A 57,671-nucleotide genomic window follows, 5' to 3' on the forward strand; every position below is an offset into this window, starting at 1 on the left:
GATAAGTGGCGGACGCAGGAGGATTCGAACCTCCGACCGCCTGGTTCGTAGCCAGGTACTCTATCCAGCTGAGCTATGCGTCCGTTTCGAATGTATAGTTTTYCAACTTCTTTATTTTTTACCACTTAAAGAAAAGTGGYGGATGCAGGACGTATTTYATGAAGGTGAACYTCCGACTTCCTGTTTCCTAYCTTTATTTTTTACCACCTAAAGAGAAAGTGGCGGACGCAGGAGGATTCGAACCTCCGACCGCCTGGTTCGTAGCCAGGTACTCTATCCAGCTGAGCTATGCGTCCGTACAAGATAACCATTATAAAATGGCGGAGGGGGAGGGATTCGAACCCTCGATAGGGCTACAAACCCTATACTCCCTTAGCAGGGGAGCGCCTTCAGCCACTCGGCCACCTCTCCGTCTTGTGGGGCGTATAATATAGGTTAGAAAAAATATGTCAAATACTTTTCTTGTAAAAAAGCACTGAATGGTGATAGATTGTGCAGTCTGCCTAGTTACTCAGCACTAACGCCAAATTTTACTCATTTTGTAGAGAGTTAGAGTCATTCAACTTGGTTTCACCTAAACGTTTTTGGCTGAATGTTTCATCAAAAAGTGCTTCTTGATAACCTAGCTGTTGAAACTCAGCAATACAGGCTCGATAATACATTATTCTCGCTTGCTCGTGTTCGTCGTCAGCATCAATATGTTCGTGGCGGTTCATTTTATTTCCCTTCGTCCGAAACCAAGCGTACCTAATAGCCATCCAATTTTTACAGTTAACTTCTATCTTAATTTTTTGGCAGTTGCTTACTAAACAAAGCTGATAGCTCAATTAAGTGTCTCGGTATTATTATTGTGAAGTATTCTYAAACTTGAAGAAGGTTAGTTAATAAAACTAGATAATCAAGTATCAAATAAGGAACTGCATTATAGACTGAGTGAATGCTCACATAGCCCTACAATACCAATTCGACTTAATAAGTGAGCAATTTTTATGCAAGAAGATCTAGTTCATAACCGCTACTAGAGAACCAGCTATTATCCCAAGTTTATGTTATTTAGTTGTTCTCAATAAGAAATTTTTAACGCCGTTAGCGTCAGATTTACGTCTTCAAATTGAGTAAGTTTCAAGGCCAACATGTATAGAGCGCATGATGCTTTGAATACGCAATACGCTTTTTCTCACACAAATAACAGAAAAGCGCCATAAGGCGCTTTTCTTAATGTAGCTTCAAATGACTTGAAAGTACTTATTGCTCAGCTTGTACTTCTGGACGCATATGTGGGAACAAAATAACGTCTTTGATAGTCGGTGAGTCTGTGAACAACATCACTAGGCGATCGATACCAATCCCCTCACCTGCTGTTGGCGGTAAACCATGCTCTAGCGCACGGATATAATCCGCATCATAGTGCATTGCTTCATCGTCACCTGCATCTTTTTCTTCCACTTGACGAGCAAAACGTGCAGCTTGATCTTCAGCATCATTAAGCTCAGAGAAACCATTCGCCAGCTCACGACCGCCAACAAAGAACTCAAAACGGTCAGTAATGAATGGATTTTCGTCATTACGACGCGCAAGTGGAGACACTTCCCACGGGTATTCGGTGATGAACGTCGGCTGGATAAGTTTATGTTCAGCAACTTCCTCGAAGATTTCACATAAGAACTTACCTGGAYCCCATACACATTTTTCAGGGATCTTAACGTGTACTTTCTTCGCGTAAGCTTTCAGTGCTTCAAAGTGGTTTTCTGGATCTTTGAAGATTTCAGCTTGCGCTTCAGCATCAGGGCCATACTGTAAAATAGCATCAGCCATTGATAAGCGCTGGAATGGGCTGCCAAAGTCATACTCAATTGTCTCGGTCACTTCGCCCTCAGCATTCTTCACGGTATTAATTACCGTTGTGGTGCCTAAAACGTCTTGTGCAACGGTACGTAGCATGTCTTCAGTTAGGTTCATCAAATCATTGTAATCCGCGTATGCTTGATAAAACTCAATCATCGTGAATTCAGGATTGTGACGTGTAGATAAACCTTCGTTACGGAAGTTACGGTTGATTTCGAACACGCGCTCAAAACCACCAACCACTAGGCGTTTAAGGTATAGCTCAGGCGCGATACGTAGGTACATATCGATATCTAGTGCATTGTGATGGGTTACAAATGGACGTGCAGAGGCACCGCCAGGAATAACCTGTAGCATCGGCGTTTCCACTTCCATAAAGTCACGCTCCGCCAAGAAACGGCGAATACCTTCAATCACTTTAGAGCGAATACGGAAAGTTTCACGCGTATCCATGTTAGTAATTAAATCAACATAACGCTGACGATATTTCGCTTCTTGATCTGTCAGACCATGGAACTTTTCAGGCAGTGGACGTAGCGACTTAGTCAGTAGCTCATACTCAACCATGTCTACATATAAATCGCCTTTACCTGACTTATGAAGCGGACCTTTAACGCCAACGATATCGCCGATGTCTAACTGGCCATACTTTTCTTTTAGGTCTTTCTGTACGTCTTTTGAAGCATAAGCCTGAATGCGACCTTTCATATCTTGTAATACTAAGAAAGGACCACGTTTTGCAAGCAGACGACCGGCAACTGAAACATGATGGTCAAGCTCTACAAGTTCTTCTTTCGATTTATCACCAAACTTAGCTTGTAGATCTTGCGTGTAGTCTTCACGGCGGAATGAGTTCGGGTGGCCATTTGCAGGGCAATTCTCACGGATCGCATCTAGCTTGCCACGACGCTCAGCAATAAGTTTATTTTCGTCTTGATTGTGATCTGTCATTGTTTAGCTCTTAGTTTAGCTTGTGGATTAAAGGCCTGATTTCAGGCTTGCTTCGATAAATTTATCTAAATCACCGTCTAATACGGCTTGGGTATTGCGGTTCTCAATACCAGTACGCAAATCTTTGATACGTGAATCATCGAGCACGTATGAACGGATTTGGCTGCCCCAACCAATGTCAGATTTTGCATCTTCTTGGGCTTGCTTTTCAGCATTTTGCTTTTGCAGTTCAAGTTCAAACAATTTCGCCTTTAACTGCTTCATTGCTTGATCTTTGTTTTTATGCTGCGAGCGGTCATTTTGACACTGTACAACGGTATTTGTTGGTAAGTGTGTAATACGTACCGCCGATTCTGTACGGTTAACGTGCTGACCACCAGCGCCCGACGCACGATATACATCGATACGAAGATCTGCGGGGTTAATATCAATCTCGATATTATCGTCAATTTCTGGGTAAACGAATACAGAGGCAAATGAAGTGTGACGACGACCGCCTGAATCAAAAGGACTCTTACGTACTAAGCGGTGTACACCAGTCTCAGTGCGCAGCCAACCATAGGCATACTCACCACTCACCTTCACGGTTGCACCCTTAATACCGGCAACATCGCCATCTGTCGCTTCAACGATTTCAGCTTTAAAGCCTTTCGCTTCAGCCCAGCGTAAATACATCCGAAGCAACATGTTACACCAGTCTTGTGCTTCGGTGCCGCCGGAACCTGACTGTAAGTCGATATACGCATCGTTGGCATCTTGATCGCCCGAGAACATCCGACGAAACTCTAGTTTTTCCAGTTGCTCAACAAGGCCGTTAACTTCTTGTTCTGCTTCAGTGAAGGTTTCTTCATCTTCAGCTTCCACAGCAAGCTCAACCAAACCTTCTGCATCATCAGCGCCGGCTACAAGGTTGTCGATGGTTTCAACAATGACTTCTAGGTTTGACTTCTCTTTGCCCAGTGCTTGGGCTCTTTCCGGCTCATTCCATACAGCAGGATCTTCTAATTCGGCATTAACTTCTTCTAAACGCTCTTGCTTTAGAGCGTAGTCAAAGATACCCCCTAAGAAGCTCTGTACGCTCGCGAATTTCCTTGATTTGGTTAATCACAGGATTCACTTCAAACATTTACCATTACTCCAGAACTAAATTTGTGGGTTTGTGAATTCACAAACAAGCCTGACAATCTGCCAGGCTCTAGATTTAAGCGACCAATAGTATCAAATAATAACCGCGCTTAGCATCCCTTAAAGGGAGAATTTTCGTAGTTTTTCTAAAACGCCGCTGACGACGTGCTTACTGACTCTACTGTGCTTGAAGCTCACGAACAATGAGCTGTAAATTATATTTACCACGAAACTCATTAATATCGAGTTGATAAGCAAACAAAGCATGAGTTGCTTGGTGATTTGGCCAAGCCCGAACATCAACATTAAACGCTATTGCATCAACCAGACGACCAGAGCGGTGCTTAAGCACAAGTTTTAGGTGCTTTTCGCCAACAATGCGCTGCTGCACCAACTCAAATACATCCTGAAATACAGGCTCGCTAAATTGTTGTCCCCATGGACCTGCCTGTTGTAATTCAAAAGCAAAATCCATGGTGAAACAATCACCTGGTAATTCTCCATCGGTCAAGAGAATGCTTTGCTTTGCTTCCTCAGTCAGGGTTGCACTGACTCGTTGCTCAAATATCTTCTTAAAATTGGCAAATTCAGCTTCTTGAATAGTCAGTCCCGCCGCCATCGCATGGCCGCCAAACTTTATAATTAAATCTGGATGCTGGGTATTGATTGACTCGAGCAGATCACGCATGTGTAGACCTTCAATGGAGCGACACGACCCTTTGATCTCACCATTGTCGCCTTGTGCAAAAATAATACATGGACGATGATATTTTTCTTTTAGGCGTCCAGCCAGAATACCTATTACCCCTTGATGCCAATCATCTTGATATAAACACAAGGCGTCTGGCACGGCTTGGCTTTTCAATACTAGCCGCTCCAATACCGCTTGCGCTTCTTGCTGCATGCTTTGCTCTATTTCACGACGTTCAATATTCAAACTATCGAGTTCAGACGCAATACGGCGTGCTTGATTAATATCTTTTGACAACAAACAGGCGATCCCTAAACTCATATCATCAAGGCGACCTGCCGCATTTAACCTTGGAGCCAAAGCAAAACCAAAGTCACTGGCGCTCAGCCTTGCAATATTTCGATTCGCAACTTCAATCAAGGCTTGGATCCCAGGCCTTGTTTGACCACTACGGATCCGTGCAAGCCCTTGGTGCACCAGTGTACGATTATTCGCATCCAGCGCCACCACATCAGCAACGGTACCCAACGCGACAATATCAAGTAAAGAAGCTAGGTTAGGTATTAGTTTATTTTGCTCAGTAAAATAATTCTGCAAGCGCAAGTAATGTCGTAGCGCGATTAAGAGATAAAAAGCAACCCCCACTCCGGCGATAGATTTTGATGGAAACTCACAATCAAGGCGATTAGGGTTTACGATTGCATCGGCGTTCGGCAGGACATCACCTTGTAAATGATGATCGGTAACAATAACTTTAATGCCCGCTTGCTTGACAATTTCTACACCACGAATGCAAGAAATACCGTTATCAACTGTTATCACTAAGTCGGGGCTAAGCGATACAATTTGCTCAGCTAAAGCAGGGCTTAATCCATATCCCAAACTAAATCGGTCTGGTACAAGGTAGTCGACATGCAAAAAGCCAAACTGCGCTAACCCCTCCATCAATACCGCTGTACTGGTAGCACCGTCGGCATCAAAATCCCCTACAATGAGTATTTTTGCTTGCTCTGCGAGCGCTTGCGCTAAGATTTGGCTTGCCAGTTCAATGTCTTTGAACAGCTTAAAGTCGTGTAGCGTTGCCGCACTATTATCTAACTCAAAAGCTGCTTTCACCCCTCTTGCGGCGTAAAGCTGCTTGATCACCGGATGTAACGATGATGGTAAATGACTGTCGTCAACCCGCTCTCTCGGTTTAATTTCTGTATACATAACCTTTCACAAACAAAAAAGGCCATAATGGCCTTTTGTATTTTTTATTTCGCTATTTTACCGAGTTCTTGTCGTGAACTCCATCGCTGCGTAGAAGCCTTAAGACTTAGGACTTTGTGCGTCTAGCATTTGTGAAATTGCAGCAGCTGGTTGATAGCCTGGGATCATAGAACCGTCTTCAAGAATGATGGCAGGCGTGCCCGAAATACCAAAGCTCTGTCCTAGTTGATAATGCTCAGCAACTGGTGCTTGACAGTTTTCAACTACTTTTACTTCGCCTCCAGCCTTTGCCTCTGTTAACGCTGCTGCGGCATCTTTGGCACACCAAACATTTCTGAGGTCTTCATAGCCCGAGCCACGTAAGCCACCACGTGGAAAAGCTAAATATTTTACTGTGATCCCTGCTGCTAGGTACTCCTCTAACTCACGGTGAAGTTTACGGCAGTAGCCACAGGTAATGTCGGTAAATATAGTGATCTGATGCTTCTCGTTTTCTGCCTTATAGACAATCATTGAATCTTCATATTCAGCAATGCCCTGCTTGCGCACGCCACTTAACGCATCCTCAGTGATATTTCGACGGTTATCAAGGTCGATCATCGTGCCCTGGATTAAATATTTTCCGTCAGCACTTGAGTACAACACTCCTTTATCAGTGATCACCGTCTTCAAGCCCGCAAGCGGGCTATCTTTAATCTCTTTCACCGCAATTCCTAGACCACTAAATTGCGCAGTAATTGGATCAACACTGGTAGTTACTTGATTTTCCGTTTGCTCGGCAAATGCACCGAAGCTTAATGCCAGTGATGCGGCGATAATTAATTTTTTCATGTTATTCTCTCTAAACCTTTTATGACAGGAGACGCACTCCTTGTTGCTACCCACTATGACCGGAGTAACCTGTAAATAATTCCCAAGTAACAAAAATTTAAGCTCTTGGATGATGCTGCTGGTGTAAAGTTTTGAGGCGTTCACTGGCAACATGCGTGTAAATTTGAGTCGTTGACAAGTCACTGTGGCCAAGCATCATTTGAACAACGCGCAGGTCGGCACCATGGTTTAGTAAATGTGTTGCAAAAGCATGGCGTAACGTATGTGGCGATAACGGCGACTTTACGTCTGCCAAAATAGCATAGTGTTTAATTCGATGCCAAAAAGTTTGTCGTGTCATACCGATACCGCGCTTTGATGGAAACACAAAATCGGTCGCATGCTTAATCATCAACCCCCGACCTTTTTTAAGAAATTGTTCCAACCAGTGCAATGCTTCCTCTCCCATCGGTACTAAACGTTCTTTATTACCTTTACCCCGCACAAGTACCACAGCTTGTCGCATATTGACCTGCTCCATCCTTAGCCCCACCAGCTCAGTCACTCGCAGCCCTGTGGCATAAAGGAGTTCGAGCATCGCTTTGTCTCGCAGGCCCATAGGGTCTTCACAGTCTGGAGCATTTAACAGTGCCTCTACCTCTGCTTCACTGAGGGTTTTTGGCAATGATGGTGTTGTTTTAGGCTGCGCAATAGTATCTAGTGGCGATTGACTGATTTTTTTTTCACGTACCCAGTATAAATAAAATCGTTTTAATGCGCTGATAGCCCTTGCGCTACTTTTCGCTTTTAGGCCTTTATCAACACGATAAGCAAGATAAGCTTCAATGTCTTGAGACGAAACGGCTAATAACGATGTACTCACCTTTTCTTTGGTTATGAACAAAAGAAACTTTTCTAAATCGCTGCGGTAGGCACTAATCGTATTTTCGCTTAGTCCTTGCTCCAAAAAAAGCGCATCGAGGAAGGCTTCAATCAATTGGGTGTCGGACATCTCAAATGGGTATGGTTGGTGTTCGCTCACTGGGCACCTGTATTAATTCGCTACGTCATGATGTAAACTTGGCGGCCATAATACCAGTCAAATTGAAAGTGATAAATACAATGCAAATTGGGTTATTTTACGGCTCCACTACCTGCTATACAGAAATGGCCGCAGAAAAGATTCAAGAAATTATCGGCAAAGACACCGTAACCTTATTTAACATTAAGGATGAGCCGTTAAAAAAAGCAGAGCAGTTTGACTTCCTAATTTTTGGTATCTCTACTTGGGATTTTGGCGAATTACAAGAAGATTGGGAATCTCACTGGGACGATATTGAAACCGTTGATTTAAGCGGTAAGGTCATTGCGCTATTTGGTATGGGAGATCAACAAGGATATGGTGAGTGGTTTCAAGATGCCCTCGGCATGCTGCATGATAAAATTGCACCACAGCAAGTGACTTTCTTAGGTTATTGGCCAAACAATGATGAATACGAGTTTGAAGCATCAAAGGCGCTTACTGAAGATAACGCTCATTTTGTTGGACTTGCGCTGGATGAAGATAGCCAATACGACAAAAGTGATGAGCGCATCGCCACTTGGATTGAGCAGATCATGACGGAATATACCGAGTTGGAGCAGTAGTGCTCACCGAGTTAACACGCCAACCGTGTTAACTCCCCCTCTCGTTTACATTTTTAAGTAAAACGCTTGGCACAAAGCAACGTACTCTTTGCTGTATTGATTATTTTCATCATAAATCACCAGCCTTTGCTCATCTTTAGTATGGTGAGCAAGTTTACTAAATAGCATCAAGCGCCTTGACGGTGCCTTTTTTGGAGTTGTACTGATTGTACAGGCCGAAATGAGAGAGAGATTTCTTTTGTCAGCCAATTGATTAAACAGCAAACTTTCCTGATAAGGCAAAATCACAGCCAACTGACCCAGAGGCGAAGTCAATCTTTCAAACGCAGACAATAAATCGTCAAAGCTTAGGCTGTCTGTGTGCCGCGCTCGGTTTCTGGCAGGGTCTTGGCTTTTCAAGCTGGTGTTAAAGTAAGGCGGATTAGACACCATTAAGTCAAACTGAGTTTCGCATTCAAACGCTTGAATTGCAGTATCGCACAACTTAATGTCTGGCCATGGGCTATGGGTAATATTATATTGCGCATCAACGAGTGCCGCTTGGTCCAATTCAACAGCATAAATACTGCTATTTGGGTTGCGCTGCTTACACATTAACGCAACCAAGCCAGTCCCCGCACCAACATCCACAATTGACCTAGCATTCGATACCGGTGCCCAAGCACCAAGTAAGATCCCATCCGTTGAAACTTTCATAGCAGCATGGCGCTGCGTCACTGAAAATTGTTTAAATGCAAACTGAGACATCCTATACCTTTGAGAAAATGCAATAGCAACGTATAATTCCGCTATTGTCCTTTATTTGTGATGCAATATGCAATTTACTGAATTTGATTTAGACGGCAAGCTGATTAGTGCTATTAAGAAAATGGGGTATGAAACTCCTACCAGCATTCAACAGATGGCTATTCCTGAAGCCCTGATTGGTCGAGACATTCTCGCCAGTGCACCAACCGGTACGGGTAAAACCGCTGCATTCTTGATCCCTGCGATTCAGTATTTGCTAGATTTTCCGCGCAAAGAGCCAGGTTTTGCCCGCGTGCTGATCATGACGCCTACTCGGGAGCTTGCCTACCAAATACATGAGCAATGTGAGTTACTGGCAGCAGGTGTTCACCTCAAAATTGGTGTAGTAACCGGTGGTATTAACTATGGTACTCACAAAGAAATTTTTGAGAAGAACAACGATATTCTCATCGCAACACCTGGTCGCTTGATGGAATATCTAGAAACCGAAAACTTCCACGCTGAAAATGTTGAGCTGCTTATTCTAGATGAAGCCGATCGCATGCTAGACATGGGCTTTCGCAAAGAAATGCTACGTATTTGCTCGGAAGCCGTTAACCGTCGTCAGTGTTTTTTGTTCTCTGCAACATTAGAAGGCGAAAGCGTCGAGAAATTTGCTGAGCGTATTTTGCAAGACCCAGCACTACTTGAAGCGACCCCTTCTCGTAAAGAAAAAGGCAAGATCCATCAATGGGTTCATTTAGCTGACAGCTATGAGCACAAGGTTAACCTATTAGCGCAGTTGCTCGATGATGAAGAAGTCACTAAAGCCGTTGTGTTTGTTAAAACCCGTGAAAAACTTGAAACACTGGTGGGCGAACTATTTGCCAAAGGCATAAAAACAACTTGGCTACGTGGTGAAATGCCACAAGATAAACGTATGACTGCCATGGCAAGCTTCCACAGTGGCAAAACAAAAATTCTTGTCGCGACGGATGTTGCCGCCCGTGGTATTGATGTTGCAGACATCAGCCACGTATTCAACTTTGATATGCCACGCACTGCGGATATTTATGTACACCGTATCGGGCGTACCGGCCGAGCAGGGAAAAAAGGCACCGCAGTTTCTTTGGTTGAAGCCCATGATGTTGAAATACTCGGCAAAGTTGAGCGTTATACAGACCAAAAACTTAAGCGCCGCGTAATTAAAGGCTTAGAACCTAAACATAAAGAAGCCAAGGCACCGAAAAAGAAAAAAGACCCCGCTAAAATCAAAGCGAAAAAGAAAGCCGCCAAGGTTAAAAAGAAAAAGTAATAGAAAAAACCAGCGTCAATACGCTGGTTTTTTTATGCCCAATTTGATCAAGTGCTAATCTGGATAAGCCTTAGCTTTTTGACTTAGCAAAAACTCACATTCTCAGCTCTAGCATTTATCACTGCTGTATTTGCAGCGCTTTGTCGTGCGCGAGAACCCGATTTTAGTGTAGAGATACGCTTCGCGCTAAAAGTCGGCCTATCGGAAAACGCTTTTGACCAAAGTGATAGAAGTGTTTACATACTTTTTACTTCACTTCCTCAGCTTGAATATTAATCTAGATGGGTGTCACTTATTTTTATATTTTATAAAAGCTCGTTTCCTGAATCATACGCTATTGCAAAAAAAATTAATTATCGATGGTTTGAAAATCTCAGAGTCAGCGAATTATTTTGGTGAAGAAAAATATAATGAGCAAAAGCGTATGGAAGATGGTGCCGCTGCAATGCGTGAATTATTGCAAGGTATTTCAGCAGAAAAAATATAACAAGCCAATTAAGGCGGGACTGTTAAAGGCTAGCGGTTAACTAGCCTAAGCTTGCTCTCACATCTGCAACGGTGATGAAGAGCTTGTTTTCGGCATCATGAAATGCTTGAAAACCATAGCGTTCATAGAAATGTTTTGCTCCGTCTTTGGCATCAACGATAACAACTGGAAATGCAACGCTATCACTAGCTGCTAATAGTTTTCTGAGTGCGTCGATAAGCAGCCACTCACCAAATCCTTTCCCTTTGTATCGGTCATCGACAGCAAGGCGAGCAATCAGACCACCAGAGGTGGATGATTGGTGCTTTTCTTGTAACTTATCAGGCAATGCCTTTAAGTCAATTGGTGCCATTGTTAGCGTGTAAAAGCCGATAACATGTGAGTTGTCGCTATCATCTTCCAAAACAAAAGTTCTGGTGTTGTCCTTCTTTGCTTGCTGACTCGCCATTACTTTTAAGTAATTATTGAGAGCTTCGATGCCACAGTTGAATCGGTTTCTATCGTGTTTAGCTTTATCTAGAAGGACCGTATTCATCATTGAGTTTTGCTCTCGTATCGATCAGCAGCAGCTTTTAGTTTTGAGTTCTGTGTTGCAGGACGATCTAAAGCTTCCATGAGCAGCATCGCATCTGCTTGGCTCAGTTTTAAAGCCTGTTCACGTTCGATGACTTGTTTAGCTTTTTCGATTGCAGCGCTTAGAACAAACGAGTTGATGCTAGACATGCCGGCGATCGCGGCAGCCTTAGTAAGTAAGTCTTGTGTATCGACATCAACTCTAGCGGTGATGCGAGGCAAAGTAGTAGCCATAATGTTATCTCCTATTATGTCAAAATGTCACATGTGCATTATGGTCTTAAAGTGTGCAATAAGCAATCTTTGTGTCACTTTGGCACACAAACACAATCGGATAGCCGAGGGTATCTAGCCCTAAAAAAAAGCTAAAAAAAAGGACACCCATCACAATTAGCATCCAAATTGAGGTAGTGAATTAAAGAAAATATATAAACACCTCAATCACTGGGTACAAAAACGTTTTTCGGTAGGCCAGTTTTTAGCGCCCAAGCGTATCTCTACACTAAAACTGGGTTATCACGCATGACAAAGCGTTGTAAATACAACAGTTATAGATTTTCGAGTTGATAGTGTTAGTTTTGTTAAGCCAACAAGCGCTCGCAGTTTGTTAGGTTTGTCCGCCGTCGCTTTTGCAGTGTTGCACAGTAAGCGGTTACTGTTCGCTCTTGACCAACTGCACCGTGAAACACCCGAGAAAATTGCGTAGTGAGTTTTATCCAGTTCTCAGGCTCTATATTTAGGCGAGTGAGAATGTGTTGAAACTCAAAGATATAACCGCGTTTATCTACTCGAATACAACGGCCTATGAGTTCAACCAATTCAATATAGGATTTGAGTTCAAAAGGCAGGCTTTTTGGTTGCTTTCCCAGCTTAACGTGGTCGATGCGTTTTTTGATGCTGGTGTAGTCTGAGGTTTCAGGCGTAAACAGCGATGACATTCATTGTTTTAACGGTGGGTGTCATTAGTTTCTGGTGCCTGCATAGTTGATATTGTTGCGAAGAAGCAGTGCCTTTAGCTGGTACTTTGCATCTTTTAAATCTTTCATCGCAACTTCTCGAGCACGAGATAAATCACGAATAGCTTTACCTTCCGGCTCAGGTACATAAATAGGGGTTAAATCTTCAGACTTAAGTAATTTAGCTAGTTTAAGTGCATCACGTTTGTCAGTTTTTACACGCTCGCCAGGTTTTTTTAGGAATAAGCGATGGGGCAACTACGTAACAGCAATGTCCAAGAGAAGTAATTAAGCGGTAAATCCAGTAACCACAGGAACCTGCTTCATAAACGAAATGGAGCGTAGTGTTAGGGTATTTAGATTCAAATTGCCTGATAAGCTTTTTAATAGTGACTTTAGCTGAAGAAATACGACCGAAATGAATGGGTTGTGCGCCTCGATTGTCTTCAATATAGGCAACTTCAATGAACTCTTTATGAGTATCTAAGCCAATGAAAAGTATGTTATGTTTAGTCATGCTAGCCTCTGCTATTTAGTTATTTGACAAACTAATTATGGCTCTGGCTTTAAGCTAACCCACGAAAATGCGGAGGCTAGCACCGTGTGGGAGTCATTATGTCTACGTGTCAATACATTTAGGAGATTTTGGTAAATGCAAATAGGAGCAGCGGCAATCGCTAAGATCGCCGAAATGATATGTGGTGACCAACCATTTCAGTTTTTCCCATATAGAAGCTCATCTTACCTAACGCGCTTTTTCGTCGACCTAGACCTTGATTATGTTCATGATGGTTCAACAAGACGGGTATGGGTGAGAGAGGTTCTCGATGAGCTAAACAGAAGACAATCGACAGATAATATGCCATCACCAGAAATGATCAAGGTGATTGAGTACCTATTACATCCAGATCATTTTCTTTTCGATGACAATGTTGACAGAGATAAGGCTTTGGAAGCGATTACTTCGGCTCTAAAGACAAATGAACTAACCATCTCCGTTCAAGCAAATGGAACTGTTCGACTTTTACCTGCAAATGGGGAGTTTGTTTCTACCTCGTTTGACGAGGTACCTACCGAGCGTGTAATTACGTTCAAACCAAGCGTCTTTCAGGTTCCTGCAAAAAAACTCAACGAAAAACTTATTTCAGTAATGATGCCATTCAATACTGGCTTTAACGGAACTTACTCAGCAATAACCCGTGTTGCAAAATATATGAGTCTGGAGTGCCTGCGCGCTGACGACATCTGGGACAACTCTACTTTCATTCAAGATATCTTCGATCTGATATTTTGTTCGAAAGTTGTGGTCGTTGATTTTACTGGTAAAAATCCAAATGTTATGTACGAAACAGGAATCGCACACACCCTTGGAAAAACGGTTATCCCTATTACGCAGTCACTTGATGATATTCCTTCTGATTTAGGGCATCACAGAGCTCTAAAGTATTACCCTAATGAAGAAGGCTTAAGAAATCTAAGCAATGAACTCTACAAGCGGCTTAACGTTATTTATAAGCAAAACACGTAACAAAGCCAGTCAGAGGGACAGCCAAACCACTACGCGCTTTATCTGCCCCTGCTGGCGGCGGTAGAACTTTTCGGAGATAGCATCACGTGGATGATAAGTTAAAAGATATATTCGCAAATATTAATGATTGGTTAAAGTATGCAGAGGCAAAATCTGCGACTTTAATTGCTGGTAATGCTGCACTTATTTTTGGGCTTTCAAGAATACTTAAAAGTTACGATGTTCCACAATTTGTTGAGTATTCTGGTTATGTAGCAATGGCACTTTGCTTGATATCGATGATTTTGTGTTTGCTCTCAGTTGTCCCGTCATTATCAATGCCATGGGAAAGTAAACCAAGTGGAACCCAAGATTCTGATAATTTATTGTATTTTAAGGATATTGCAAAATATACTCCGGTTAACTATTTAGGCAAGCTTGCTAGTAGATTAGATCTAGATGAGAAAGAGTTTTCTGGCTACCAGAGAGACTTAGCCAATCAAGTTATCGTGAACGCAACTATAGCTTGTAGAAAATATAACTATTTTCAAACCGCAGTCTGGTTGACCGTTTCAGCTCTTATATCACCTGTAGGTTCTATTATTTTGTATATATTGAGAGTTAGAAAATGAAGAAAGGTATTGATGATAAAGTTAAGTCTATAATTGATGAAGAATTTGAGGTGACAGATATAAAGTATGTGCCAGACATAGATAATACAAGTCTAACGTTTGGAAATAAAGGTCTCCGATTTGAAGCTACGACATTATTTATAGATATGCGAGGATCTACCAAAGTTCTCAATAGCCATAATAGAACAACTGTGGCGAAGTTACACAAAGCTTACTTTCATACTATCGTTACCATCGCTAAAAGCCTAGGTGGTGAAGTACGTAGCTTCAATGGTGATGGTATGCTGGTGTTTTTCCAAGGCACAAGTATGGTTACGTTAAGTAATGCAGTAGAAGCTGCCATGAAAATGAAGTGGATGCTTTCATCTTCCGACTCTTTGGTAAAAACGAAGATGGAAAAATACTCTACCGTTGATTTTGGTATTGGCATCGATGATGGCAAAATTTTGTGCGCAAAAGTAGGGATCTCTGGCGTTAATAATAGAGATTTGGTTTGGATCGGTAATGCAGTTAATAAGGCAGTAAAAATTGGRGACAAACTTGAGGGGAAAGTAGGTATTTCGTCTTACGTATATTCTAACCTTTTAGACAGGGTTAAGTATGCGAAGGGAAAGGATTTTTTGGGGAACGAAATAGATGTAAATATGTGGGAGGAGGATGAATTTACCTACAACGGTAAAACCCACACATACTACACCACAACTTATTATTGGGAAGTGGTATAAAATTCTAACAAACGCTTCAAGAGGACGTTGGTACCTTCATCACTTCTTAATTAAAGGTGAATCATGAGTAACTCACTGTCTCTCAAAGACTGGATCGACTTGTTAGAAAAAAACCACGATAAAGTAGTTACCTTGTGGACTATGTATTTAACATTTGTAGTAGCAATATCCGCAGGAGTTATTAGCTTAGGAGAGAAACTCAATACAAGTGGAAAATATCTAGTAAGTATTTCTTTCTTGATCTTCGCAATAATACATTTGGTTGAACTGATGCGCCGTTATAAAGCCATGAACGTAATATCTATCGAAATTAAATCTATTAGTGAAAGTGATGAAAGCTTGTTAGATAGTTCCAAAAACTGGCTAACAAATATAAAGGTTGTGTCGCCAAGTATTGTCTTCGGCATTAGCATTGTATCGACACTTTTGGTGATGATATTGATAAACTATTTACCTTCTACCATAGGTACATAACGCCGCGTTAAGGGGTGCTGGCACGCAATACAAAAGCCTCTGCAACGCGCCTTAAACACTGAACTCAACGCATATTAAAAATGCCACGCGTGCCAAATCCCACTTGAACGCCTTGTTATACCGCTTGGTTGAGGCTAAAATGACCAACATAAAGACCACCTAAGAGACCGATTATATGACCACTAGAATTTTAGCCGATGTTGCTGCAAGCATTACTGAGTTGAAAGCTAACCCTATGAAAGTTGCAACTAGTGCTTATGGCGAACCTGTTGCTGTACTAAACCGAAATGAGCCGGCATTTTATTGCGTACCTGCCGAAGCGTACGAAATGATGATGGACAGACTCGAAGATCTTGAACTACTAGCTATCGCTAAAGAGCGTGAATCTGAAGAAAGCATTTCGGTAAATATTGATGACCTATAAACTCGACTTTAAAAAGAGCGCACTCAAAGAGTGGAAAAAGCTTGGCTCTACTCTACAACAACAATTTAAGAAAAAGCTAATCGAGCGCTTAGATAACCCACATGTTCCGGCTTCAAAGCTTTCTGGAGCTGACAACATGTATAAAATTAAGTTGCGTCAATCGGGCTACCGTCTCGTCTACAAAGTTGAAGACGATGTCATCATTGTAACCGTCTTAGCAGTCGGAAAACGCGAACGTAGCGATGTTTACCGTAAAGCCATGAAAAGGCTAGATGATTGATTGCGGTATAACAACATGATTAAGCTGTTAGGCGTCTTATCATGACGCTGGCCCATAGAATTTTTATGCGAAATTCACCTAATACAGCCAACGGCGCAAAGCGTTTCTGTCCAAAAAGTGTTAGAGCGAGCCTGTTTCTCGCTCATAACTGCCAATCAGATAAGGCCTAAATCCTTCACCTTCGCAATAAGGTCGAACATGAGCCATTAGAGTAAGTCAAATACCGGCTCCATCGCCTCTAGACTGAAGTTGTCCAGATCCAAGCGGTGCTGTATTCCTAACGGCAAAATCCACTGCGGATCGGTATGGCCAAAATCAAGCCGAGTGATAATAGGTAAATCCTTACAGCCAAACTCATCGCGAACCACAGATACAATCACATCATCAAGCGCCGTCATCTCCTGCTCGCTGTAATCCCGAGCGCGGCCAATCATCAAGCCGGATATTTTTTCAAACACGCCCATTACGCCATAGTTACGTAACCAAAACCGAACGTAGTCTTGACTGGGTTTATCCTCAGAGGTTTCTAAGAACAACAATTTTCCCTGCCAAAATGAGGGGGATGGCCAGTATTTCGTGCCTTTTAGCATCTCCATCACTTCAAAACAGCCGCCAAATAGTTGCCCTTCTACTTGTCCCGTCCCTTGCAGTACTTTTGGGCCATTTGTCGCGATTGTGGGAAGTAATTTACCTACATTTTCTGGTATCGCCCACTCTGGATAGCCATGAGAATAGCTTTTAAATATTGGATAGTGGATTTCACCGAACAGTGCCTGCGCTAAATATGCTTGATATTCAGCACTAGCGTTGTGGTACTGGGAGAAACCGGCCATGACCGACGGGCCGTTAAAGGTGACTAGGCCCCATTGGTTCAGGAGTGTAGTGAGGGTAGAAAAGTCAGAATAGCCCATCATAAATTTGGGATTATTGATGATAACGGATTTGTCTAAATAAGGCAGGATCCGCGCTGAATCGGAGCCACCAATAGAAGAAATTATCCCGGCTATATTCTGATCTGCAAAGGCGTCATTAATGTCCTTTGCGCGTAGCTGCGGCGATGAAAAAATCACATCTGCGGCCAGTCGCGTCGAAGGCATCTCTACTACATTCAGCCCAAGCGAACGCAGGTTTTTTACGCCTTGCTCAAAAATGTGGGGAAATGTGCCTGGGCCTCCCCAGCTAGGCGATACCACTGCGATGGTATCGCCTTTGTTTAGCCTCTTTGGCTTGAGTAACTGCACCGTAAATTTAACCTTAATAGCGCTTTTGGTATGTACTACCTATATCCTATTAAAGCATCTAAATCAACTGGTTAGTCAAACCTCTCAACTCGAAATGGAGTTAGGTCAACGGAGGTTGGATTACCCATAACCAACTCTGTTATCAGCTTACCTGTGATTGCAGACATAAGTATTCCTGTTCTGAAGTGGCCACAGGCATTGATATACCCTTCTACACCGTCTACATGTCCTAATATTGGCAGCTCATCAGGCGTACCTGGCCTGAGCCCAGCCCAACATCGCTTTATACTCGACTCTTTCAATACGGGTAAACACTTCATTGCACCTTGAGACAAGGTTTGAATTTTGTCTAGGCTATTGGTCGTATCAAAGCCTTTTTCTTCTGTTGACGAGCCAATTAAGATCTCTCCATTGTCTTTTTGGGCAATATAACAATCGCTGGTACTAATACAGCCATTCAATACCTTGGGCATACGCTCTGATAAAACAATTTGCCCTTTCACTGGGTATACCGGCATGTGCTTATCCGTTGCTTGATGATAAATCTCATCAGCCCACGCACCAGCGGCGTTAACCAGCGTATTACAATATAGGGTATCCGTTGGTGTTTTTACCCCGATTACCTTGTGACCATCACGTAAGACTTCGACTACTTCGGTATTTAAAAAAAGCTCAACACCATTTTGACGCGCCCCTTCTGTGTAGGCGTCAACCAAGCGGTATGGATTAACTTGGTGATCGCAAATAAAGTCTATTGCACCAATTGCATCAGGCGTAATATAGGGCTCTTCTTCTCTTAATTGTTGCTGATCTAACCACCTTATTTGCGAAGATAAATGTGGGATCCCAGAAACAATACTGTCTGCGTAAACTTCATCATCACGATTGTACATTATGAACTTGAGCCCAGTCCGCTCAAATTTAAAATCCACTTCGTGTCTTGTAAGCATTTCTTCGTGAAGCGCTGGATATAGCTCATTTGACTTCAATGCTAATTCAAAAAAGCACTCGGGCAGCTGATGTGGTCGCAATGTTTCTGCGGCGGCGGTGTCACCTTCACTTTGCAATTTCGACAGCGTTTTAAAAAAGATGACCCCACAACCAAGCCCTACAGACTCGCCGATTGCCCACAGCCCACCAGCTGAAGCACGCGACGCGTTTCCAGGCTTTTTTAAGTCTACTAGTGCTATCTTCAAGTCAGTATCACGGCTAAGAAAATAGGCACAAGCAGCCCCTATCACTCCGCCACCGGCAATAACGACATCATACTGCTTCATTATTATTCTCCAGTAATGTAAATGGTATTGGATCGAGCGGAAATCTGGGTCTGATCACCCCAAGTGTTTCAATGTGCCCTTCTGCATGTAATCTATCTAGCGCATAGCTTGAACACATCTTTCCTTGGCAATCTCCCATGCCAATTCGGGTTCTCATCTTGATACTAGATAGGTCTTTTGCACCTTGCGCTAATGCGACATCCAGTTGTTGGCGTTTTACTTGCTCACATCGGCAGATAACAGTATCAGGTTTAGTCAGAGCTAATAACCCTTCACGTCTTGCCGAAAAGCGGTCAAATCCGGCTCTAAACTTTTGCACTTGTTTACGTTGACGTTTTAGTTTGCGCATTCTGCGATGATACTGTGCTTCATTAAAGCAGTGCTGTTCATAAGCCAGTGCTGTCGCCGCAATTTTTCCTTCAATAATGGCAGCTTCGGCACCTAACAAACCATTACCATCACCACAAACATATACGTCATCTAGGCTACTTCGCAGGTTGTCATCAAGCATTGGTATGTAACCATTAGTACCAGTATATTGATGCGAAAGTCCTAGCAACATCGCCAACTGGGTTCTTGCAACAAATCCATACCCTACACCAAGGCTATCAACTTCTAAGTGCTGCGCTTTTGAGACATTAGCATGCCAATTCTCATCAAATGGTGCCACGGTGATCCCTGATAGTTGGCTTTGACCTYCAGCTTTGACAATACCGTATCCATACTTGAACGGAATTTGATGCTTTTTCAAATACGCCAACATACTTAAACCAGACAAAGTCAGCGTTGGCCGCTGCAAAAGTGCAACGGTTTCTTTTGCCAAATCGCTAAAACGGCTGGCTTCAAATACGCCAACAACTTGCGCTCCCGCTTTATGTAGCTGACAAGCAACCAAAGGCAATAGCGGCCCAGTTCCCACCAACGCAACTCTACGCCCAGGGCGGACTAAACCACTTTTTAGCTGCAACTGCATCCCACCCATTAACATCACACCGGGTAATTGCCAACCATCAAAAGGGACACTACGTTCATGGCAACCTGTCGCGAGAACTAGCTTGTTATATTCAATTTGTGTGATTTTCTCTTGAGATTGTAATAACAAACAATTCTTACCCTCAGGACCAAGTACTTTGGTTTGAAGTTGCAGTGTTATATCCTGTTCATACTGGGAGTATCGAACTTTAAGTGCCGCCATAGAGCGCTTCAAATTTTCATCCAAATGTGGCAATTTCGTGGTCTGGCGTAACGGCCCCCGATAAATTACCCCTCCGATTTTTGAAGCCTCATCAATTAAGGTACTTTTTAGTCCATATTTAGCCAGCTCTGCCGCGCAGCTCACACCCGCAGGGCCTGCCCCAATAATAACTATCTTTTCTGGTTGGTCAGCAGCCATCATCAAGCTCCCACCTGCTTAAAACGATTTTGTTTTGTTTCAATTTGCATATTTGGTTGCACCAAAGTTTGACAGGCTTTTTGTTTGTGTTGTTTATTAATAGTCACCTGACAACAGTGACAAACGCCCATCCCACAGTAAGCGCCTGACACCACTTGACGATCATTTTCCATAATCTGTTTGTAATTTGCTGCCAATAAAACCGATAGGACCGTTTCGCCATCACAGGCGTTAACTGCAATTTCATCAATTTTGATTTTGAACTGCAAACCCTCTGGTTCCGTTATATCTTGTGTTCTTGATAGTTCCGACATGAAACATACTCCTTCAATAAATTCGCACAAATTTTACTACTTAAACTTAAAAAATAAACATTTTATTTACTTTATTTACTGCAATTTGATCTGAATTAAACTTATAACTTGACCGCTATAACTTTGATCAATTCGGTGCAATGTATGCTTTGTTATCACTAAAGTTGTGCAATCCACGTGAACAAATAAGAATAAAAAGCATATAAATCATAGGTTTGAGTTTTGGCATGGTTCTTCCTTATTCCCTGTTGCATTCACACAAGGAGCAACATCATGAATACCATCTATCAAACTATGTATTTACTTTGGCATGTTGACGTTAGTGTCTGGCCCATACATGACACGACAATTACGCTCAGCAAAGAGGAGTAAATTTATGACAAACTCAAAGTTAAAAACTGCAATACGTGCAGTTAAAAGTGACATGCTCACCCCATCACAAGCGGCGCAGACTTTTGGCATCCCAAAGCGAAAGTTATATGATGCGCTGCGCCAGTCTGATAAAAAACAGCAAACACATTGGCAAAAACTGATGCAAGAAAAAGCCAACCTTGAGCGCAGCTTGGCCAAGGTTAATAGGGAGTTATATGAAAAGTTTATCTAGAGCAGCTGTATGAATAACAGCATACGAAGCACCTTAATTAACAATAATAAAGTTAGGACTTTCGTTGGTGAGCGTGGTGGCTGTCATGCTCACCATCTTTTACTGCACGTTACTTACCACCAGCCAGATCAATAAATCCACCAGTTGTAAAACTTGCTTCATTACTGAGTAACCAAGCGATCGCATTGGCAACTTCTTCTGCGGTTCCACCACGTTTTAGCGGCAGTGCACTTGCAAGCCTATCGACTCTTTGCGGCTCACCACCATCAGCGTGAATATCGGTATAGATACAGCCTGGCCTGACACCATTTACGCGGATCTGCTCCGCGGCGAGTTCCAAAGAGAGACCTTTAGTAAAACTGTCTATTGCCCCCTTGGCCGCAGCATAGTCCACGTATTCATTAGCGCCACCTAAATAAGAAGCTGCCGACGATACATTCACAATAGCGCATTGTGATGGATTAGCGCTCAAACGCATGTGCTTGATAGCTTCACGCGCACAAATAAAATAAGGAGTAACATTATGGGTCAGCATTTTATTGATGCGCTCTGCGCTCATGTGCTCTACTCTCGTCTGAGTACTCAACACACCAGCGTTATTGACCAAATGCGTTACCATGCCGATATCGGCTTTGATGTTATCAAACATCGTCACCACAGCTTGCTCATCGGTGATATCTGTTTGAACAACGTAAGCTTTACCACCACTGGTAATAATGCTGTTAGCGACGCTTTTTGCCGCTTGATGATTTTGTTTATAGTTGATGATCACCGTATAGTTACGTTGACCTAAAAGACGTGAGGTCGCAGCACCAATTCCACGACTCCCACCTGTAATAAGTACGACATTTTGCATTCACTATTCCTTTATTGGCTTAAACTAACATACTACTGGTAATTCAGCACTTCTACACCCATATCTTCTTTAACGTGTTCAATTACCATATACGTATGGTTAGTACCAACTCCCGGTATTTCAACAATTTGCCCCAACACTTCACGGTATTGGCGCATGTCCTGAACTCGGATTTTAACCAAGTAATCGAACCCTCCCGCCACCATGTCACATGAAACAACATTGGGAATGTGGACTATATGCTGTTTGAATACCTCAAATACCGCTTCTGTTGAGCTCTTTAACGTGATCTCTACATGTGCGACTAAATGCTGTCCTAATTTTGCCGCGTTTAATCTGGCGGTATACCCTTCAATATACCCTTCCGCTTCAAGTTTTTTTACTCGATCAAGACAAGGACTTGGGCTCAAATTTACCTCTTTTGCCAAATTTACATTGGAGATCCGGCCATTGCGTTGCAACGCATCTAAAATCGCTAAATCAATGCGGTCAAGTACCCGAGTTTTAATAGAAGTCGTCATATCAGCATAAAATTTTGTGAGGCTGTGAGATTACCCGCAAATTTACCGTATTCCTTAAAAATAAAACAGCATATTCTGCTGTCTTTTCGATAGAATGCCCGCGAAATTAACGATAAAAGACAACGCTGTACATTTCACGTTTTTACACAGCCTTGTTTGAACATTTACATTGTGCATTCTGGCTAAAATTTGAACGCATCTCTAGGTGTGTTATGGTTAGCAATGTGACTGCATCATTTTGTCGTAATTGCGTCTATCTATAAAAGTGGAACTACATATTAATCCAACCTGCCAGCTTGGGTATGCTTTTATTTGGAATGGTAGTGCCGAGTTCACGTTCAGTGTAACTTTTTAGGTAGATTCGAATTACATGTATTTTTGACTCCAATTTTTGAGGGTTGCTTATGCTTTATAACGGCGATTTGACAACTAACTGTCCTATCCGACAAAAGATCCGTGACTTTTACCGCATTGATGAAAACGCAGTAATTGATCATATTTTACCTTTAGCTGAGGTAGGCGTTACAGCTCGAAGCCGAGCATGGGAACGTGCACGTCAAATGGTTTTAAATATCCGTAGAGATCAAGATGGTCAAAACGGCGTTGACGCGCTTTTAAATGAATTCTCTCTTTCTACCGAAGAAGGCGTGGTGCTCATGTGCTTGGCAGAGGCCTTGCTTCGAGTACCAGACAAAGCGACACAAGAAAGCCTGATCCGCGACAAGCTGGCAAAAGGTGATTGGAGCTCACATTTAGGTAGCAGTGACTCGTTATTCGTTAACGCGTCAAGCTGGGGGCTATTAGTTACCGGTAAAATGGTGAACTACTCAGACAAAAATAAAGAAGAGCAATTTGGTGTGCTTAAGCGCACAATTGGTCGTCTTGGTGAGCCTGTTATTCGTAAGTCTGTGAACTACGCGATGAAGATCATGGGTAAGCAGTTTGTAATGGGTGAAACCATTCAAGACGCCATCGTTCGTGCAGCTGATAAAGAACAAAAAGGATATGTATACTCGTACGACATGCTAGGCGAAGGTGCACGTACGATGAAAGATGCGGATCGCTACTTCCAAAGTTATATGAGTGCAATCCACGCTATTGGTAAAGCGGCCAAAGGTCGTGGCCCGGTGAAAAGCCCAGGTATCTCAGTTAAACTTTCAGCGATTCATCCACGCTACGAATTTACACATCGCGATCGCGTGATGAGCGAGCTTGTGCCTAAGTTAAAAGAACTTGCCGTTGCCGCTAAACAATACGATATTGGATTTACGGTAGATGCTGAAGAAGCCGACCGCTTAGACATCTCATTAGATGTAATTGAAGCCGTATTCTCAGACGAAGCGCTTGGCGATTGGAACGGTTTTGGCCTTGCGGTACAAGCATACCAAAAGCGTGCTATTTTTGTAGTTGAGTGGGTTGCCGAACTGGCACGTCGCGTCGGCCGTAAATTAATGGTTCGCCTTGTAAAAGGTGCTTATTGGGATACTGAAATCAAAACCACACAACAAGATGGTCTTGAGCACTTCCCTGTTTTCACTCGTAAAGCAACTACAGATGTTTCTTATAAAGCCTGTGCTATCAAACTACTAGAAGCCCGCGATGTATTGTTCCCACAATTTGCAACACATAATGCGTATACCGCTGCGACTATCTTAGAAGTTGCCAAAGGCGACAATAAGGGCTTTGAATTCCAGCGTCTACACGGCATGGGTGAGTCTCTTTATGATCAAATCGTCGAAAACGAAGGTATTCAATGCCGCGTTTATGCGCCGGTTGGTCAGCACGAAGATCTACTCGCGTACTTAGTGCGTCGCTTGCTTGAAAATGGTGCTAACTCATCATTCGTAAACGCGATTGTTGATACATCTAAGCCGGTTGAATCATTGCTCCCAGATCCTGTAGAAACACTGCAAGGTCTACGTAACCGTTATAATACACAGATTAAATTACCAATTGAGCTGTATGGTGATGAGCGTCCAAACTCAAAGGGTAAAGATTTAACCGACATCAACGATTTAGCGCCGTTCAAAGCAAACCTAGACAATTGGTTTAACGAGCACCTGATCGACGAAGCTCAAGTACCTGACGGCCATCTTGCAGTAAGAAATCCAGCCAACCACAAACAGGTTATTGGTGCTGTGCCTTTACACGATGAAGCATATATGCAGAGTGTATTAACAAATGCAGATGCTGCATTTGAAAGCTGGTCACAGACATCTGTAGAAGAGCGTGCAAATTTACTACGCCGCACGGCTGACATTCTTGAGCGTCATCATGACGAGTTAGTTGCCATCTGTATTAAAGAAGCAGGTAAAGTCACTCAAGACAGTATCGATGAAGTGCGTGAAGCTGTTGATTTTTGTCGCTACTATGCAGCCCGCGCTGAAGAGCTGTCTAAAGACGAGCGCTTTGAAGCCCGTGGCGTGATTTTATGTATTAGCCCATGGAACTTCCCACTGGCAATCTTCTTAGGCCAAGTGGCTGCGGCTATTGTGACTGGTAACACCGTTATTGCAAAACCTGCTGAACAAACCAGTATGATTGCACTACGCTGTATCGAGTTGATGCACACTGTCGGCTTACCTCAGCACGTGGTACAGCCTGTTATCGCTCGTGGTAGCGAAGTAGGTAAACATATTGTACCAGATGAACGTATTCAAGCTGTGATGTTCACCGGCTCAACTGAAACTGGTACGCTTATCTCTCAGATCCTTGCTGAAAGAAACGACATTCAGGTTCCGTTAATAGCGGAGACCGGTGGTCAAAACTGTATGATCGTTGATTCAACTGCACTGCCAGAGCAGGTTGTGGATGATGTGATTTCTTCAGGTTTCCAAAGTGCGGGTCAGCGCTGCTCTGCCCTTCGCGTGTTGTTCTTACAAGACGATGTTGCCGACGGCATTATTGAGATGATCCAAGGCGCGCTTAAAGAGCTACATATCGGCGATCCATCGCTACTATCTACAGACGTAGGTCCAGTAATCGACGAAAAAGCACTGACGACATTAACCAAGCATGCAGAATACATGAAGGCTAATGGTAAGTTATTGTTTGAAGCGAAAATACCAGACAATAGTGAAAATGGCGCTTATTTCTTTGCTCCTCGCTTATATGAGATCTCTGATTTATCCGTATTGAAACGTGAAGTATTTGGTCCTATTGTTCACATTGTGCGCTTTAAGGCTGAAGACTTAGATAACGTTATCGATCAGATCAATGGAACCGGTTACGGCTTAACCATGGGTGTTCATTCTCGCATCGAAGAGCGCTGCGAATACCTAGCTAAGATGTCGCGTGCGGGTAACGTGTATGTAAACCGTAATATGATTGGTGCAATCGTAGGCGTACAGCCATTTGGTGGCCGTGGATTATCTGGTACGGGTCCAAAAGCAGGTGGTCCAAACTACCTACTTCGCCTAGTGAAAGAGAAAGCATCTCCTGACAACGTACAAATGACCGACCTCACACCGGATGAGCTGGAGATCCACCACTTCCCAGGTGCAGTTGAGCAGGTTGAAAAATTAATGCGAAACTCTATGCGTGACGAAAAAATTTGGCGTCGTACCGCATTGAATGATCGAGTTTCTGCGGTACGTCAGTTACTTGCCAAGGTAGCAACAGTCGATATTATCGACGAGTTAGCTGATGACCTTGCGCTAACCCTGTCTGATGCACGTGCTCAGTTGAACCGTTTAGAAAAGCGTATGCGTACTTACACCACACTACCGGGTCCTACAGGTGAATCTAATACCCTTCACCTTGAGCCTCGTGGTTGCGTTGTTGTGTATGCTGACAAGAGCACTTCATTTAACTTCTGGGCAATCTCTATTATCACCGCGCTTGCTGCAGGTAATACGGTTATTACCGTTGCATCAGACTTATTCTATGAAGAGGCATTAGCATTTAGAGATAAGTTTATCTCTACTGGTGTTGCTGAAGGTGTTTTCCAAGTAGCGAAGCAAAATCAGCTACAAGCAATCTTGGCACATCCGCACCTTTCTGGCGCAGTTGTGGCAGCACGTTCTTCTCGTTTAGGTTACTTCTCACAGCAACTAGCTGAGCGTAAGGGCGCAATTCTTCCAGTGATAAGTGCCGAGTATTACGATACCTTAATTAATCGCCTTGTGACTGAGAAAACCATCAGTATCGATACCACAGCCTCTGGTGGTAACACGTCACTGATGACACTCGTTGAAGACGAAGAGTAATACAGTGATCTTAATCGCTATGTCTACCATAGCGATGTCACCTACCGAAGCCAGCGGAAGCTGGCTTTAATTTTTTACGCAGCTGTTGCTGTTCTTAGCCCCACAATCACATGTACGATATCCATTAAATAGACATCTTCTACCAAAGCAACGACGTCGTTCCACTTAGGATTGTATTCATTATTTTCCCAGCGTCTTAATGTGCGCTCTTCTATACCATAGCTTGCCGCTGACTCTGCCTGAGTAAACCCGCGACTTTTACGAGCAAATCTTAAGATAGCTGCACCAAGTGGCGCACGTTCAGAAACTAATGGTTGGCTCATTAACATCACACTCATTCCTTAAAATATTGCGCAAATAAGCCAAAATAAAACTCATCACTTATTTACGCAAACACTGACTAATTGCATCAAATGCGTAATTTAATGAAGATAATAGATCTATTTTTTACGCATTACAACTAATAAGTGGATCTTTTTTGCGTCACAAATGATTTTACTTCGTAAAAAATAGCTCATATAATGAGGGACATGTATTATAACTAAAGAGGCAACGCATGGAACAAAGTCTCATGAGCTTAGCTGAGCGCGTAGAATATGCGATCAAGCCAGACAGCATTAGAGCTTTTGCGTTAAAAATTGATGTATCAGAAGGGACGCTGCGCAGAATATTAAAAGGCGAAGATCCTAAATTAAGTGTTATAGAGCGCATTGCAACGCAAGCAAATGTTGACCTAATGTGGTTAGTCACTGGCGTACCGGTTGACTGCAAAACGCCATCCCCAGTCATTCAGCAACATATTTCTCTAGATGAATTCAATGAAGACTTCGTTATTGTCCCTGGGTATCACGTTTCTGTTAGTACAGGACATGGTGCATTTAACCAAAGTGCAGAAGTCGCACGTTATCTCGCATTTAGAAAAAAGTGGATTGAATTTAAAAATCTCGACAAGTCACAACTCGTCGTGGTGTTTGCCAAAGGCGACTCTATGGAGCCTACCATTCATAATAACAACACCATATTAGTCGATCTCTCAGATAAAAAGCTCAGTGAGGGGCTGATTTACGTGGTGCGACTTGGTGAAGAGCTTTATGCCAAACGCTTGCAACAAAACTTTGATGGCTCAGTGCGCTTGATTAGTGATAATAAAGAGTACAAAGAGCAAGTCGTGATGCCGAATGAATTAGAGCAATTAGAGATCCTCGGCAAAGTGGTATGGATTGGTAAAGATCTAATATAACGATAAGCGCTATGATGCTAAACCCTGAATACTTATTCTCATTCTTAATCGCCAGCACCGTGATTGCTGTTGCGCCAGGCCCCTCTAACGCATTTTTGATGGCGCAAACTTTTACTAATGGCCGTGCTGCTGGCATGCAAAGCGCATTGGGCTTTGCACTCGGTGGCGTGATCCACACCATTTTCGCTGTGGTAGGCTTGTCAGCACTACTAAAAGCCTCAGAAACAGCCTATACCACAGTACAATATCTCGGTGCAGCTTATCTCGCTTATCTTGGCATCATAACGATTAAAGATACGTTAGGCCAAACCCAGCTGGCCTGTGAGGATAAACCGCATGTAAGCACAAAAAAGCCTAAAAATGTAATGCTGCAAGCCATGATGACGGAAATGTTAAACCCAAAGGTTGCACTCTTTTTTATCGCTTTTATTCCTCAGTTTGTCGATAGTAATTTAGCAACTTCAACCACGATGCAGTTGGCGATGTTTGGCTTGCTTTATCCTATCTTAGCCTTTCCAATAGACTGTATGTATATCTATGGCGGCGATAAAATTGCAGGATATTTTCGACAACATCCAGCCGCGCCCATTTGGATTGATCGTATTTCAGGATTAATTTTTATTGCGCTAGCTGTCAACTTATTACGCTAATTGATGGTACTTCTCGTTTTTAGGGGCTGTCATACCTATTAGCATTAATAGTTGCTCAATTTGAAGACGTCACGCTGATGCTAACTGCGTTAAAAATTTCCTATTTAGAACAGCTAAATAGCAAAGTTTTCGCCTTGCCTACATCCATGTCGGCAAGGAAAACTTCTTACCCCAAGTTCAGGTAAGTACTAAGACACATTGATGGCCGTAAGCGTTACTTAAATATTTTATCCGCCCACTTAGTTAACCCTGCCGTCACACTGCCAAAGTTGTCACCGTTAACCATCTCAATATCACCAATTTGCTGCGCAAGGGTTGCTTTAAGCAATGGTGACTGCGCACTACCACCGGTTAAATAGATCACATCAGGCTTTGCACCTGCTTGGCTTATCGCTTCTTTAGCAAGCGCTCCCATTTGCTCAAGATTTAACATCACGGCGTCAGCAAAATCTTGCTGTGAGATAGTTTGAGTTAAGTGTGCTTCAATAAAGCTCAGATCGGCGTTGAACTGCTCCTGCTCAGATAGCGCTATTTTGCCAAGCTCACCTTCGCGGACAACTTGATGGGTCAACTTATTTTGTTGAATGGTCAGTAACCGTGCCAGTTTGTCCGGCTCGGCAACGTCACGAAGCATGCTTTTTAGTTCGCGTGTTAGTTTATCGCTATAAAAATCTAGTTGTGACTGGATGTCATTAATTTTACATGCCTGCCAATATAGTTGACTCGGCATTGGCAGGCCTGAATTCATCTTTGAACCTAGCCCGCATAGCGGCATTAACTGATGATAAGCAAGAGCAATATCTAAATCATTACCCCCTACACGCTTTCCGGTGTGTGCCAAAAAGTCCTGTTGTCGCTGGTCGTTGTCGCGATAGCTCGGCCCCATACGCACAAAAGAGCAGTCGCTAGTACCACCTCCAATATCGACAACTAACACCAACTTATTGCGCTCAAGGCGACTTTCATATTCAATTCCCGCAGCTAAAGGCTCAAACAAAAAATCTACCCCTTGAAATCCTGCCCGTTTGGCTGCTGTAGTTAAAATGCTGATAGCCTGCTGATTACTCTCTTCGCCTCCGACGGATTGAAAGTTAACCGGGCGACCGATAACTGTATCTGTAAGTATTTGTTGTAATTGAGATTCGGCTCGTTGCTTAATCTCTAACATCATTGCCGTTGCGATGTCTTCAAAAAATGCAACTTGTTGTGGCTTAAGGCCAACAGCACCAAAAAAAGACTTGGGAGATTTAACGTAAAAGCCTTCTTCGGGAAATTCGATGTATTCGTTAATGGCTTGCTGGCCAAAAAATACGCCTGTCTCCTGCGAAGCAAGATCTAAATCACGTTTTGCCTGTTGAGCAACACTCAGTAAGCCTTGACGAGACTGAGCGTAGTCGGTATCCGTAATAGCAGCGTGGCGGTGCACAAAAGCGGGGATAAGTGCATTGTGCATAGTATACATAGTTGAAGGTAGGTAATGTTTATCTTGCTCAAGACGCAGTAATTCTACTTCACCATTTTTCATGACGCCCATTGCGCAATTGGAGCTACCGTAATCAAACCCGACTTTCATTCTCTACCTCGAACAACTGAAAAGTCGCGAAGTGTACCATGATTGAGGTTATTGTCAGATGAATTTATTAGCGCTGATTGGGTTAATGTTACGCCCTAATTTATCTTGTTGAAAAATAATACACAACCCAGAAAACAGCGTCTACGAAACAGAAAAGCATTTGACGAATCTCTATTAATTCCTATAATCGACACCGCAAAACTTTCCATGATGGAAGGTCATAACATAAATAAGGATGAATATGTCTTTCTTTAAAAAAGCCCTTGGGGCTGTCGGTATTGGCGCAGCAAAAGTTGACACCGTACTGGATCATCATCAAGCCGCTCCTGGCGAAGAAATCTCTGGCATTGTAAAAATCATTGGTGGCAAAGTTGCACAAGAGATCAACAAAATAGATCTAAAAGTAATGTGTAATTACACCGTTGAAAAAGAAGACAGTGAAGGTGAGACAATCACAGTTACTAAATCGCATACTCTCGCTGCATTTCATATAGATGAACAATTTACCATCGAACCTGGTGATGAAAAGCATATTCCATTTGCGCTCGATTTAGCTGAAGAGACTCCACTGACCGTGGGTCAGTCTAAGACGTGGATTGCAACTAACCTCGATATTGATATGGCACTTGATAAATCTGACCGCGACTATCTGCACATTGTGCCTTCTGAACTACAACAAGCCGTAATCGATGCGATGGAAGCCCTTGGTTTTAAACTTTATGAGTCTGATTGTGAAGGTATTGATGAAGTATCCTTTTCACGTCTTCCATTTGTGCAGGAATTGGAGTTTAAAACCATCACAGGCGATTTTCACGGTCGCTTTGATGAAGTCGAGATAGTCTTCTTTACCCGTGGCGAACAGCTAGAAGTTATTTTCGAAATGGATAGAAAAGCTCGAGGATTAAAAGGCTTTTTTGCTGAAGCCCTCGATCTTGATGAGTCTAAGTCAAGGCTATTAATAAGTGCAGAAGACATCGAAGCACTTGAAGACATCATCTACGACATGCTTGAGCAACATAGCTAAGCGAGTTGAGTAACAAGCAACCTCAGGTTAAATAGGCAGTAGTAATACCCATTTGACTTAATACTTGCTCAATTTGAAGGAGTAAATCTAACGCTAACTGCGTTAAAAATTTCTTATTTAGAACAACTAAATAGCAAAATTTTTGCCTGGTTATCGACAAGATTTTCTCGCCTCAAAATAGACCACTTAATTAAGAAAATTGGTATAACCTTATAACTACTGCTTTTTTGCCATATTAACAACAATACTTATAACAATAGAGTCTGTATGACGATAGTTTTTACTGTAATGCCATGCGCTTGTCATAATCAGCTGCTTAATTGGACAATATTGATGTTAGGAGTATAACTTAAGAAAACCCTCTCTCTGACTTATTGTTACAATTTAAGGCAATTAAAGGCTTGGTATTATAAAGCTTAATAGTTGACTTAAAGGCAATAAGGCAGCACATTAACACGAATGGTCAAGGTAGATTAGGTGACATGAATGTCCAACTTTAAAATTTGGCAATTAGTTAGCCTGCTGTGTGTAATGAGCTTTCTGCTAGGCTGTGAATCAAAAGAAGAGCGCCTCCAGCAAACCATCACACATACACTTCAAGACGCCTCAACAGCGATTAATACGTTGGGTACTGCGCTTGATAAAAAGCAGCTAAGAAATGCCAACCTATTGACTGAGTATGGCAAAGTACTCGCTCAGCAAAAACCTCAACTTAGTGAAATTGCTAAAATCATCGCACAAGATGCAACGAGCAGTGGCACACTTTATCAGAGTTTATTGACTCGTTATCAATCCCTTAAATCTCCAGCTCCGACAATGAGCAGCGACGATATCATTAACCAAGCAATACTGTTAAAAGAGGCAGCCTCAATTAGTCTGTTTAATGATGCACTAACCGATCCTATCAATGTGTTAGCGGATATGTCTGATGGTAAATTAGCCCGTGTCGGTGCTATCAGCCAACAGGCAGAACACATAACAAACAATGGTCAGGTAGCGGTGGGTAACCAGCTTGTCGGTAATGCAAACTATGGTGAATGGCAAACTGACTCAAATGGAACAAGCTTTTGGGTGTGGTATGGTGTTTATCGCATGCTTGGCGACATTGTCGGCGACGTCGAATATGGCCGCTGGAGTAAACATCGAAGATATAGCTATTACAGCGACTATGGTCGCCACAGATATACCAGCTATAAGAGCTACAAACGCCAAACTGAATTAGTAAAACGCACTAAGCAGTCCTATCAACGCCAAGGCAAACAATTTACTAGTCCTTATGCGAAGAAAAAAGCTGGCGCATCAGGGCTAAGCCGAAGCAGTAATACCCCATCGTCGGTTACGCGAAGCAGCTATTCAAGAGCTTCCAGTTCAGGCTCAATTCGCAATAGCTCAAGTAGAACCTCCCGCGGCGTAAGCCGGGGCAAATAGCGCATATATAGCGGAGTTAACACATGTATCAATTTAACGGATTAACAGCTTGGACTTTTCAAGCATTGCTAATAGATATGGCGGTGATCGTCGCGCTATTTGTTAGCTTAAAATATATTAAAGGCTTGGTGTCTAACCTCCACGCCAACGACGAGATCACAGAAAGAGACAATTTTGCTTTTGGCTTAAGCTTTGCAGCTGGGTTAACTGGTTTAGCTATCGTTATCTCAGGCATAACCAGTGGCGCATTTGCCAGTTCACTTGCTCAAGAAGCGATTCAAATGGCAGGTTATGGCATCGTGGGGATCGTACTGATTAAACTTGGTCACTTTTTTCAAGACAAAGTTGCGCTGCGAAAGGTCGACCTACATGATGAGATCATCAAAGGTAACGTCACAGCTGCACTTATCGACTTTGGCCATGTGGTAAGTGTTGCCATTGTGATACGCTCAGCCTTGTTATGGGTGCTTACTGAGGGATGGTATGGCTTACCCATCGTCGTTGCCGCTTTTGTTATCGGGAACATCTGTATGTTATTGGTAACTCAGTATCGTGTACAACTATTCAAACGCACCAACAAGAGTGGCGACTGCTTACAGCAGGCAATTAAAGACAACAATGTTGCTGTGGGGATCCGTTACGCTGGCTTTTTAATCGGCTCTGCTTTGGCGCTTACCGCAGCTTCGGGTATCGCTCCTTATGTGGCCGACGATATCAATGCTAGCCTGCTATATTGGAGCCTTTGTGCTCTTGGCAGTGTGCTGCTTTTTATTGTTCTACACTTGGTGATGATCAAAATCATCCTTGCTGGCAAAGATATTTCTGATGAAGTAAATAGACAAAAGAATGTTGGTGTTGCAGCCATTTCAGCGGCACTCTCTTTTGCGATTGGCTTAACGATGGCAAGTTTGCTAGGTGCCTAACTCTTGAGCGAAACAGCACCACAAACTTCAACAAAGGTGGCCGGCAACTGGTCGTTGCTCGGTCACGACACATTACTTATCGGCGTAATGGCTATTTTGGCTGGTTGCGGCCTTATTTACGAATACTTACTCTCCCACTATGCTGGACGCGTTTTAGGCTCTGTCGAAAGTGCAATTTATGCAATGATAGGCACCATGATAGTTGCCATGGGTATTGGCGCTTTCTTAGCTCGTTGGTTCAAGGATCCTTTTACAGCCTTTGCTTGGCTTGAAAGCTTAATCGCACTGCTGGGAATGAGTAGTATTTTGATCATTGCCAGCGTCATCGCGCTCACCTACACGCTGCCCCATACTTTATCTAGTATCTACAGCTTGCCGACAGACAGCCTGCTTGATGGCATGCCATTTGAGCAACTACAAGACTTTGCACGATTTCTTCCCTATGTATTTGGATTAATCTTAGGTATTTTTATCGGCATGGAAATTCCACTGATAGCGAGGATCCGTCAACAAGTATATGGCCGTTTTCTTGAAAATAACGCTGGTACTATTTATGGCGCAGACTACATCGGGGCAGGCGTTGGTGCAGCGATATGGGTGACCATTATGCTGGCACTGCCAATCATGCAAGCCGCGGCATGGACAGCACTTTTCAATATTATTGCTGGATTGATTTTTTTATGGCGCTATCAAGCCCATGTAAAGCTACCTAAACTACTTTTTGTCTGTCATTTTCTGTTACTAGGGATCTTTTTTATCATCTTAAATAATGGCTCTATTTGGATGAAAGACCTAAGCAATGTCTTGTACAAAGACAAAGTTATTTACTCAGAAGCAACCAAATATCAGCATGTTGTCATTACCGAGCGTTTGAGTCGCACACAGCCGACTCCCATTAATGACTTATTCCTAAATGGCCGACTGCAATTTTCGTCTGTGGATGAGCAAATCTACCATACCATGCTCGTCTACCCTGCCATGCTTGCTTCAAATCGTCGTGAAAATGTCTTGATCATTGGTGGTGGCGACGGGCTCGCATTACGCGATGTATTAGAATGGCCCGTAAAAAGTGCCACCTTGATAGATTTGGATGGGCAATTACTGTCGCTATTTGGCTTGGCGGATCAACCGTTTCCTCAAAAACCAGAGATCACAGCCAAACTGACTACATTAAACAAGGGGGCGTTAAACGATCCACGAGCTACTGTCATTGTTGCAGACGCATTTTTAGAAGTTGAAAAAATGCTCGATCAAGGGCGGCAGTTTGACACTATCATTATTGATTTACCCGATCCAAACCACCCTGATTTGAATAAATTGTACAGCGACTATTTTTACAACCATGTGCGTCAGTTACTCGCACCAGACGGCGCCTTGGCAATTCAATCAACTTCGCCCTACCATGCTAAAAAAGCTTTTATTAGTATCGCTAAAACCGTCAAGCATGCAGGCTTCACCCACGTGGAACAATATCAGCAAAATATTCCCTCATTTGGCCAGTGGGGTTGGACAATTGCAACCAGAGCAGGACAACCAGCAAGTGAAAGGATTCGTACTGTCAGGACGTTGCCTGTGGCAAGTAATTGGATCAATAAAAATTATTTATTGTCTACTTTTGCATTTCCAAATCACTTTTTTGATGACGCAAAAGATATAGAAGTCAATCAGTTAGGGACAGGAAAACTCTATGATTACTATCGCCAAGCATGGCAAACTGAAGATGAGTTGTACAAAAATTAACGCGCGGCCATTGACATAATATGTCTTACGTGCAAATCTTAACTCAGACATAATATGTCAATACGAAAAGGTAAATGAAGATGGAATTAAATGAACTATCAATCAAATTAGCATCATTTGAAACTGAAGGTGCTAACTTCGAATCATTCCTAATCGCTAATGAGGGCGAGCAGGATGTATTGCAAGTGATTGTTGACGGAAATGACGAATTACCGATTTTTGTAACTCAGACTGAAGAGCAACTAGTGTGTATTAGTTACTTGTTCAACGAAAATGAAGTGAAACCTGAGTTGCTCAACGAGTTAAATGAAGCATTATTAAAACTCAATGTGCCTATTCCTCTGAGTGCGTTTGCTAAAATTGATGAGCAGTATGCAATATTTGGTGCTCTAGCTGTTTCCTCCTCAATTGATGAAATCACGCACGAACTTGTCACCTTAGCAGATAATGCCATTGAAGCTTTAGATGCTGTGACTATGTATTTGAATGATTAGTATTGGAGTTGTGAAATGAGTATTTTAAAGAAATTATTTACTGCGGTTCGTGGTGGTGCGAGAGAAGTTGGTGAATCAATTGTTGATGCAAACGGCATCCGTATTTTCGAACAAGAGATTGCAGATGCCAAAAACGCGTTAGCCAAAGCAAAGAAAAGCCTTACTGAAGTGATGGCTAAAGAAATGCAAACTAAGCGCAAACTCGCATCGCTTGAAGACAGTATCATTGAACATGAAAACTACGCAGGTGAAGCACTAGAAAAGGGTAATGAAGCGCTTGCGGTTGAAATAGCAGAGAAAATCAGCGAATTTGAAGATGAGCGTGCAGAGCACCAACAAGTGCTAGATGGCTTTAGTAAACATGTAATCTTATTAAAGCAACAAATTAAAGAAGCCGAAAAGTCGATAAAGGAAAATCAACGCCAACTGACTATGGTTAAAACCACAGACAGCGTTCAAAAAGCGACCATGGCAGTGAACAGCACACTAAACACCAATGAGTCATCAATGGTAAATGCCCGTCAATCTCTTGAGCGTATCAAGCAGCGCCAACAAGATAGACAAGACCAACTCGCCGCGGCGAAAGAGCTAGAAGCAGCTGCCAGTGGTGCTGATTTAAAAGCAAAAATGGCTGAAGCTGGAATTGGCTCTACGCCAAAGAGCAACGATATTCTTGAGCGCATTAGAGCGAAGCAAAACAAGTAAACTTGCTATTTTTTAAGAAGGGAGGCCTAGCCTCCTTTTTATCATTTTTGATAAACCTATAGGTGCATCATGTTTGGTTTCTTTAAATCTAAAAAAACACCCGAGCGACAACTTGATCATGCCAAAGATCTAAAAGTTGGAGATATGCTCACTATCATTGATTCATTTGCATACCCAAGTTGGCTAAAAGGCAAAACACTCAAAGTGATTGGGGTGCAAACATATCAATATGAACGAAGTGCCGAATACGAATTTGTGCTTGAAAGTGATTCAGGCAAGGTTACTTTTTTACAGATAGAACAAAGCGATGGTGAAGAGTACGCCAACTTCTCAATCAAGATCCAACGAGAAGATGTCGATGCGATTTTCAGTCTTGATGAGTTCGCACGGATTTTTGATGAAGAGTCGCTGACTCACATTAATACCCAAGCCACACCTGAGCCGTTGGAGCGATTTTTAGGAAAAAGTTATCAGCAAAGTGAAGCTCCCTATGTTTGCTATTTTTATGACAGCGATTACCGTGACCGCACCTTACCACGCTATCAAGCTGAAAGTGGTGAAGCCTGTGAAGTCATAGAGCTTATTTCAAGCGATGAAAAATATGCTATCAACATCGAAGTCTGGGATGGTGGTGAAACGGATGTATCACTGACCATGTGCCGACCACTTAGCGATATTATAGATTTGTTTCCTGGAGCCAGCTCGTGACTGACAGAGAGAGTAAGTGGAAACGTCAGGAAGTTGCATTAAGGGCCACACAGATGGCCTTTGACTTAACCACTGAAGTGCAAAAAAGTATCAAAAAACAAGCAATAGATGAAGAGCTAACCCCATCGGATATGATAAGGAAGATCCTCGGTTTAGAAGTAAAATCTAAAAAAACGAGGCAACGGTTATCTTTCAATCTAACTGATGACGAAATCATGCTATTAGCTAAACGCTTTGATGTCGACCCTACCGATAAACGGGCCGTGAAGCAGCAAGTGGCGAGCATACTATTGAGTCGCTACACACAGAGCAAAACCAAGTAACTTGAGCTTTAGCGCTAACGGTGTTGGGTTCAGTGTCAATTCCCCGCTGTTGGTGCATAGACTCGCCTTGCCTACATGATGCAGGTAAATCGCATTCCCCACTCAAACCTCAGATTAAATAAATAATTCGTGGCGCTTTTTATCGCATGCGGTCAAAGAAAATAAGCCAGTTGTCTCATTCCCTATTCTAAGCCTAAGATTAGCCACTACTTTATCTCTGTTACTCTCTTTGGCACATATCTATCCAATTTTAATACTTTACGATCAGGTTCAGACTAAAGTCTAAGACGTACCTATATTTTCTTAGTTAGATTAGAGTGTGCTGGGCTAGATAATCGGAGCTTCAGATAATCAATGCCTTTCTAGCAGCCAGCAAAACAACAATACACATGTAAAGGACATTATAATGAAATCAATCAATTTAACTGCAGCCGCTGTGGCGGTAGGCCTTGGTATGAGTCAGGCACAAGCCATCACTTGTGATGGTATCAATACTTACCCTGACTGGCCACAAACAAACTGGCAAGGAGTCCCAACTCATGCCAATACCAATGATAAAATGCAACATCAAAATAAACTCTATCAAGCCAATTGGTGGACGCAGTCAGAGCCAGGAACCAGCTCGGCATGGCAATACTTAGGGCGTTGTGATAGCAATACTCGGATCACGCCTTTTGAACGTCATGGACAACTTTCAGTTTGTGATACTGGGCTTTGTAACGAGCGCCAAGAAAAAATTCAGTTACGCGGTATGAGTAGTCATGGACTGCAATGGTATGGACTGGAAAAATGCTTAACAGATCTATCACTCGACACACTTGCTGTTGACTGGCAAGCGGATATTATTCGCCTAAGCATGTACGTACAAGAAGGCGGATATGCTACGAATCCAGAGAAATTCACGGATGAAATGAATAAACTGATTGATATGGCCAGTCAACGTGGCTTGTATGTATTAGTAGACTGGCACCAACTTACACCTGGCGATCCAAACGCTAACCTTGAGCTTGCAAAGCGATTTTTCACCGATATAGTGACAGCAAACAAACACCGTAAAAATATCATCTATGATATCGCGAACGAACCTAATAACGTCACATGGACTACGGTACGTGAATATAGCGAACAGATTATTCCTGTGATCCGTGCCATTCAATCAGATGCTATCGTACTTGTTGGCACTCATGGCTGGGCAACCTTTGGTCATTCTAGCGGCGGCAGCGTTGAAGATGTGCTCAATGATCCGGTTCCATTCAATAACATCATGTATACCTTTCACTTTTACGCAGCATCACACCAAGACAGTTATCGCTCAGTCCTTGATAAGGCGTCAGATCTGCTGCCTGTATTTGTTAGTGAGTGGGGCGCACAAAACTATGATGGCGATGGTTCTAATGACCGAATTAGTACGCAGAAGTATATCGATCTGATGAAGCGCAAGAAGATCAGTTGGACCAACTGGAATTATTCTGATGACTTTCGCAGCGGCGCTATTTGGAAAAGAAATACGTGTGCCAATCAAAACTTCGTGGATAGTCAACTAAAAGAGTCCGGTGTCTGGCTTAAAGACTGGATTGGTGAAGGTAGATAATTGCCGCATTAAGTAACTCAGGTATACGCAGTGCTATGCGTATACCTTTATGATTGTAACCTTATTACTCTATCGCTAATAACTCGACTTCAAACACCAATAATGAACCGGGTTCGATTTTACCTGCTGCACGGTCACCATAGCCTAAATCAGGGCTAATCCAAAAGCGATATTTATCCCCTTCTGTCATCAGCTGCACCCCTTCTGTCCACCCTGGGATCACTTGATTAAGTCCAAAGCTAATTGGTTGGTCACGCAAAACAGAACTGTCAAATACGGAGCCATCAAGTAAGGTGCCATGATAGTGCACTTTCACTTTGCTCGTTGCACTGGGTTGTTTGCCGCCTTCGGTTTGCGTAATGATTTCGTACTGAAGACCTGAGTCAGTTTTATGTACTTCAGCACGCTTCTCATTCTCTTTTAAAAAGTCTATGGCTTGAACCCGATTAAGCTGGGCAAGTTGCTTTTGCTTTTGGCCACCTCGAAAAAACATTACCGCAATGACCAACGCTATAATAACAAGGATAATATTAGTTGTTGTCATGGCTTTCTTCTCCTTTGTCATCATCGCCGTTTACCACTTTTGCAATACGCTCTAGCTTCGCCATTGCAACCGCATTGATACTGTCTTCAGGATAGCCCTCTTCACTCAGCTCTCCTGCGGCTTTATTCATTAACAAACTAAGCGCTTCATCCACAGTAGCTACGGCATACACATGGAATAAGCCTTTTTCCACAGCGGCAATCACTTCGTCGTCTAATACTAAATTCACTGTATTTGACTCAGGAATGATAACCCCTTGCTTACCAGTTAGGCCGCGCATTTTGCAGAGTTTAAAAAAGCCCTCGATTTTTTCGTTGACACCACCAATAGCTTGTACTTCACCGTGTTGGTTAATAGACCCAGTTAGCGCCAGAGATTGATCGACCGGTAATTGCGTCACCGCCGATAGCAGCGCACAAAGTTCAGCAAGGGATGCACTATCACCATCGATAAAACCATAGTTTTGCTCAATGGCAATGTTGGCACTAAGCGTTAAACTAAAATCTTGCGCGTATTTATTACCTAGATACCCCGTCAGTAACATTACCCCTTTTGAGTGAATTGATTTACCTAAATCTACCTCACGTTCAACATCAATAACGCCATCTGCACCGGCGTATACCGTAGACGTAATACGAGCGGGAGTACCAAATGCGGTATCGCCAATATGCAGTACAGTTAGCCCGTTAACCTTACCGATAGCCGTACCTTCGGTTGCAATTAACGTATGTCCTTCTTGAATATCACTGAGCATATTTTCACTCAACTGACCTGTTCGATACTCTTTTCCAGCTATCGCCTCATCAATATGATTGGCAGCTATCTGATTGACACCGTCTTGTTTAGCATAAAAACTCGCTTCAGCCACCAGCTCTAAAACATCAGCAAAACGTGCAGAAAGCTTGCTATGATGCTCCGCTTGGCGATAACTAAACTTGAGCATTCGTGCCAACGCTGAAGAACTCAGTTCAATCTTCAAAGTCTCAGTACAATACTCCATCACTTTGGTGATGAATTGGTACTGCATTTTATCTGAACTCGGTAAATAGTAATCAAAGTCAGCCAATACTCTAAATAGCTCTGCAAACTCTTCATCGTATTCACCTATGGTGTAATACAAATCTCGCGAGCCAAGCAGGATTATTTTTACATCTAATGGTATCAACTGCGGCTTTAAGGTAAAGCTGCTACCAACAGAGTTATCTTGATATGGTAAATCATTTTTAATTTGATGGGTTTTTAGCGATAGCTTGAGGCCATCCCATACTTGCGCGTTGGCCAACACTTTTTCCGCATCCATGATCAAATAGCCACCATTAGCGCGATGTAAGGCACCAGCCTGTATAGAGCGATAGCTAGTGATCAGGTTACCCTGAGACGTTGCGTATTCTACCTTGCCAAAGATATTGCCAAAGGTAGGGTTTGGCTCGTATACAACAGGAGCAGGATCGTCTTCTTTAAATTCAACCAAAATATTGGGGGCAAAAAAGTCTGTTAGCATCCCTTTTGAATCAAAGTCATCTTTATTTTCATCATTACTACTGTCGTCATCTAACCAGTCTAGTACCGCGTCGACAATTTCAACTTTGAGATCTTTGAGATAACGCAGCACACCGATGTGCGCGGCATACTTGTGCTCAAGGGCTTTTAAAAGTGGCTTGGTCGCCATTTCAATGGTGGTCTTTTTAAGATTACGCAATCGCTCTGAAGATTCACGCTTCCACCTTGGCAACTCAATAAGAGATTCAATTAACGCATCTTCTAACGTTTCTATCGCTGTCAAAAAATGCGCTTGAACGTGCTCATCTAGTGCCGAAAACTCTGTATCGCTGAGTTGCTTACCCTCGACCACAGGCGCAAAGCCCACTGTACCTGTGTCTTCAATCAGTGCCACGCTCATATTGGTAGCTTGCTGCTCAACAGCAGTGATCGCAGCATCGTATTTTTGCTCAAACTCTTTATCTAATGACTTTTTCTTGCGTTGATAACCTGGATTGTCAAAAGCGGCTGGAAAAGTATCTAAGATTTCATCAATAAATGCGTCTATATCAGCTTCAAGCTGCTTACTCTCACCTGCTTGCATAAATAGTGCAATTGGCTCGCGGTGGTCGTCGTAATTATTAACGTACAACCACTCCTTAGGCGTTGGCTTTGTTTTACTGTGCGCTTCTAATTTATCTTTTACCATAGTAAAACGGCCTAATGCCGCCTCACCCATCACATAGACATTATAACCTGGTAACTCCATACCCAGAGCAAAGTCTAATGCGGTTTGAGCGCGCTGTTGGCCAATAAAAGGAAGTGCCTCTGGATACGGATTTTGGATACAATTTTCAATATGATTCAACGAAACCGATGGTGCAAGCTGGCTTGCCTGTAATGATTTTTCAGACGACAATTTGGATTTGGTCATTCTAACTTCTTTGTATTGTTCGCATACGTTGGTCTGCTCAGTTCAGGGCAACCAAGCTAAGCGCCTACTTTTTAGGGCGCTAATGCTTTTCTAGTATATTCCCCATGCCCACATTCACTGCACGCTGGGATCTTGATGGCATAATAAACATCTAATTTATAGCCACAATTCTTACACACTAATTGTCCCAATGCTATCCATTCGCCCTCTTTATAAATGCCTTGATGCTCAAAATCTTTTAAAAGGGCAGACCACTCAAGCTGCGTTCTATCTTCTAATTGAGATATTTCGAATAAAATATTGGCTTTGAGCTCACTCCAAGCCGCTTCATCATAGAAGGATTTGTTTTCAAGCAAATGTTCTAGGTCACGCTTTAAATAGTAGCTGTAATCATCAAAGGTCTGCTTGGTGTAATCTTTTAATGCCCGTTGCACCTCCCAAAATCGCTTGGATAAGTCATCCACTTCGTGTTCTTTTACATCTTTTAGCCAATCAGAGAATTGATCTAACCATTTTTGATAATCCGCCATTACTGCGCTCCTGTTTTTGCCTTTCACTTAAGTGTAGACCAGATATACCAAGCACTGTTTCGTCTATTAGCCCCTCCAGCAGGGCAAGCAATATATTGGTAGCTTATGAACGTAGGCGAGTATTATTAATCATCTTAATCAGTGGTCTATTTTAAAGCGAGAAAACCCTGTCGATAACACCGCTGCCGCCTCCTGCTCATGCCGATTTAGCTGTTCAAAATAAGAAGTTTTTAGTGCTGTTAGTGTCAGATTTACTCCTTCAAATTGAGCAAGTATTAAGGCTAGTTGGTATGATGTTAAGCTTACGTTTTAAAGACCTTCACTAAAGCTTGTAACTTAGAGGCTAACGCCTTCATGTCATCAGAGTATATTTGTACCTGCTGAATTTTAGACATGCCCCCCTGCCCTGCTGTAACGGCTTCATTTATATTTTTACTTAACGCTTCAGCAACCGTACTTTGCTCCGATACAGCGGATGAAATATGGCTAGACATGTGCGTTATCGACTCAACAGAGCCTGTTATACTCACCAATGACTCACTTGCTAAATTAGCAGCCGACATACTTTCAGTACCTTTCCCTTTACTCTTTTCCATTACCGCAACCGCTGATTGGGAACCGTGTTGTAACTGATTTATTGTATCGTGGATTTCGGCCGTACTAGATTGGGTGCGGCTTGCTAAAGAGCGCACTTCATCTGCAACCACCGCAAACCCTCGCCCCTGCTCGCCCGCTCTTGCAGCTTCTATCGCAGCATTGAGCGCCAGCAAATTAGTTTGTTCTGCAATCGATTGAATCACATCTAAAACCGAAACAATGCCCTGGACACTCGACTCCAGTGAACTTATTACGGTTGCAGCTTCGTCAAGTTGCTCGACAAGCTCTTCAATCGCATGAATCGATTGCTGAAAAGCCTCTCTTACCTTATTAGCTTCGGTATTTGCAGTCTCGGCGGACTCAAGAGTTAATTTTGCATTATTTTCAATCTCCAATGCAGAAGAGGCCATTTGCGTAATTGCGGTCGCTATCTGATCCGTTTCTGCCTGCTGTGACGTCAAAAAGTCAACGCCTTCGGAACTCACACTGCTGATGTTTTCCGATACAACAAAAGAATCATCAACCGACTTTTTAACATGGTTTATCAACTCGGCAATTTTGTGTTCAAATTCATTAAAGGATGAAGCCAGTCGACCAATTTCGTCATCGCGTTTTACGACTATCTGTTGCGTTAAATCCCCCTCACCGCTTGCGATTGTCGCCATTTTTTCAGCCACTTCATCCAACGGTGAGACAACCAATCGTTGAAAAATGAACGACAGCACGGCAACAAGAATGGCTCCCAGTAATAAGACCTTTATAATCGAACTAAAGGCAAGCCCTCGTAACGCATCGTCAATAGAGTTTGAGTCAACATAGACGGTGAGCCAGCCGACTTCATTCTCGCTGCCGCCATCATCAAATATAAGTTTGCTTTTCAACACACCGGCCGTTTCTGTACCTTCAGTTTGCGCAAATGTTGCGCCTTCCATATCGCTCACAACAACTTTGGCAATTTTGTCAGACTTTGCCTCTGCCTCTATAAACTTTTTAACTTGCTGCTCTTGAAAGTTCCAAACGGCGTTAGGCAATGCTAAGCCCATTCTCTCTTGCGCTAACGCAACATCAGTATCCAGTTTTTGTTTCAGAACCATACTTTGATTCACATAATCATATACTCCGAATAACAGCAAAACCGTTCCCATTGAAAGCAAGGTTGTCAGGATAAGACGGAACAATATTGATCGAGTCAAAGTAAGCCTCCTAGTTTAAAAACTTAGCCATAATACTCTGCACATCTATTTTCTTTAGGCCAGAGTTATAGATTTGCTGCCACTTTTTACCCTGTTCATCATTTCTAAATGCAATATATAGCTGCTTCTCTTGTAACAAGGTGGCATTCATTTCCACCGCGTCTTTAAAGCGTGCCAATGAGCTGTCTGTTTGCAGCAAATAGCGCAACACATTGGCATCAATCACCGCTGCTGGGATCCGTTTCGCCCCCACTTTTTTGACATTCAATACATCTGACGGCACGGCTTCACCCACAATCGCACCACTGGCTATCATGGCATCTAGCTCTTGTGTATTCACATAATCTTGTACAACGCCTATCTTCATTCCCTTAAGGTCATTTACTCCAGTAAAACTAATTGGCGCGCTTTTGTTTTGTACTAATCCAAGCGGCCCCGAACCCATTGGCTCAGAAAACACAAACTCTTGGGTGTCATAATAATATTCAGGAAAATAGCCGACGTATTTAGAGCCGGACGAGGAAGCCGTTTTAACCGCTCTCGACCATGGAAAAAACTCCACCTCCAACGTGTGTCCTTCAGCCGCAAATGCCGCTTTTGCAACGGCCACTGATGCCCCTTGCTCTTGTAGTGATTTATCTGAATAGGGTGGCCATGATAATGATGTCAGATAAACTGTTTCTGCGGTGGCAAGCCAAGACAAAGTAACGGCAAAAAACGCGATAATTAGCTTCATATTTCATCCCTCAGAAATTAAATGTTCTAGATACGGTCGCCAAAATAGTTGAATCCCCCTGTGTATCGAGGTCGGTATCTTCATATCCTAACGACAAGTTCCACCCTTCAATGGCGTAATTAAACGTAGCCCGCCAATGGAGATAATCATCCCCAGACTCCCACTGCCATTTATCTTCATCGTGACTCATTGAGTAATCCACGCCGACACCAAACGATAAGCGCTCTGTTAACGGAAAGTCATGAGTAAGCATCACAATACTGTGCCCGGCTCCTGTTCCAAAGTAGTCCCAAGCATGCCAAAAGTTTAAGTTCGTATTGCCGTAGTTAAATTTAGCGTACGCCTCTGCATAGTTATAATCATCGCTAATGTCGCCACCATGATAGGTATATTGAGCAATACCTATATCTATATTAATTGACGAAGTTAACGCGGTGTAATAGCCAACGTAGCCGTCAAACTCGATATCTGTATCATCACCAAAATCAACGTTAGAAGCCCATACACCTGCGTACAAGCCAGAGTCACCAGCCCAATCAAAGCTCGCTTGAAGCGCAGGGTCTTCACCTGTTTGACTTACCCCGTTAAAGAGATAGTCAGATACTAATGTTACGGTGGATGAAGTCGCAGCAGATACGCTAAAACAGGTAAACAGAGTTGAGCACAGCAATAGTTTTTTCATATTTCCTCGCACAAAGAGCAATAAAAAATCTTTAAATTAATGCTAGTACAGTTTTTTGTGATGTAAAATTTTTACAATTTCAGCCCCATTCGAGTGAGCATCGTTATATCCATTGCTGTAACGGTATAGTGGATAAAAATTAAGGTATTTTGGTGCTGTGATTGCAGGCTAAATTCGGGTATGCTATCGGGCAATTTTCTATTAAATTTGCCAGATGTTTGGAAACCTAGATGCAAGAGCAATATAACCCGCAAGATATCGAAGCCAAAGTACAGTCGTACTGGGAAGAAAACAACACCTTCAAAGTTGTCGAAGACGAAAGTAAAGAGAAGTACTACTGCCTCTCAATGTTCCCATACCCAAGTGGCCGTCTCCACATGGGTCACGTACGTAACTACACCATTGGTGATGTGGTTTCTCGTTTCCAACGCCTTCAAGGCAAAAACGTAATGCAGCCTATGGGTTGGGATGCGTTTGGCTTACCAGCTGAAAATGCGGCAATCAAAAATAACACTGCACCAGCTAAATGGACGTATGAGAATATCGATTACATGCGTAACCAGCTAAAACAGCTTGGCTTTGGTTATGATTGGGATCGTGAAATTGCCACTTGTCACCCAGAATATTATAAATGGGAGCAGTGGTTCTTCACTAAGCTTTATGAGAAAGGCTTGGTGTACAAGAAAATGTCGACAGTAAACTGGGATCCAGTAGACCAAACTGTACTGGCTAACGAACAAGTTATTGATGGCCGTGGCTGGCGCTCTGGTGCCATTGTTGAGCAAAAAGAAATTCCACAATGGTTCATTAAAATTACTGACTATGCTCAAGAGTTACTTGACGACTTAGACAAACTTGAGCATTGGCCTGAGCAAGTTAAGACGATGCAGCGCAACTGGATCGGTCGCTCAGAAGGCGTTGAAATCGACTTTAAACGCGCTGATAATAACGAAAGCTTCACGGTATACACCACTCGCCCAGATACATTTATGGGTGTGACTTATGTCGCTGTTGCAGCAGGCCACCCTATCGCTCAGGAAGCTGCGAAAAACAGTGATGCAATTTCTCGCTTTGTTGAAGAGTGCAAAAACACCAAGATTGCTGAAGCAGATATGGCAACAATGGAGAAAAAAGGCATCGCGACAGGCTTTACCGCTATTCACCCACTCACAGGGCAAGAAGTACCTATTTGGGTTGCTAACTTTGTCTTGATGGATTACGGCTCAGGCGCAGTCATGGCAGTTCCTGGTCACGACCAACGTGACTATGAGTTTGCCACCGCTTACGGTCTTGAGATCAAACAAGTCATTCAGCCACTAGCAGGCGCTGAAGCRGAAGCAAACCTAGCAGAAGCAGCGTTTACTGAAAAAGGCACGCTAATAAACTCCGGTGAGTTTGATGGCTTAGATTTCGAAGCTGCTTTTAATGCTATTGCAACTAAGTTAGAAGCACTAGGTGTTGGTAAACGTAAAGTCAACTTCCGCCTTCGTGATTGGGGTGTGAGTCGTCAGCGTTATTGGGGTTCTCCTATCCCAATGTTAAACAAAGAAGATGGTTCTGAGCTTGCAGCACCGGCTGATATGCTACCTGTTCGTCTACCTGAAGACGTGGTGATGAACGGCGTAACCTCTCCAATTAAAGCAGATCCTGAATGGGCAAAAGCCACTGTAAATGGCGAAGCGGTATTCCACGAAACTGACACCTTTGATACCTTTATGGAATCGTCTTGGTATTATGCACGTTATTGTAGTCCGCGCTACGATGAGGGCATGCTTGAGCCTGGCGCTGCAAACTACTGGTTACCCGTCAACCAATACATTGGTGGTATCGAGCACGCTATTTTACATCTACTGTACGCACGCTTCTTCCACAAACTACTGCGTGACTTCGGGTTAGTAAACTCAGATGAGCCATTTGAGCGCCTTCTGTGTCAAGGTATGGTACTTGCCGATACTTACTATCGTAAGGACGAAAAAGGTGGAGACGTATGGATTTCACCAACTGACGTATTAACTGAGACTGACGACAAAGGCCGCATCACTAAAGCGTGGCATAAAGAAGACGGCGAGCCAGTATTCTCAGCAGGCATGAGCAAAATGTCTAAGTCGAAGAACAATGGTATTGACCCGCAAACGGTTATCAAACAATACGGCGCTGACACGGTGCGCTTATTCATGATGTTTACGGCACCACCTGAGCAAACACTAGAATGGTCTGACTCAGGCGTTGAAGGTGCGCACCGTTTCCTTCGTCGTATTTGGAAATACGCGGTTGACGTAAAGCAAGCAGGCACTGCCGAGCTTGATTTAAGCAAACTAAATGCAGCACAAAAGACGCTACGTCGCGACATCCACAAAGCCATTGCAAAAGTGACCGACGATATTGAACGTCGCCAAACGTTTAATACGGCAATTGCGGCGGTGATGGAGCTTTCAAATAAGCTTATCAAAGCGCCACTTAGTGATGAGCAAGACATTGCACTAGCAAACGAAGCACTAGAAGCTATGGTGATCATGCTTGCGCCTATCACACCGCACATGTGTCACGAGCTGTGGACTGAGCTTGGCAAAGCTGGTGATATTCTTGATGCGGCATGGCCTATCGTCGACCAAAGCGCACTAGTTGAAGATGAAAAGCTTATCGTAGTACAAGTAAACGGTAAACTGCGCTCTAAAATCACCGTAGCGGCAGATGCAACGCAAGAGCAAGTTGAAGCGATTGCATTTAGCGAAGAAAACGTCACTAAGTTTACTGACGGCAAGACCATTCGTAAGGTGATCTATGTTCCTGGTAAACTACTTAATGTGGTTGCAAACTAAGATGCGTAGCCTATTTTGGCAATTCAGTAAGCTAGCATTTTTGCTAGCTTGCTTCTTCGTGGCGAGCTGCGGTTTTCACCTCAAGCAAGCCTCTTATCTGCCTGATGACTTGAAAGAGATTACGTTAAGCGCGGATGATAAACGTTCAGCCTTGTTTGAACAGCTTCACAATGACTTAGTGCGCGCGCAAGTCTCTTTAACACCCAAAGACTCAAAGCAAGCCGCCGAGTTATACTTATATGCCGATGCGCTTGAACGTCAAACACTGAGTTTGTTTAAAAATGGCCAAGTTGCGCAATACGAATTAGCCTATCGCGTTTCATATCGTTTAAGTCGACCTGGACAAGCGCCTGTAGAGCAAATGTTTGAGTTGTATCGTAATTATCAAGATGACCCTGATAACGCACTGGCAAAAGCAAAAGAACTTGAGCTTATTTTGACTGAAATGCGCCGCATTGCGAGTCAACGGATCATCAGAGAGTTGTCACAGCTGTAATGCGTTGTTATGCCAATCAACTATCCGGTTCTTTAGCAAAAGGGCTCGCTCCTTTTTACTTAGTTTTTGGCGAAGAACCCTTCCAGCAAGGTGAGTGTGTACTTGCTATTCGGAACACCGCGAAACAGCAAGGCTTTGATGAAGTTATTAAATTTTCATTGTTGCCCGGGTTCGACTGGCAAGAATTGAGTGCACAGTACAACAGTATGTCACTGTTTAGCGCTCGTACCTTGATTGAGTTCGATTTCAATGAGCAAAAAGTCCCAACTCAGGGGGTCTCAGTACTAAAATCACTTGCAGAACAGGTTAACCCTGACGTCATTGTGATTTTTAAAGGACTGAGTGCAGGACAAGATATCCAACGCACAGCTTGGTTCAAAGCAATAGAAGCAAAGGGTTTGTTTGTACCTTGCTATGCGCTGACTGGTCGGCATTTAGAGCGCTGGTTTGACGATGAGTGTAAGCGTTTAAAACTCACCATATCCCCACAAGCAAAGCGTGCTCTGCTAGTTGCAACTGAAGGCAACCTGCTTGCGACCCATCAAGAACTTGAAAAGCTTTCACTACTATTTGGTAAAAGTTCTGTTGACGAACAACAAATATTAAGCGGCCTATTGAATCAATCTAAATTCGATATTTTTGATTTAAATACGGGGCTGCTAAGCGGTAACTCAAAACAAATCATCAAGGTACTCAATAAGCTTGCAAGCGATAATGTAGAACCTGCTAGTATTTTGTGGACACTACAAAATCAGGCTCGCACTTTATTAGGGGTTAAATCGCTTTGGCAAGCAGGTACAGCACTGCCAGAAGCCTTTAAAAAGTACAATGTGTGGAAAAATCAACAAGCACTTACGCAACGTGCGTTAGATAGGCTAACGATTGAGCAAATTAAGCAACTATTGAGCTTGATGGCCGATTTCGATAGCGCTTATAAAGAAGCAAGGATCACAGCTCCGTACCAAGCGCTTGCTCACATAGCACTGGCTTTTGCGACACCACTTATCATACCCTTGCCAATCAGTCAGAGCGAACATCTATGATAGCACTCTTTGGTGGCACCTTTGATCCGCCTCATTTAGGCCACTTAAATATGGCTGCTCGTTGTATTGATGCGCTGGGCCTTAACCAATTAAAACTGCTCCCTTGTGCTATTCCCGTACATAAACAGCGCCCTAAAATCAGTGATGAACACCGCCTGTCTATGCTTGCTAAAGTTATTTCTGGTCATGAGAAAATGACTATCGATACACGTGAGCTGTTACGCCAAGGGCCTTCATATACGTTATTAACATTGCGTGAGCTTCGCGCAGAGCACCCAAAGGCGGCGATTACCTTTTTAATGGGGATGGATTCGCTCAACAACTTACATACTTGGTTTGAGTGGCGTGAAATTACTACACTGTGTCATCTAGTCGTTTATCAGCGTCCCGGTGAAACATGTGCGCCAAGTGCCGAGGTCGCAGCCTATTTAACCAAGGCGACTACCACGGACACAAGTAAGTTACATACAACTCTTGCTGGCCATTGCTACTTCCTCTCTGGAGAGCAAAAAGACATTGCTTCAAGCACGGTAAGAGCGGCAATTTCACAACAAAACGTCGCATATTTGGAACAATGGCTACCAAACTCGGTCATAGACTACATAAATAGCCATGGCTTGTATGCTGATTAAGCCTATAAAGCGTGTTAAAATCACAGATTATTTAAATAACAGAGATAGAAATTTGGATTCACAACAGTTAGTAGACTTCGCGCTGGATAAAGTAGACGATATGAAAGCCCGTGACATTGTTAAACTTGATGTTCGCGACACTTCCTCAATTACCGATTACCTCGTTATCTGCACAGGCACTTCAAAGCGTCACGTTCAATCAATTGCTGATCACGTTGCAAAAGAAGCCCGTCACGCAGGTGAGTCGCCACTAGGCCATGAAGGACAAAACGTTGGTGAGTGGGTGCTGGTTGATTTAGGCGATGTTGTAGTCCACGTGATGCAAGATGAAACTCGCGGTTTCTATGATTTAGAAAAGCTGTGGGGTTAACGTGAAAATCCAACTCATCGCAGTAGGTACCAAAATGCCAAAATGGGTTGAGACCGGCTTCACTGAGTATCAAAGGCGCTTTCCTAAAGATATGCCTTTAGAGCTTGTCGAAATAAGTGCAGGCAAACGCGGGAAAAATGCAGATATAAAGCGTATTTTGCAACAAGAAGGGGAAAGAACCTTAGCCGCAATCCCCAAAGGTAACCGCATTGTGACACTCGAAGTGACAGGTAAACCATGGGATACACACCAACTTGCGAGCAATATGGAAAAGTGGCAACTAGATGGCCGCGATGTCAGCCTCCTTATTGGTGGACCAGAAGGTCTTGCTCCTGAATGTATTGCTGCTGCTGAGCAAAAGTGGTCTTTATCAAACTTAACGCTCCCCCACCCTTTAGTACGAATAGTGGTTGCCGAGAGCCTGTATCGCGGCTGGAGTTTAAATAACAACCATCCTTATCACAGAGAATAATAATGATAAAAAAACGGCCGACGATTAGGGATCATTCTGCCGAGGCGAATCTCTTTGCAAGAAGAGCCTTTGTCGGCTTTGTTTTTGTTGTTGTTATCATCGGTATCTTGTTTCACAACGTGTATAAGCTACAAATTGTTGAACACGAAACTTACCGCACTCGCTCCAATGATAATCGTATCAAAGTGATCCCTGTGGCTCCTAATAGGGGCTTGATCTACGATCGAAATGGCGTGCTACTTGCTGAAAATCGCCCCGTGTACAACCTTGAAGTGATCCCTGAAGATGTTGACGATCTAGAGGTAGCACTTGCCACGGTGCGCCAGCTGATTGATATCTCTGATCAAYAGATTGAAGACTTCAAAAAGGAGATCCGACATAACCGCCGATTCAAAAGCCAAGTATTAAAAGGCAGGCTAAATGAAGAAGAAGTTGCCATCCTCTCCGTAAACCAGCATCGTCTGCCAGGGTTTAGTGTTGAGGCTCGACTCTCTCGTTATTACCCTTATGGCGACACACTAACCCATGCGTTAGGTTATGTTGCTAAACTCAACAAGCAAGAGTTACAACAATTAGAGCTTGATGGTAAAGCCACCAACTACCGTGCAACCCATGACATCGGTAAGCTCGGAATTGAAAAGTTTTACGAAGAGACGCTTCATGGTACCGTAGGCTCTCGTCGTGTTGAAGTAAATAATCGTGGTCGCATCATTCGCACCCTGAGTATGGAAGCACCGCAGCCAGGCAAAGATTTAGTACTTACCTTAGACATTGGCCTGCAACAAATTGTTCAGCACGTCCTAAAAGATACTCGTGGTGCAATTGTGGTAATGGATCCAAGAGATGGGGGCATTTTGGCGCTATACTCAAACCCGAGTTACGATCCTAATCTGTTTGTGCACGGGATCAGCTCAAAAGATTACCGCGCGTTGCTCAACCCTAATAGACCACTTATTAATCGTGCAACTCAAGGTCGATACGCCCCCGCTTCAACAGTTAAACCACACTTAGCTATACTCGCACTAGAAGAAGGCATCGTCACCGAGACGACCAAAATTTGGGATCCGGGCTTTTTTCAAATTCCTAATGTTAAACACAAGTGGCGAGACTGGCGCCCATGGGGACACGAACATGTAGATGTTTACAAAGCCATTGAACAATCATGTGATACCTATTTTTATGAAACAGCCTATAAGCTTGGAATAACCAAGATCAGCGACTTTATGACTCAATTTGGCTTTGGTGAGTTATCTGGGATCGACATTCACGAAGAAACCTCCGCAATTTTACCCTCTGTTGAATGGAAGCGAGAACGCTTTAAGGAAGCTTGGTATCCAGGAGATACTATCTCTGTTGGCATTGGCCAAGGTTATTGGACAGCGACCCCAATGCAAATAGCAAACTCACTGAGCATTCTTGTGAACAAAGGCAAGCATAAACAGCCACATCTGGTGCAAATTTCTAAACAAGATAGCGAAGTCGAACAACTGTTTACCGAAGAAAAAGCGCCTGTAGAGCTGCAAAATCCCTACCATTGGGATATTGCGCTAAAAGCCATGCACAATACCGTAAAAATCGGTACTGCGAAAAGCGCCTTTGAAGGCGCGACGTACGACCATGCAGGCAAAACTGGTACAGCTCAGGTCATCAGTATCGCTCAAGGTGAAAAATATGATGCCAAGAAACTAAAAGAAAAGCATCGAGATAACGGTATCTATGTTGGCTTTGCTCCTTTTGACGATCCGCAACTTGTGATCACTGTAGTTGTTGAAAACCAAGGTGGTGGTAGCGCCATCGCAGCTCCGATGGCACGTCAAGTAATGGACTATTACTTTTCTGCCTATCCTCTCGAACAGGAGGTACAACCATGAGCCCCCTAAACAAACCGCGTTCACTACTCGAAAAAGTCCATATAGACTTACCATTATTTGCTGCATTAATGACGATGATGATTGCCAGCCTCGCCATTGTCTATAGCGCAAGTGGACAAGATATGGGGATGATGATGCGTCACGCAACCCGAATGCTTGGCGCTGTTATTGCAATGGTATTCGTGGCTCAGTTTTCACCCAGTACGCTAAAGCGCGTGGCTATTCCAATCTACTTGGTGGGTCTTGGGATGCTGATAGCCGTACTTTTTGTCGGCGTCAGCAGCAAAGGAGCGCAGCGCTGGTTAGATTTAGGTGTTACCCGCTTTCAGCCCTCAGAAATTATGAAATTAGCTGTACCGATGACCGTCGCTTGGTTTATTGGTCGCTCTCACCTTCCCCCCAGTATATTAAATCTCATCGCTGGCTTTGCCATAGTGTTAGTGCCAACTATTTTAATTAAAGAGCAACCAGATCTCGGCACCTCTATCCTCATCGCCAGCTCAGGGATTTTTGTACTTTTTTTAGCTGGCCTTAGCTGGCGCCTAATCGGTTCGGGGGTACTGTTGGCAGTACCTGGCGTATATGCGTTTTGGCACTACGGGATGCACGCCTATCAAAAGCAGCGAGTGCTGACATTTCTTAATCCAGAGAGCGATCCACTAGGATCGGGTTATCATATTATTCAATCTAAAATCGCCATTGGCTCCGGTGGAGTTGAAGGTAAAGGTTGGTTACATGGTACTCAGTCGCAGTTAGAGTTTTTACCAGAGCGCCATACTGATTTTATTTTTTCTGTTCTCAGTGAGGAGTTTGGCTTACTTGGTGTAACCATGTTACTCAGCTTGTACTTGTTTATTATTGGCCGAGGTTTATATATTGCAGTGCAAGCGCAAGACGCTTTTAGTAAGTTGCTAGCAGGCGCACTGACATTAACTTTCTTTGTCTACGTTTTTGTTAATATTGGCATGGTGTCTGGCTTACTCCCCGTCGTCGGCGTCCCACTTCCGCTTATTAGTTATGGTGGTACGTCTATGGTGACGCTGATGGCTGGATTTGGCATTATTATGGCAATCGCAACAGATAAGAGGATGCTGTTAAAATAATGACTGCACGTTTTCGCTTTATTTATAGAACCATCATGACCCTAGTCTTGGCTAGTTTATTAACGGCTTGTGGTAGCCGTTATCATATTCGCCATGACAAAGCGCCATTGCGAGAACCAACCGCACTCGAAATGCAAGACGCCATCGTCACTAATGAGAAAAAAAGTGTCAGTGCTAACCGCCCCTATACCGTACTTGGTAAACGCTATACCCCTATTTCTGACGAACGCGGTTACCAAAAAGAAGGGATAGCCTCATGGTATGGCAGAAAGTTCCACGGTTACCATACCTCAAATGGCGAAATATTTAACATGTTTGATATGACGGCTGCACACAAAACTTTGCCACTACCTAGTTTTGCTCGAGTCACCAATCTTGAAAATGGCCGCACAGCAATCGTTAGAATCAACGATCGAGGACCATTTCATGATGATAGGCTAATTGACCTATCTTATGCAGCCGCCTATAAGCTAGGCTATCATCTCAAAGGTACAGCCCGTGTTAAGGTCGAAGCGATTACTCTGACGCGCGAGTCTCCAAGGCTAACCTATGTACAAGTCGCAGCAGGTAGCAACCTCGAGAACATACAGGTTCTCGCAAACCAGCTACAACAAGAATTAGGACTAGGTACTGCGATCACCTTTGAAGATGACTTGTACAAACTGAGAGTCGGTCCTATTACCGATGACAATCAAGCACAATCTTTGCTAAAAACCTTACAACAGGGTCAATTTAGTCGTGCTTTCTTGCTTTACAGTGAGCAGGAACTTTAGAATAACCGTAATGAATGCCGATAACCAAAAAAGCGAGCATAATGACTTCTATAAAACCAAAAATCGTTAAAAAAGTCCTTGGACTAGTGTGCACTTTCTCTATCATGAGTGCCAGTGCACAAATTATTCCTTCACCGCCTCAAGTCAGTGCAAAAGGCTATTTTCTAATGGACTTTACTACAGGTAAAGTGATAGCTGAAGGAAACGCTGATACAAAGCTTGCTCCAGCAAGCCTGACGAAAATGATGACTAGCTACGTCATTGGTACTGAAATTGAGGCTGGAAATATTTCCCCGACAGACATGGTTACCATTAGCGAAAAAGCGTGGGCTAAGAACTTTCCTGGCTCTTCGGTGATGTTTATTGAAGTCGGCAAACAGGTGAGCGTCGATGACCTTAACCACGGTATAATCATTCAATCGGGTAATGATGCCTGTGTTGCTATGGCTGAACATATTGCTGGCAGTGAGTCTGCATTTGCTGACTTGATGAATGCTCATGCCAAAAAGCTGGGAATGGATAATACTCACTTTGTTAATAGCCATGGCCTTGACACCGATGAGCATTTTACCACACCAAGAGATATGGCAACCCTTGGGGCTGCACTTATCAGCGATGTGCCGGATGAATACGCCCTATACAAGATAAAATCATTTACCTATAACGGTATCAAACAATATAACCGTAACTCTCTTCTTTGGGATGCAAGTCTTGAGGTAGACGGCATTAAAACAGGCCACACCTCGGAAGCGGGCTTTAGCCTTGTTACTTCTGCTGTGAAAGACGATATGCGCTTGGTTGCAGTGGTTATGGGTACCGAAAGTGAACGGGCGCGAAAAGTAGAAAGTAAAAAGCTACTTAACTATGGTTTCCGCTTCTTTGAAACGATTACTCCGTATCAAGCTGGTGATGCGTTTGCCGATCAGCGCGTATGGATGGGTAATAAAGAAACGGTTTCTCTGGGCATTATGGAAGATACGCCAATTACCATCCCTCGTGGACAAAGTAAAAACCTAAAAGCGAACTTTGAGCTAGACAAAACACTTGAAGCTCCGTTAGCGAAAGGAACAAAAGTGGGCACATTATTTTTGCAGCTTGATGGCGAAGACATTGCACAATACCCACTGGTTACGTTAGAAGAAATTCAAGAAGGCGGTTTCTTTAGCAAGATATACGACTACCTACGTCTACAGATCTCACAATAATTATCTTATCTGATAAGCTAACCAAAATAGACTGGTTGGCTTATCTTTTCACATCGCTTATTCTTTAGCTTCTCAATTATTTATATCCTCCACCCTGAAACTCACGCCTTTAAAAATACCAAAAATTTAAAAAACTTTTATTTACAATAAAGAAACATGTTAACGTTAATATGAGTGGAAGAAGTTGAGAGATGTTAGCCTAAGATAAAGCTAATTTGCTTAATTAACCCGAGATCGGTTTAAGCCATCAGTTCATCAATAGAAATTGATGGCTTTTTTTCTTTGTGGCTGTATGCAATCAGCGCACCCAAGACTGTTAATATCATTCCATGCAAGCTTCTATGTCTTGAGTGCTCTAACTGACAAATATTTTTTAGCTGGTCATTCACAGTTTCAATAATAAAGCGCTTGGATAACATTGCTTTGTCCCAAGCTGAAATAGCTTTGGCCTTCATGTTACTGCGCACATTGGTGACCAGTTTGAGTCCCCTTTCCGATAGTGACTGCTCTAACTTACTGCTAATATACCCCTTGTCTCCATATAAAGTGCCGGTTAGATTTTGCGTAAGCTCTTCCACAGGAGCTGTATCCTGTTTATTTGCAGGTGTAACTTTGGCGGCAATTATTTCACCTTTATGATTGATAATTAGGTGTAGTTTAAATCCAAAATACCATCCCATCGTTCCTCGACCCCGCTTAGCTACTCCTGCAAACGTCTTGTGCCTTGGTATTCTCAAATTATGACAAACTTTGATACTCGTTGAGTCAATGAAGCAAATATCACAATCCGTTGATTTTAGGGTTTTAAAATAACTTGAAAGGGGAGTAACTGCACGAGGCATGAGTTCTAAAAACCTTGTATAGCTGAGCAGTGTTGGAAAGTCTTTTTTATGAAAGCGAGCGAGGTAGCCTTTATAAAAGTTTTTAAAATCGCGCTGATTTGACATATGAAATAGAATGATGACGGTCATTATTTCAGCCATACTCATCTGGCATGCT

Annotated in this window: 56 protein-coding genes, 3 tRNA genes and 2 pseudogenes (1 of these 61 running past the window's edge); 32 read left to right on the top strand and 29 right to left on the bottom strand. The window is 43.1% G+C overall.

Annotation, left to right across the window (positions count from 1 at the left end; all coding sequences use genetic code 11):
* Positions 1-6 precede the first annotated feature (6 nt).
* The 9 genes from EAG18_RS02475 to xerD all read right to left on the bottom strand — a co-directional run bounded on the left by EAG18_RS02475 (position 7) and on the right by xerD (position 7,646).
* Positions 7-83, bottom strand: a tRNA-Arg gene (locus tag EAG18_RS02475).
* Positions 84-219: 136 nt separating this feature from the next.
* A tRNA-Arg gene (locus EAG18_RS02480) sits at positions 220-296 on the bottom strand.
* Positions 297-318: 22 nt separating this feature from the next.
* Positions 319-411: transfer RNA gene (locus EAG18_RS02485), tRNA-Ser, on the bottom strand.
* A gap of 119 nt (positions 412-530) precedes the next feature.
* Positions 531-716 (bottom strand): hypothetical protein, encoded by a 186-nt coding sequence (locus tag EAG18_RS02490; RefSeq protein ID WP_125250838.1) that lies wholly within the window; start codon positions 714-716, stop codon positions 531-533.
* A gap of 529 nt (positions 717-1,245) precedes the next feature.
* Positions 1,246-2,796, bottom strand: coding sequence for a lysine--tRNA ligase (gene lysS, locus EAG18_RS02495; protein ID WP_125250839.1), 1,551 nt, complete (start codon positions 2,794-2,796; stop codon positions 1,246-1,248).
* Positions 2,797-2,823: 27 nt separating this feature from the next.
* Positions 2,824-3,922 (bottom strand): peptide chain release factor 2 gene (gene prfB, locus EAG18_RS02500; RefSeq protein ID WP_125250840.1). Its coding sequence is split into 2 segments (ribosomal slippage): positions 2,824-3,846 and positions 3,848-3,922, totalling 1,098 coding nucleotides; the frame shifts between segments, so codons are not numbered across the junction.
* Between the two features lie 177 nt (positions 3,923-4,099).
* Positions 4,100-5,824: a single-stranded-DNA-specific exonuclease RecJ gene (recJ, locus tag EAG18_RS02505; RefSeq protein WP_125250841.1), complete on the bottom strand. Its 1,725-nt coding sequence runs from the start codon at positions 5,822-5,824 to the stop codon at positions 4,100-4,102.
* A 99-nt stretch (positions 5,825-5,923) separates the two neighbouring features.
* Positions 5,924-6,655: a bifunctional protein-disulfide isomerase/oxidoreductase DsbC gene (dsbC, locus tag EAG18_RS02510; RefSeq protein WP_125250842.1), complete on the bottom strand. Its 732-nt coding sequence runs from the start codon at positions 6,653-6,655 to the stop codon at positions 5,924-5,926.
* Positions 6,656-6,752: 97 nt separating this feature from the next.
* A complete protein-coding gene (xerD, locus tag EAG18_RS02515; RefSeq protein WP_125250971.1) occupies positions 6,753-7,646 on the bottom strand; it encodes a site-specific tyrosine recombinase XerD in 894 nt (297 codons plus the stop codon).
* 110 nt (positions 7,647-7,756) lie between these two features.
* Here xerD and fldB point away from each other — a divergent pair, with 110 nt between their 5' ends.
* Positions 7,757-8,281 (top strand): flavodoxin FldB, encoded by a 525-nt coding sequence (fldB, locus tag EAG18_RS02520; protein ID WP_125250843.1) that lies wholly within the window; start codon positions 7,757-7,759, stop codon positions 8,279-8,281.
* Positions 8,282-8,326: 45 nt separating this feature from the next.
* On the opposite strand, the gene EAG18_RS02525 is transcribed toward fldB, so the two are convergent.
* The gene (locus tag EAG18_RS02525) at positions 8,327-9,028 is read right to left on the bottom strand and encodes a methyltransferase (protein WP_125250844.1); all 702 of its coding nucleotides are present in this window, start codon (positions 9,026-9,028) and stop codon (positions 8,327-8,329) included.
* Between the two features lie 67 nt (positions 9,029-9,095).
* Here EAG18_RS02525 and srmB point away from each other — a divergent pair, with 67 nt between their 5' ends.
* The gene (gene srmB / locus EAG18_RS02530) at positions 9,096-10,322 is read left to right on the top strand and encodes an ATP-dependent RNA helicase SrmB (protein ID WP_125250845.1); all 1,227 of its coding nucleotides are present in this window, start codon (positions 9,096-9,098) and stop codon (positions 10,320-10,322) included.
* 214 nt (positions 10,323-10,536) lie between these two features.
* A complete protein-coding gene (locus tag EAG18_RS02535; RefSeq protein ID WP_125250846.1) occupies positions 10,537-10,809 on the top strand; it encodes a hypothetical protein in 273 nt (90 codons plus the stop codon).
* Between the two features lie 40 nt (positions 10,810-10,849).
* Here the strand turns inward: EAG18_RS02535 and EAG18_RS02540 are convergent, their stop codons facing one another.
* From EAG18_RS02540 to EAG18_RS02555, 4 genes and pseudogenes are all read right to left on the bottom strand, one after another.
* Complete coding sequence (locus EAG18_RS02540) at positions 10,850-11,347, bottom strand: GNAT family N-acetyltransferase (RefSeq protein WP_125250847.1); 498 nt, start codon at positions 11,345-11,347, stop codon at positions 10,850-10,852.
* Entirely contained in the window at positions 11,344-11,616 is a 273-nt protein-coding gene (locus EAG18_RS02545; RefSeq protein WP_017420534.1) for a DUF1778 domain-containing protein, read from the bottom strand. The genes EAG18_RS02540 and EAG18_RS02545 overlap by 4 nt, the downstream gene beginning before the upstream one ends.
* A gap of 347 nt (positions 11,617-11,963) precedes the next feature.
* Positions 11,964-12,335 (bottom strand): annotated as a pseudogene (locus EAG18_RS02550) (transposase); the annotation flags it as partial.
* A gap of 30 nt (positions 12,336-12,365) precedes the next feature.
* Positions 12,366-12,855, bottom strand: a pseudogene (locus tag EAG18_RS02555) (transposase); the annotation flags it as partial.
* Between the two features lie 135 nt (positions 12,856-12,990).
* Here EAG18_RS02555 and EAG18_RS02560 point away from each other — a divergent pair.
* The 6 genes from EAG18_RS02560 to EAG18_RS02585 all read left to right on the top strand — a co-directional run bounded on the left by EAG18_RS02560 (position 12,991) and on the right by EAG18_RS02585 (position 16,380).
* A complete protein-coding gene (locus tag EAG18_RS02560) occupies positions 12,991-13,866 on the top strand; it encodes a hypothetical protein (RefSeq protein ID WP_125250848.1) in 876 nt (291 codons plus the stop codon).
* Between the two features lie 86 nt (positions 13,867-13,952).
* Entirely contained in the window at positions 13,953-14,477 is a 525-nt protein-coding gene (locus EAG18_RS02565; protein ID WP_125250849.1) for a Pycsar system effector family protein, read from the top strand.
* A complete protein-coding gene (locus tag EAG18_RS02570) occupies positions 14,474-15,202 on the top strand; it encodes an adenylate/guanylate cyclase domain-containing protein (protein ID WP_125250850.1) in 729 nt (242 codons plus the stop codon). The genes EAG18_RS02565 and EAG18_RS02570 overlap by 4 nt, the downstream gene beginning before the upstream one ends.
* 63 nt (positions 15,203-15,265) lie before the next feature.
* Positions 15,266-15,676 carry a hypothetical protein gene (locus EAG18_RS02575; RefSeq protein ID WP_125250851.1) on the top strand — a complete coding sequence of 137 codons (411 nt, stop codon included), beginning with the start codon at positions 15,266-15,268 and terminating at the stop codon, positions 15,674-15,676.
* A 175-nt stretch (positions 15,677-15,851) separates the two neighbouring features.
* Positions 15,852-16,100: a type II toxin-antitoxin system Phd/YefM family antitoxin gene (locus EAG18_RS02580; protein WP_005377003.1), complete on the top strand. Its 249-nt coding sequence runs from the start codon at positions 15,852-15,854 to the stop codon at positions 16,098-16,100.
* Positions 16,090-16,380, top strand: a complete 291-nt coding sequence (locus EAG18_RS02585) for a type II toxin-antitoxin system RelE/ParE family toxin (RefSeq protein WP_005377002.1) — start codon at positions 16,090-16,092, stop codon at positions 16,378-16,380. Before EAG18_RS02580 ends, EAG18_RS02585 begins: the two co-directional genes overlap by 11 nt.
* Positions 16,381-16,586: 206 nt before the next feature.
* Here the strand turns inward: EAG18_RS02585 and EAG18_RS02590 are convergent, their stop codons facing one another.
* From EAG18_RS02590 to EAG18_RS02605, 4 genes are all read right to left on the bottom strand, one after another.
* Positions 16,587-17,621 (bottom strand): S66 peptidase family protein, encoded by a 1,035-nt coding sequence (locus EAG18_RS02590; protein WP_125250852.1) that lies wholly within the window; start codon positions 17,619-17,621, stop codon positions 16,587-16,589.
* A 71-nt stretch (positions 17,622-17,692) separates the two neighbouring features.
* Positions 17,693-18,898 (bottom strand): FAD-dependent oxidoreductase, encoded by a 1,206-nt coding sequence (locus EAG18_RS02595; RefSeq protein WP_125250853.1) that lies wholly within the window; start codon positions 18,896-18,898, stop codon positions 17,693-17,695.
* Positions 18,885-20,294 carry an NAD(P)/FAD-dependent oxidoreductase gene (locus tag EAG18_RS02600; RefSeq protein ID WP_275557212.1) on the bottom strand — a complete coding sequence of 470 codons (1,410 nt, stop codon included), beginning with the start codon at positions 20,292-20,294 and terminating at the stop codon, positions 18,885-18,887. Before EAG18_RS02600 ends, EAG18_RS02595 begins: the two co-directional genes overlap by 14 nt.
* Complete coding sequence (locus EAG18_RS02605; protein ID WP_125250854.1) at positions 20,294-20,605, bottom strand: 2Fe-2S iron-sulfur cluster-binding protein; 312 nt, start codon at positions 20,603-20,605, stop codon at positions 20,294-20,296. The genes EAG18_RS02600 and EAG18_RS02605 overlap by 1 nt, the downstream gene beginning before the upstream one ends.
* A 376-nt stretch (positions 20,606-20,981) precedes the next feature.
* On the opposite strand from EAG18_RS02605, the gene EAG18_RS02610 reads away from it, so the two are divergent.
* Complete coding sequence (locus tag EAG18_RS02610; protein WP_125250855.1) at positions 20,982-21,209, top strand: helix-turn-helix domain-containing protein; 228 nt, start codon at positions 20,982-20,984, stop codon at positions 21,207-21,209.
* A 109-nt stretch (positions 21,210-21,318) separates the two neighbouring features.
* Here EAG18_RS02610 and EAG18_RS02615 read toward each other — a convergent pair whose 3' ends face one another.
* Both EAG18_RS02615 and EAG18_RS02620 read right to left on the bottom strand, forming a co-directional pair.
* Positions 21,319-22,065, bottom strand: a complete 747-nt coding sequence (locus EAG18_RS02615) for an SDR family oxidoreductase (RefSeq protein WP_125250856.1) — start codon at positions 22,063-22,065, stop codon at positions 21,319-21,321.
* A 32-nt stretch (positions 22,066-22,097) separates the two neighbouring features.
* Positions 22,098-22,586 (bottom strand): winged helix-turn-helix transcriptional regulator, encoded by a 489-nt coding sequence (locus EAG18_RS02620; protein WP_125250857.1) that lies wholly within the window; start codon positions 22,584-22,586, stop codon positions 22,098-22,100.
* Positions 22,587-22,990: 404 nt separating this feature from the next.
* Between EAG18_RS02620 and putA the strand changes: the two genes are divergently transcribed.
* Positions 22,991-26,794, top strand: a complete 3,804-nt coding sequence (gene putA / locus EAG18_RS02625) for a bifunctional proline dehydrogenase/L-glutamate gamma-semialdehyde dehydrogenase PutA (RefSeq protein WP_125250858.1) — start codon at positions 22,991-22,993, stop codon at positions 26,792-26,794.
* A gap of 74 nt (positions 26,795-26,868) precedes the next feature.
* Here the strand turns inward: putA and EAG18_RS02630 are convergent, their stop codons facing one another.
* Positions 26,869-27,123, bottom strand: coding sequence for a helix-turn-helix transcriptional regulator (locus EAG18_RS02630; RefSeq protein WP_125250973.1), 255 nt, complete (start codon positions 27,121-27,123; stop codon positions 26,869-26,871).
* Positions 27,124-27,350: 227 nt separating this feature from the next.
* Here EAG18_RS02630 and EAG18_RS02635 point away from each other — a divergent pair, with 227 nt between their 5' ends.
* Complete coding sequence (locus EAG18_RS02635; protein WP_125250859.1) at positions 27,351-28,034, top strand: S24 family peptidase; 684 nt, start codon at positions 27,351-27,353, stop codon at positions 28,032-28,034.
* A gap of 14 nt (positions 28,035-28,048) precedes the next feature.
* Positions 28,049-28,684, top strand: a complete 636-nt coding sequence (locus EAG18_RS02640) for a LysE family translocator (RefSeq protein ID WP_125250974.1) — start codon at positions 28,049-28,051, stop codon at positions 28,682-28,684.
* A gap of 214 nt (positions 28,685-28,898) precedes the next feature.
* On the opposite strand, the gene yegD is transcribed toward EAG18_RS02640, so the two are convergent.
* A complete protein-coding gene (gene yegD, locus EAG18_RS02645) occupies positions 28,899-30,257 on the bottom strand; it encodes a molecular chaperone (protein ID WP_125250860.1) in 1,359 nt (452 codons plus the stop codon).
* Between the two features lie 241 nt (positions 30,258-30,498).
* Here yegD and EAG18_RS02650 point away from each other — a divergent pair, with 241 nt between their 5' ends.
* From EAG18_RS02650 to EAG18_RS02690, 9 genes are all read left to right on the top strand, one after another.
* The gene (locus tag EAG18_RS02650) at positions 30,499-31,281 is read left to right on the top strand and encodes a sporulation protein (protein ID WP_125250861.1); all 783 of its coding nucleotides are present in this window, start codon (positions 30,499-30,501) and stop codon (positions 31,279-31,281) included.
* A gap of 486 nt (positions 31,282-31,767) precedes the next feature.
* Positions 31,768-32,709, top strand: coding sequence for a CHAD domain-containing protein (locus tag EAG18_RS02655; RefSeq protein ID WP_125250862.1), 942 nt, complete (start codon positions 31,768-31,770; stop codon positions 32,707-32,709).
* A 23-nt stretch (positions 32,710-32,732) separates the two neighbouring features.
* Positions 32,733-33,632: a DUF350 domain-containing protein gene (locus tag EAG18_RS02660; protein WP_125250863.1), complete on the top strand. Its 900-nt coding sequence runs from the start codon at positions 32,733-32,735 to the stop codon at positions 33,630-33,632.
* Between the two features lie 3 nt (positions 33,633-33,635).
* Positions 33,636-35,372 (top strand): polyamine aminopropyltransferase, encoded by a 1,737-nt coding sequence (locus tag EAG18_RS02665; RefSeq protein ID WP_125250864.1) that lies wholly within the window; start codon positions 33,636-33,638, stop codon positions 35,370-35,372.
* A gap of 80 nt (positions 35,373-35,452) precedes the next feature.
* Positions 35,453-35,866, top strand: coding sequence for a DUF2170 family protein (locus EAG18_RS02670; RefSeq protein WP_125250865.1), 414 nt, complete (start codon positions 35,453-35,455; stop codon positions 35,864-35,866).
* Between the two features lie 15 nt (positions 35,867-35,881).
* Positions 35,882-36,571, top strand: a complete 690-nt coding sequence (locus EAG18_RS02675; RefSeq protein ID WP_125250866.1) for a PspA/IM30 family protein — start codon at positions 35,882-35,884, stop codon at positions 36,569-36,571.
* A 69-nt stretch (positions 36,572-36,640) separates the two neighbouring features.
* Positions 36,641-37,279, top strand: a complete 639-nt coding sequence (locus EAG18_RS02680; protein WP_125250867.1) for a DUF4178 domain-containing protein — start codon at positions 36,641-36,643, stop codon at positions 37,277-37,279.
* A complete protein-coding gene (locus tag EAG18_RS02685; protein ID WP_125250868.1) occupies positions 37,276-37,602 on the top strand; it encodes a hypothetical protein in 327 nt (108 codons plus the stop codon). Before EAG18_RS02680 ends, EAG18_RS02685 begins: the two co-directional genes overlap by 4 nt.
* Before the next feature lie 406 nt (positions 37,603-38,008).
* Complete coding sequence (locus EAG18_RS02690; protein ID WP_125250869.1) at positions 38,009-39,193, top strand: cellulase family glycosylhydrolase; 1,185 nt, start codon at positions 38,009-38,011, stop codon at positions 39,191-39,193.
* Positions 39,194-39,257: 64 nt separating this feature from the next.
* Here the strand turns inward: EAG18_RS02690 and EAG18_RS02695 are convergent, their stop codons facing one another.
* From EAG18_RS02695 to EAG18_RS02720, 6 genes are all read right to left on the bottom strand, one after another.
* On the bottom strand, positions 39,258-39,737 hold the full coding sequence (locus EAG18_RS02695; protein WP_125250870.1) for an FKBP-type peptidyl-prolyl cis-trans isomerase: 480 nt from the start codon (positions 39,735-39,737) through the stop codon (positions 39,258-39,260).
* Positions 39,724-42,150: an ATP-binding protein gene (locus EAG18_RS02700; protein WP_125250871.1), complete on the bottom strand. Its 2,427-nt coding sequence runs from the start codon at positions 42,148-42,150 to the stop codon at positions 39,724-39,726. Before EAG18_RS02700 ends, EAG18_RS02695 begins: the two co-directional genes overlap by 14 nt.
* A 71-nt stretch (positions 42,151-42,221) precedes the next feature.
* Complete coding sequence (locus EAG18_RS02705) at positions 42,222-42,680, bottom strand: hypothetical protein (RefSeq protein ID WP_125250872.1); 459 nt, start codon at positions 42,678-42,680, stop codon at positions 42,222-42,224.
* 302 nt (positions 42,681-42,982) lie between these two features.
* Entirely contained in the window at positions 42,983-44,470 is a 1,488-nt protein-coding gene (locus EAG18_RS02710; protein WP_125250873.1) for a methyl-accepting chemotaxis protein, read from the bottom strand.
* 10 nt (positions 44,471-44,480) lie between these two features.
* Complete coding sequence (locus EAG18_RS02715; RefSeq protein ID WP_125250874.1) at positions 44,481-45,206, bottom strand: ABC transporter substrate-binding protein; 726 nt, start codon at positions 45,204-45,206, stop codon at positions 44,481-44,483.
* Between the two features lie 10 nt (positions 45,207-45,216).
* Positions 45,217-45,888, bottom strand: a complete 672-nt coding sequence (locus EAG18_RS02720) for a TorF family putative porin (protein WP_125250875.1) — start codon at positions 45,886-45,888, stop codon at positions 45,217-45,219.
* Positions 45,889-46,118: 230 nt separating this feature from the next.
* On the opposite strand from EAG18_RS02720, the gene leuS reads away from it, so the two are divergent.
* The 10 genes from leuS to EAG18_RS02770 are packed head-to-tail and all read left to right on the top strand — an operon-like array spanning position 46,119 to position 56,672.
* Positions 46,119-48,707, top strand: a complete 2,589-nt coding sequence (leuS, locus tag EAG18_RS02725) for a leucine--tRNA ligase (protein WP_125250876.1) — start codon at positions 46,119-46,121, stop codon at positions 48,705-48,707.
* The gene (lptE, locus tag EAG18_RS02730) at positions 48,691-49,203 is read left to right on the top strand and encodes an LPS assembly lipoprotein LptE (protein WP_125250975.1); all 513 of its coding nucleotides are present in this window, start codon (positions 48,691-48,693) and stop codon (positions 49,201-49,203) included. The genes leuS and lptE overlap by 17 nt, the downstream gene beginning before the upstream one ends.
* Positions 49,203-50,246: a DNA polymerase III subunit delta gene (gene holA / locus EAG18_RS02735; RefSeq protein ID WP_125250877.1), complete on the top strand. Its 1,044-nt coding sequence runs from the start codon at positions 49,203-49,205 to the stop codon at positions 50,244-50,246. Before lptE ends, holA begins: the two co-directional genes overlap by 1 nt.
* Entirely contained in the window at positions 50,243-50,878 is a 636-nt protein-coding gene (gene nadD / locus EAG18_RS02740; protein ID WP_125250878.1) for a nicotinate-nucleotide adenylyltransferase, read from the top strand. Before holA ends, nadD begins: the two co-directional genes overlap by 4 nt.
* A gap of 52 nt (positions 50,879-50,930) precedes the next feature.
* Complete coding sequence (rsfS, locus tag EAG18_RS02745) at positions 50,931-51,248, top strand: ribosome silencing factor (RefSeq protein WP_125250879.1); 318 nt, start codon at positions 50,931-50,933, stop codon at positions 51,246-51,248.
* Position 51,249: 1 nt separating this feature from the next.
* Positions 51,250-51,720: a 23S rRNA (pseudouridine(1915)-N(3))-methyltransferase RlmH gene (gene rlmH, locus EAG18_RS02750; protein WP_125250880.1), complete on the top strand. Its 471-nt coding sequence runs from the start codon at positions 51,250-51,252 to the stop codon at positions 51,718-51,720.
* 2 nt (positions 51,721-51,722) lie between these two features.
* On the top strand, positions 51,723-53,591 hold the full coding sequence (gene mrdA / locus EAG18_RS02755; protein WP_125250881.1) for a penicillin-binding protein 2: 1,869 nt from the start codon (positions 51,723-51,725) through the stop codon (positions 53,589-53,591).
* The gene (gene rodA / locus EAG18_RS02760; protein WP_125250882.1) at positions 53,588-54,694 is read left to right on the top strand and encodes a rod shape-determining protein RodA; all 1,107 of its coding nucleotides are present in this window, start codon (positions 53,588-53,590) and stop codon (positions 54,692-54,694) included. The genes mrdA and rodA overlap by 4 nt, the downstream gene beginning before the upstream one ends.
* On the top strand, positions 54,694-55,467 hold the full coding sequence (locus EAG18_RS02765) for a septal ring lytic transglycosylase RlpA family protein (RefSeq protein WP_125250883.1): 774 nt from the start codon (positions 54,694-54,696) through the stop codon (positions 55,465-55,467). The genes rodA and EAG18_RS02765 overlap by 1 nt, the downstream gene beginning before the upstream one ends.
* A 41-nt stretch (positions 55,468-55,508) precedes the next feature.
* Positions 55,509-56,672 carry a serine hydrolase gene (locus tag EAG18_RS02770; protein ID WP_125250884.1) on the top strand — a complete coding sequence of 388 codons (1,164 nt, stop codon included), beginning with the start codon at positions 55,509-55,511 and terminating at the stop codon, positions 56,670-56,672.
* A gap of 239 nt (positions 56,673-56,911) precedes the next feature.
* On the opposite strand, the gene EAG18_RS02775 is transcribed toward EAG18_RS02770, so the two are convergent.
* A protein-coding gene (locus EAG18_RS02775) for an IS982 family transposase (protein WP_125250885.1) crosses the window boundary here: on the bottom strand, positions 56,912-57,671 show its 3' portion. The gene runs 107 nt beyond the window's last position; 760 of the gene's 867 nt are visible here — the last part of the coding sequence; its start codon lies off the right edge, out of view; its stop codon occupies positions 56,912-56,914.

The sequence above is a fragment of the Pseudoalteromonas sp. J010 genome (genome assembly GCF_003934235.1).
GTDB classification, from domain to species: domain Bacteria; phylum Pseudomonadota; class Gammaproteobacteria; order Enterobacterales; family Alteromonadaceae; genus Pseudoalteromonas; species Pseudoalteromonas peptidolytica.

Excerpts from the sequence above, each read along its gene's own strand:
- EAG18_RS02490 (WP_125250838.1), bottom strand. The coding sequence starts at position 716 with ATGAACCGCCACGAACATATTGATGCTGACGACGAACACGAGCAAGCG.
- recJ (WP_125250841.1), bottom strand. The coding sequence starts at position 5,824 with ATGTATACAGAAATTAAACCGAGAGAGCGGGTTGACGACAGTCATTTA.
- dsbC (WP_125250842.1), bottom strand. The coding sequence starts at position 6,655 with ATGAAAAAATTAATTATCGCCGCATCACTGGCATTAAGCTTCGGTGCA.
- xerD (WP_125250971.1), bottom strand. The coding sequence starts at position 7,646 with ATGTCCGACACCCAATTGATTGAAGCCTTCCTCGATGCGCTTTTTTTG.
- fldB (WP_125250843.1), top strand. The coding sequence starts at position 7,757 with ATGCAAATTGGGTTATTTTACGGCTCCACTACCTGCTATACAGAAATG.
- EAG18_RS02525 (WP_125250844.1), bottom strand. The coding sequence starts at position 9,028 with ATGTCTCAGTTTGCATTTAAACAATTTTCAGTGACGCAGCGCCATGCT.
- srmB (WP_125250845.1), top strand. The coding sequence starts at position 9,096 with ATGCAATTTACTGAATTTGATTTAGACGGCAAGCTGATTAGTGCTATT.
- EAG18_RS02540 (WP_125250847.1), bottom strand. The coding sequence starts at position 11,347 with ATGATGAATACGGTCCTTCTAGATAAAGCTAAACACGATAGAAACCGA.
- EAG18_RS02545 (WP_017420534.1), bottom strand. The coding sequence starts at position 11,616 with ATGGCTACTACTTTGCCTCGCATCACCGCTAGAGTTGATGTCGATACA.
- EAG18_RS02560 (WP_125250848.1), top strand. The coding sequence starts at position 12,991 with ATGCAAATAGGAGCAGCGGCAATCGCTAAGATCGCCGAAATGATATGT.
- EAG18_RS02575 (WP_125250851.1), top strand. The coding sequence starts at position 15,266 with ATGAGTAACTCACTGTCTCTCAAAGACTGGATCGACTTGTTAGAAAAA.
- EAG18_RS02580 (WP_005377003.1), top strand. The coding sequence starts at position 15,852 with ATGACCACTAGAATTTTAGCCGATGTTGCTGCAAGCATTACTGAGTTG.
- EAG18_RS02585 (WP_005377002.1), top strand. The coding sequence starts at position 16,090 with ATGACCTATAAACTCGACTTTAAAAAGAGCGCACTCAAAGAGTGGAAA.
- EAG18_RS02595 (WP_125250853.1), bottom strand. The coding sequence starts at position 18,898 with ATGAAGCAGTATGATGTCGTTATTGCCGGTGGCGGAGTGATAGGGGCT.
- EAG18_RS02605 (WP_125250854.1), bottom strand. The coding sequence starts at position 20,605 with ATGTCGGAACTATCAAGAACACAAGATATAACGGAACCAGAGGGTTTG.
- EAG18_RS02610 (WP_125250855.1), top strand. The coding sequence starts at position 20,982 with ATGACAAACTCAAAGTTAAAAACTGCAATACGTGCAGTTAAAAGTGAC.
- EAG18_RS02615 (WP_125250856.1), bottom strand. The coding sequence starts at position 22,065 with ATGCAAAATGTCGTACTTATTACAGGTGGGAGTCGTGGAATTGGTGCT.
- EAG18_RS02620 (WP_125250857.1), bottom strand. The coding sequence starts at position 22,586 with ATGACGACTTCTATTAAAACTCGGGTACTTGACCGCATTGATTTAGCG.
- putA (WP_125250858.1), top strand. The coding sequence starts at position 22,991 with ATGCTTTATAACGGCGATTTGACAACTAACTGTCCTATCCGACAAAAG.
- EAG18_RS02630 (WP_125250973.1), bottom strand. The coding sequence starts at position 27,123 with ATGTTAATGAGCCAACCATTAGTTTCTGAACGTGCGCCACTTGGTGCA.
- EAG18_RS02635 (WP_125250859.1), top strand. The coding sequence starts at position 27,351 with ATGGAACAAAGTCTCATGAGCTTAGCTGAGCGCGTAGAATATGCGATC.
- EAG18_RS02640 (WP_125250974.1), top strand. The coding sequence starts at position 28,049 with ATGCTAAACCCTGAATACTTATTCTCATTCTTAATCGCCAGCACCGTG.
- yegD (WP_125250860.1), bottom strand. The coding sequence starts at position 30,257 with ATGAAAGTCGGGTTTGATTACGGTAGCTCCAATTGCGCAATGGGCGTC.
- EAG18_RS02650 (WP_125250861.1), top strand. The coding sequence starts at position 30,499 with ATGTCTTTCTTTAAAAAAGCCCTTGGGGCTGTCGGTATTGGCGCAGCA.
- EAG18_RS02655 (WP_125250862.1), top strand. The coding sequence starts at position 31,768 with ATGTCCAACTTTAAAATTTGGCAATTAGTTAGCCTGCTGTGTGTAATG.
- EAG18_RS02660 (WP_125250863.1), top strand. The coding sequence starts at position 32,733 with ATGTATCAATTTAACGGATTAACAGCTTGGACTTTTCAAGCATTGCTA.
- EAG18_RS02670 (WP_125250865.1), top strand. The coding sequence starts at position 35,453 with ATGGAATTAAATGAACTATCAATCAAATTAGCATCATTTGAAACTGAA.
- EAG18_RS02675 (WP_125250866.1), top strand. The coding sequence starts at position 35,882 with ATGAGTATTTTAAAGAAATTATTTACTGCGGTTCGTGGTGGTGCGAGA.
- EAG18_RS02680 (WP_125250867.1), top strand. The coding sequence starts at position 36,641 with ATGTTTGGTTTCTTTAAATCTAAAAAAACACCCGAGCGACAACTTGAT.
- EAG18_RS02690 (WP_125250869.1), top strand. The coding sequence starts at position 38,009 with ATGAAATCAATCAATTTAACTGCAGCCGCTGTGGCGGTAGGCCTTGGT.
- EAG18_RS02695 (WP_125250870.1), bottom strand. The coding sequence starts at position 39,737 with ATGACAACAACTAATATTATCCTTGTTATTATAGCGTTGGTCATTGCG.
- EAG18_RS02700 (WP_125250871.1), bottom strand. The coding sequence starts at position 42,150 with ATGACCAAATCCAAATTGTCGTCTGAAAAATCATTACAGGCAAGCCAG.
- EAG18_RS02705 (WP_125250872.1), bottom strand. The coding sequence starts at position 42,680 with ATGGCGGATTATCAAAAATGGTTAGATCAATTCTCTGATTGGCTAAAA.
- EAG18_RS02715 (WP_125250874.1), bottom strand. The coding sequence starts at position 45,206 with ATGAAGCTAATTATCGCGTTTTTTGCCGTTACTTTGTCTTGGCTTGCC.
- EAG18_RS02720 (WP_125250875.1), bottom strand. The coding sequence starts at position 45,888 with ATGAAAAAACTATTGCTGTGCTCAACTCTGTTTACCTGTTTTAGCGTA.
- lptE (WP_125250975.1), top strand. The coding sequence starts at position 48,691 with ATGTGGTTGCAAACTAAGATGCGTAGCCTATTTTGGCAATTCAGTAAG.
- holA (WP_125250877.1), top strand. The coding sequence starts at position 49,203 with ATGCGTTGTTATGCCAATCAACTATCCGGTTCTTTAGCAAAAGGGCTC.
- nadD (WP_125250878.1), top strand. The coding sequence starts at position 50,243 with ATGATAGCACTCTTTGGTGGCACCTTTGATCCGCCTCATTTAGGCCAC.
- rodA (WP_125250882.1), top strand. The coding sequence starts at position 53,588 with ATGAGCCCCCTAAACAAACCGCGTTCACTACTCGAAAAAGTCCATATA.
- EAG18_RS02765 (WP_125250883.1), top strand. The coding sequence starts at position 54,694 with ATGACTGCACGTTTTCGCTTTATTTATAGAACCATCATGACCCTAGTC.
- EAG18_RS02770 (WP_125250884.1), top strand. The coding sequence starts at position 55,509 with ATGACTTCTATAAAACCAAAAATCGTTAAAAAAGTCCTTGGACTAGTG.